Origin of the sequence: Kitasatospora sp. NPDC005748 (assembly GCF_040630735.1) — a bacterium.
Lineage (GTDB): Bacteria > Actinomycetota > Actinomycetes > Streptomycetales > Streptomycetaceae > Kitasatospora.
Genome location: NZ_JBEXYD010000042.1, coordinates 1 through 54,646, shown reverse-complemented (window position 1 = coordinate 54,646; position 54,646 = coordinate 1). Strand labels below are relative to the sequence as shown.

Sequence of the window (54,646 nt, the reverse complement as noted above, 5' to 3'; positions counted from 1 at the left end):
GGGCCGGTTCCGTCTGCAGCGTCGCGTGGCTGATGCCGAAGTGGTCGGCGGCGCAGCGGCGCAGGCGGGTGAGGAGGTCGGCGGGCGGGTGGGGGCCGGCGACCACGTGGGCGGTGAGGACGGGCATGCCGGAGGTGATCGTCCAGGCGTGCAGGTCGTGGACCTCGCGGACGCCGTCCTCGGCCAGGAAGTGGGTGCGGAGTTCGGCGAGGTCCACGTCCGCGGGGGTGGCCTCCAGGAGGACGCGCAGGGCGTCGCGGCCCAGCAGGTAGGCGCGCGGCAGGATCATCACGCCGATCAGCAGCGAGGCGATCGGGTCGGCGTACTGCCAGCCGGTGAGCTGGATGGTGACGGCGGCGGCGATGGCGGCGACCGAGCCGAGGGCGTCGCCGAGCACTTCCAGGTAGGCGCCGCGCAGGTTGAGGCTGTGGTCCTTGCCGCCGCGCAGCAGGACGACGCCGACCAGGTTGGCGGCGAGGCCGACGAGCGCGACGGTCAGCATCAGGCCGCCCCGGACCTCGACGGGCTCGCCGAAGCGCCGGACGGCGCCGTAGGCGACCCAGGCGAAGACGGCGACCAGGAGGACGGCGTTGGCGAGCGCGGCCAGGATCTCCAGCCGGTAGTGGCCGAAGGTGCGCCGCAGGGTGGGCGAGCGCTGGGCGACCTGGACGGCCAGCAGGGCGAGGGAGACGCCGGAGAGGTCGGTCAGCATGTGCCCGGAGTCGGCGAGCAGGGCGAGGCTGCCGGAGAGCAGGCCGCCGACCACCTGGAGGACCAGCACGGCGGCGGTGACGGTGATGGTCAGCAGCATCCGGCGGCGGTAGGCGCCGCTGACGGTGGCCGGGGCGGCGGGGCCGTGGTTCGCTCCCATGTCAGTGCTCCTTCGCGGGCGGCAGGACGGCGGCGAGCAGGTCCCGCAGGGCGTGGGCGAGGCGGTCGTCGGCCAGGTGGTAGCGGGTGCGGCGGCCTTCGGGGACGGTCCGCACCAGGCCGCAGTCGCGCAGGCAGGCGAGGTGGTTGGAGACGTTGGCCCTGGTCAGGCCCAGCTCCTCGGCGAGGTCGGCCGGGTAGTGCGGGGCGGCGAGCAGGGCGAGCAGGATCCGGCGCCGGCTGGTGTCGGCGAGGGCCTTGCCCACCCGCTCCATGGCCGCCTCCTGCGCCTCGGCGGGCAGGTGCGGGTCGCGGGGGTTCACGGCGGTCGGTTCCATGACTCCCACAGTACAGCGGTGACTGAATTCAGCAAATGCTGAACCGTCGGGACGCCAGATGCGAGCCCGCCGCACCCCGGGCCCTGGCAGCTGCGACGGGCGCCGGGCCGAGCAGCCGCGACCAGATCCCGGGCGCGGTCGCCGAGGTGGCCGCCGGCGGCGCGATGGCCGGGGTGAAGGTCGAGGTCGCGGACGGCGCCCTGACCGCCGCGACCACCGCCGAGGCGGCCGCGGTCTCGACCCAGGAGACGACCGCCGGCGCCCTGCGGTGGCCGCTCCCGGAATCTCCGGAAAGAATTCCGTCGCGGCTGTCGAAACGGCCGCTCCCCGTTCGACTCAGGAGTGAGAGGCGGGGAGAAGCCCCGCCCTCCCGACCGAGGAGTCACCATGCCGCGCTTCATGTCACTGATCCGTATCGACGAGCAGGACGCCCCGGACATGCGGTCGGCGGGTCCGGAGTTCGAGCAGCGGATGGGGGCGCTGTTCGAGGAGATCACCAAGGCCGGGGTGATGCTGGACACCGCCGGGCTGCTGCCGACCGCCGAGGGCACCCGGGTCACCTGGGAGGGCGGGAAGCTGAGCTTCACCGACGGGCCGTTCACCGAGACCAAGGAGGTCGTCGGCGGCTACGCCATCATGCAGTGCAAGGACAAGGCCGAGGCCCTGGAGTGGACCAAGCGGTTCCTGGAGATCCACCCGGAGAGCTGGAAGGTCGGCGCCGAACTGCGCCAGATCGACGGGAACACCACCCCGCCGGAGGCCTGATCCCCGACCCGCCCGGCCCGCGCCCGGCCGCCGCGCCGCGTTTGCCCCGATGCCGCCCGGCTGCTCTGATGGGTGGCCGTGACGGAGAGCAGCGCGACCGCGGCGGTCGAGGCCGTGTTCAGGATCGAGTCCCCGCGGATCATCGCCGGTGTCACCCGCATCGTGCGGGATGTCGGCATCGCCGAGGAGATCGCCCAGGACGCGCTGGTCGCGGCGCTGGAGCAGTGGCCCGGGCAGGGCGTCCCGGACCGGCCGGGCGCGTGGCTGATGACCAGCGCCAAGCACCGCGCGATCGACCTGGTCCGCCGCCGGGAGACGTACGCGCGCAAGCTCGCGGAGGTCGGCCGGACGCTGGAGGACGTGGCGCCGCCGGAGCCGGCCGAGCCGGACGACATCGACGACGACCTGCTCCGGCTGATCTTCACCGCCTGCCACCCCGTGCTGTCGGCCCAGGCCCGGATCGCGCTCACCCTGCGGCTGCTGGGCGGCCTCACCACCCAGGAGATCGCCCGGGCGTTCCTCAGCACCGAACCGGCCGTCGCCCAGCGGATCGTCCGGGCCAAACGGACGCTCGCCACCGCGCGGGTGCCGTTCGAGGTCCCCCGCGGCGAGGACCGGGCGGCCCGGCTCTCGTCCGTCCTGGAGGTCGTCTACCTGATCTTCAACGAGGGTTACGCGGCCACGGCCGGCGACGACCTGCTCCGGCCGGGGCTCTGCGAGGACGCGCTGCGGCTGGCCCGGGTGCTCGCCGGGCTGGCCCCACAGGAGCCCGAAGTCCACGGCCTGGCCGCCCTGCTGGAGTTCCAGGCGTCCCGGACGGCGACCCGCACCGGGCCCGACGGGCAGCCGGTGCTGCTAGCCGACCAGAACCGCGCCCGCTGGGACCGGCTGCTGATCCGGCGCGGCTTCGCGGCCCTGCGGCTGGCCGGCACCGGGCCGTACGCGGTCCAGGCCGCGATCGCCGCCTGCCACGCGCGGGCCGCCCGCTACGAGGACACCGACTGGGCGATGATCGCCACGCTCTACGGGCGGCTCGCGGCGCTGACGCCGTCCCCGGTGGTCGAGCTGAACCGCGCGGTGGCGGTCTCGATGGCCTGGGGCCCGGCGGCCGGACTGGAGCTGGTGGACGCGCTGGCCGCCGAGCCGGCCCTGCGGGCGTACCACCTGCTGCCGAGCGTGCGCGGCGACCTGCTGGCGCGGCTCGGGCGGGCCGAGGAGGCCCGGGCGGAGTTCGAGCGGGCGGCGTCGCTGGCCCGCAACGCGCGGGAGCGCGCCCTGCTGCTGGAGCGGGCCGCGGCCGCCGTCGCCCCCGCTACGCCCCGTCGTCCAGACGCAGCCGGGCACTGACCTCCCCGAGGCCCTCGGCCAGCACGGCGAGCTGCTCGCGGCTGAGCACGTCGATCAGCAGCTCGCGGACCAGGGCGACGTGGCCGGGCGCCGCCCGGCGCAGCATGTCCCGCCCCTCGTCGGTGAGTTCGGCGAAGACGCCGCGCACGTCGCTGGGGCACGAACGGCGCCCCACCAGGCCCATCCGCTCCAGCTGGGTGACCTGGTAGGTCAGTCCGCTCTTGGAGGTGACGAGCTTCTCCGCCAGTTCGGTCATCCGCAGCGAGCCGGCCGGGGCGGCGGAGAGGTGCACCAGGATCTCGTACTGGGTGTGCGAGAGGCCGGAGTCCTCCTTGAGCTGGCGTTCCAGCCGGCGGTTCAGGAGGTTGCTCGCGGTGACGAAGCCCCGCCAGGCGGCCATCTCGTCGTGGTCCAGCCAGCGCGGTTCGTTCAGGGAGGCCATGGAGGAAGCGTACTCCTGTTGTTCAAATTCGAACCAAGGTGTACGGTCGACGTGTCGAGGTTCAAAATTGAACTACTTTGGAAGCGAGAGAAGCCGTCATGAGCACCGCCGCCCCCGAGCGCATGCCCGCCCTCTACCTCTCGCACGGCGCACCGCCGCTCGCCGACGACCCGCTGTGGCCCGGCCAGCTGGCCGCCTGGTCCGCCGAGCTGCCCCGCCCCAAGGCCGTCCTGATGGTCTCCGCCCACTGGGAGGAGGCCCCGCTGGCCCTCGGGGCCGTCACCACCGTGCCGCTGGTCTACGATTTCTGGGGCTTCCCGGAGCACTACTACCGGGTGCGGTACGCCGCCCCCGGCGCCCCCGCGCTCGCCGAGCGGGTCCGCAAGCTGCTGCGCGCCCCCGGCACGCCCGTCCAGGACATCCCGGACCGCGGGCTGGACCACGGCGCCTACGTCCCGCTGGTGGAGATGTTCCCCGAGGCGGACGTCCCCGTCCTCCAGGTCTCCATGCCCACCCTGGACCCGCAGCGGCTGCTGGAGATCGGCCGCCGGCTCGCCCCGCTGCGCGACGAGGGCGTGCTGATCGTCGGCAGCGGGTTCTTCACCCACAACCTGCGGGCGCTCAGCTCCGACGGCCGGATCAGCTCGGTGATGGCCGAGTTCGACGACTGGGGCCGCCGCGCCCTGGCCGCCGAGGACCTGGACGCGCTGCTCGACTTCGAGCGGAAGGCCCCGGCCGGGCGGCTCGCCCACCCGCGCACCGAGCACTTCGCCCCGCTGTTCGTCACCCTCGGCGCCGGCGAGGCCGACCTGGGCAGCCAGCGCAGCGTGATCGACGGGTTCTGGATGGGCCTGGCCAAGCGCTCGATCCAGCTCGGCTGACCGGCACAGCGAGCCGCCCGAACCGCCCCACGCTCGATCCAGCCCGGCTGAACGGCGGCCCGGACCGCCCGGACGGCGAGCCGTCGCGCGCGCCCACGGGACGGGCCCGGCGCACCGGGGGGAAGTGCGAGGCTGCCGCCATGAACGGTGACGACGTCCGGGCCGCGCTCGGCGAACTGCGGGACACCCTCGGTCCGCACACCGGTGACGGCCCGGCCTGGGCCGCGCCGGCCGGGCCGCTGGAGTGGAGCTGCCGGGAGACGGCCGTCCACCTCGCGCACGACCTGCTCGCCTACGCCGGGCAGCTCGCCGCCCGGCCCGCCACCGGATACCTGCCGCTCGACCTCACCGTGCGGGCCGACGCCCCGCCCGAGGACGTCCTGGCGGTGGTGACGGCCTGCGGGCACCTGCTGGCCACCGCCCTGGACGCCGCGCCGCCCGACCTGCGGGCCTGGCACTACGGGCCCTGCGACCCAGCCGGGTTCGCCGCGATGGGCGTGGCCGAACTGCTGCTGCACACCCATGACATCGCCCTCGGACTCGGCCTGCCCTGGCGGCCCCCGGCCGGGCTCTGCGCGGCGGTCCTGGCCCGCCTGTTCCCCGACGCCCCGCCCGGCGGGTCCACCGCCGTCCTGCTCTGGTGCACCGGGCGCGGCGAGCTGAACGGCCGTCCGCGCAGGGCCTCGTGGAGCTGGCGGGCGGCCGTGGCCGGGGAGTGACCCCGGGAGCCAGGAGTCGGGAGCCGGGGGCCGGGAGCCGGGGAGCCGGCGACCGGTCAGGCGGTGGCGGCCCGCTCGGCGGCGCTGCGCTCGACGCAGAACTCGTTGCCCTCGATGTCCGCCATGGTCACCCAGCCGGTGCCGTCCGGGCGCCGCTGGTCGTCGTGGACGGTGGCGCCCAGCTCCAGCAGGCGCTCCACCTCCTCGTCCCGGGAGCGGTCCTGGGGCTGGAGGTCCAGGTGGACGCGGTTCTTCACGGTCTTGCCGTCGGGCACCCGGATGAACAGCAGCACCGCGCCCGGCGTCTCCAGGAGGGCCTCCGGGTCCCCCGGGAAGTCGTCGTCGGCCAGCTTGGCGTCCAGCACCTTCGCCCAGAACTCGCCGAGGCGGTAGGGGTCGGCGCAGTCGATCGTCACATGTCGTACCAGAGAAGCCATGGGGAGCACTCTGGACCGCCGCCCCGGCCCGCGTCCACCCGATTCGCCGCGAACCCGTCAATGGGGGGCCGGGCCGAGCGGCTGTGCAGGTCAGCCGAGCGGCTGTGCAGGTGGCCGTCCAGGGGGAACTCCGGCGGGCCGGCCCGCAGAACGCTCCCGAACCGGTAGCCGGCCTTCTCGGCCACCCGGCAGGAGGCCGTGTTGTCCACCTGGTGGAGCAGGTCGAGCCGGACCAGCCCGTCCGCCGCGAAGGCCGCGAACGCCCAGCGGGTGAGCCCCTCCAGGGCGCGCGGGGCCACGCCGCGGCCGCGGGCGGCGGCGGCCGTCCAGTAGCCCACCTCGGCCGCCGGCGCACCGGGCGCACCGCGCTTGAGCACCACGTTGGCGACCAGCTCGGCCGGCCGCTCCCCGGCCAGGCCGCCGTCGGCGGGCAACGCCCCGGCGGGGCCGCCGAGGGGCGCCAGGACGGCGAAGCTGTACCGCTCGCCGGCCGCCCGGCCGCGCTCCTGCGCCTCCAGCCAGCGGGCCGCCTCGTCCAGGTCCGCCACGGGGGTACGGGTGAAGTGCCGCAGTGTCTCGTCCCGGTAGATCTCGACCAGGGCAGCCGCGTCCTCGTCCCGGAACGGGCGCAGCAGCAGGCCCTCGGCGACGGGCGATTCGGTGGCGACCGTCATCGCAGGCCCTCCCAGCCCCAGCGCGGGGTCGGCCCCGGCTCCCCGAGGTCCTCGCCGACGGGCGCCGCCGAGACGTCCCTGGCGATCTTCGTGCCCCAGTCGAAGTACTCCAGCACCCGGCGGCGCAGCAGCTCGTCCCCGGGCAGCTCCTGCCGCACGGCGGCGCCCATCAGCTCCATCCAGCGCCCGCGCTGCTCCTCGGTGATGGCGAGTCCGAGGTGCGTGCGGAGCAGCGCCTGGTGGCCGCCGAGGTCGGCGGTGAACCGGGCCGGGCCGCCGAAGACCTCGGCCAGCCAGACGGCGACGTGTTCGATGTGGGTGGTGGTGAAGTTCGCGAAGACGGGCTTCAGCACCGGGTCGGCCAGGACGCCCTCGTAGAAGGTGTTGCTGAGACGGCGGAGCGCCTCCATGCCCCCCAGCGCGTCGTACAGGCTCTCGGGCCGTGCGTCGCTCATGCGTGTTCTCCCCGTTCGGATCCGACGGCACCTTTCCGACGGCGCCTTCCGATGGCACCTTCCTAGCAGCCGGCCCGGCCCGCGACCGCCCCCGGGCGGCGCCTGTTCGCGCCCGGCACAGCAAGCGGAGGCGGATGTTCCGGCCCGCCGCCCCCGCCGGTACTCCGCCCGCCGCCGGTGGCCTCCGACCACCGCCGCCGACCGGAGCCGGGCACCCGCTTGACCTTGCCACTGGCGGCAGGGTCGGAGGGTGGACCGCATGAACGAGCACACGCAGCACCGACCGGCCACCCGCATCGTGCTGGTCACCGGCGCCGGGACGGGGATCGGCCGGGCCACCGCACACGCCTTCGCGGCCCAGGACCCGGAGGTCGAGGTGGTGGCGGTCGGACGGCGGGCCGAGCCACTGGCGGAGACCGCGCGCGGCGCCCCCGGCCGGATCCACCCGCTGACCGCGGACATCACCGGCGCCGACGCCCCCGAGGCACTCGTACGCGAGGTGCTCGACCGGTACGGGCGGCTGGACGTGCTGGTGAACAACGCCGGGATCGTCCGCGGCGGCGCCCTCGGCGGGATCACCCGGGACGCGGTCGCGGACCAGCTCGCGACCAACCTGACCGCCGCCGTCCTGCTCGGCCAGGCCGCCCTGGCGCCGCTGGAGGCGAGCGGGGGCGTGATCGTCAACGTCACGACGTCCGTCGGCCAGCGCGGCTGGCCGGGCAACGCGGTGTACGCGGCGAGCAAGGCCGCACTGGAGTCGGTGACCCGCAGCTGGGCGGTGGAGCTGGCGCCGCGCGGCGTGCGGGTGGTCGCGGTCGCGCCCGGGGCAATCGAGACCCCGATCGGCGAGCACTCCGGGCTCGACGCCGGACAGCGGGAGGCCGTACGGCGGTGGCAGATCGCCCACACCCCGCTCGGGCGGATCGGCCGGCCCGCCGAGGTGGCCTGGGCGATCACGCAACTCGCCTCCCCACAGGCCTCGTTCGTCACCGGAGTAGTGTTGCCGGTGGACGGCGGTGCCGTCGTGGGGTGAGCCGGGCGGTGGTCCGGAGCGAGCCGGGCGGTGCCGTCCGGGAAGGGGCGGGGCAGCGGTGCGGATCGGCGAACTGGCCCGGGTGACCGGCAGCACGGCGCGGGCCCTGCGGCACTACGAGCAGGCCGGGCTGATCGCGTCCTCCCGCGCGGCCAACGGCTACCGGGTGTACGAGGACTCGGCGGCCGTCCGGGTCCGCAACATCCGCGGCCTGCTCGCGGCCGGGTTCACCCTGGAGGACGTCCGGCCTTTCCTGTCCTGCCTGGACGGCGACATGCTGGCCGCGCGACCCTCGGCCGGCGCGCTGCGGATCGCCCGGAACCGGCTCGCCGTCCTGGAGCGCCGGATCGCCGCCCAGACCGAGGCCCGGGACCGGCTGCTCGCCGCGCTGACGGCGGCCGGCGACGAGGCGGCGCCGGTGGTGGCGGGCGACCGCTGACGGTGACGGGCGGCGGGCGCTGACACTCGCGGCCCGTCCGGGTGACACCCTTGATCAGGGGTGTGCAGCGGGCGGTCGGCGGAGGAAAGTGGGCGCATGCAGATTCCACTCACCGTGATGGACTTCCTCGACCGGGCCGAGCTGGTCTACGGCGACCGGGTCGGCATCGTCGACGAGCCGGCGCAACCCGCCGAATCCTGGGGCGAGCTCACCTACCGCCGGGTCGCCGAGCTGGCCCGGGCGCAGGCGGCCGGCCTGGACCGGCTGGGCGTCGGGCCGGGCGAACGGGTCGCGATCGTGTCGCACAACTCGGCCCGGCTGATGACCTCGCTCTACGGCGTGAGCGGACACGGCCGGGTCCTGGTACCGGTGAACTTCCGGCTGCGGGCCGAGGAGGTCTCGTACATCGTCGAGCAGAGCGGCGCCTCCGTGCTGCTGGTCGACCCCGAACTCGCCGAGCCGCTGGCCGGCGTCCGCGCCCGGCACACCTTCGTGCTCGGCACGGACAGCGACGCCCGGCTGTACGACTTCGACCGCGCGCCGCGCCGCCACGAGATCGGCGAGAACGACACCGCGACCATCAACTACACCAGCGGAACCACCGCCCGCCCCAAGGGCGTCCAGCTCACCCACCGCAACATCTGGCTGAACTCCGTGCTGATGGGCCTGCACTTCGGTGCCGGTGACCGGGATGTCTACCTGCACACCCTGCCGATGTTCCACGCCAACGGCTGGGGCCTGCCGTTCGCCCTCACCGGGCTGGGCGCGCGGCACATCGTGCTGCGCAAGGTGGACGGCGCCGAGATCCTGCGCCGGGTCGAGCGGCACGGGGTGACCTTCCTGAGCGGCGCGCCCGCGGTGGTCCAGATGGTGCTGGACGCGGCCGCCGACTGGGACGGCCCCGTCCCCGGCCGGGACAAGGTGCGGATGATCGTGGCCGGCGCGCCGCCGCCGACCTCCGTGGTGCAGCGGGTCGAGGCCGAACTCGGCTGGGAGTTCATGCAGATCTACGGCCTGACCGAGACCTCGCCGGTGGTCACGGTGAACCGCTCGCGCGCCGAGTGGGACGAACTGCCCGCCGGTGAGCGCGCGGAGAAGCTGGTGCAGGCGGGCGCGCCGGCCCTCGGCAACCAGGTGCGGGTCGACGGCCAGGGCGAGGTGCTCGTCCGCGCCAACGTCGTGATGGACGGCTACTGGCAGCAGCCGAAGGAGACGGCGGAGGCGGTCCGGGACGGCTGGTTCCACACCGGGGACGGCGGCACCCTCACCGACGGCTACCTGACCATCTCGGACCGGAAGAAGGACGTCATCATCAGCGGCGGGGAGAACGTCTCCTCGATCGAGGTGGAGGACTGCCTCTACGACCACCCGGCGGTCGGCGAGGTCGCGGTGATCGGCGTGCCGGACGAGAAGTGGGGCGAGACGGTCAAGGCCCTGGTCGTGCTCAAGCCCGGGTACGACGTCCTGGAGGCCGACCTCATCGCGCACTGCAAGCAGCGGCTGGCCGGCTACAAGTCGCCCACCTCGGTGGAGTTCCGGGACACCCTGCCGCGCACCACCACCGGGAAGCTGCAGAAGTTCCGGCTCCGCGAGCCCTACTGGGCCGAGCGCGACCGGCAGGTCAACTGACCGGTCCGGGCCGGGTGCCGGGCTCCCGGCCCGGCACCCGGCGCCCCCTTCCGGTGCGCCGGTGGGCGTCCCGACCGGCGGGTTCCGTGGAGTTGCGGGTGGTGGCCGCGGGCACGGCGTAGGGTGCGGGCTCGGGTTACCGGTGAGTCACTACCGAGGAGACGAGGACGCCCATGACGACGGACGGTACGACCCCGGCGGCCGCAGCTGTGCTGACCGGCCTGCTCGACGACCTGCGGGCCGAGAGCGAGGCCCTGGACGACCTGGTGGCCCCGCTGGCGCCCGAGCAGTGGTCGACGGACACCCCCGCGCCGGGGTGGACGATCGCGCACCAGATCGCCCACCTGGCCTGGACGGACCACTGGACCACGCTCTCCGCCCGCGATCCGGAGGCCTTCGTCGCCGAGTCCGGCCGGGTCTTCGGCGAGCTGCTGGCCGCCGGCGCGGACCCGGTGGACGAGGGCGCGGCGCGCGGCGCGGCGGAGGAGCCGCACGCGCTGCTGACGCGCTGGCGGGCCGGCCGGGAACGGCTCCGGTCGGCGCTGGCCGAGGCGCCGGACGGCCTCCGGCTCCCGTGGTTCGGGCCGCCGATGAAGGCCCCGTCGATGGCGACCGCCCGGCTGATGGAGACCTGGGCGCACGGGCAGGACGTCGCGGACACCCTGGGCGCGGTCCGCGAGCCGACCGCACGGCTGCGGCACATCGCCCACCTGGGCGTACGGACCATGGGATTCGCCTTCAGCCTGCACGGGCTGCCGACGCCGCAGACCCCGGTCCGGGTCGAACTGACTTCGCCGGACGGCGACTTGTGGGCCTGGGGCCCGGAGGACGCGGCGGACCGGGTGTGCGGGCCGGCCCTGGACTTCTGCCTGCTGGTGACCCAGCGCCGCCACCGGGACGACCTCGCCCTGAGCGCCACCGGCCCGACGGCCGCGGCCTGGCTGCCGATCGCCCAGGCCTTCGCCGGGAACCCGGGCAAGGGACGCCCGGCGGGCGGGTGAGACGGGCGGGTGCGACGGGCCCGCCGAACCGGCGTCGTCGTACCCGGCCCCTACCCTGGGCCGCATGACCATTCAGCGCATGGACAACGTCGGCATCGTCGTCGACGACCTCGACGCCGCCGTCGCCTTCTTCCTCGAACTCGGCATGGAGCTGGAAGGCCGGATGCCGATCGAAGGACGCTGGGCGGGCGCGGTCGTCGGGCTCGACGGCATGCGGAGCGAGATCGCGATGATGCGGATCCCGGGCGCCCCGGGCCGGCTCGAACTGGCGAAGTACCACAGCCCGGAGGCGATCACCCCCGAGCCGGAGATCACCCCGGCGAACACACGGGGCCTGCACCGCGTCATGTTCGCCGTCGACGACCTCGCGGACACCCTCGCCCGCCTCCGCCCGCACGGCGCCGAACTCGTCGGCGAAGTGACGCGCTTCGAGGACAGCTACCTGCTCTGCTACCTCCGCGGGCCGAGCGGCATCATCCTCGCGCTGGCCGAACAGCTGAGCTGACGACCGGGCCCCGGTCTACCAGGGCGCCGGGCCGGGGCAGGCCCCTGCGGGAGCACGGCCGCCGGGGCGGCCCCGGCGGCCGTCACCCGCCGCGTGGTAGCGTCGCTCCCTTCTCCGGTAGGCCGGATGAGGTCCCCAGCAGGTGCCCGTGACCACTCCTCCCCAGCAGCTCCGGATCGCTCTCGACGCGCTCGACACCACCTTCGCACCGCACTCCGAGTCCCCGTTCACCGTCGGCGGCTGCACCTACTGCTTCACCGACGCCGACCTCGAAGCCCTCGCCGGCCCCGCACGGCTGGTGCCGGACCGGCTGATCCCCTCCGTGGCCGCCGAATCGACTGACCACTGGGGCGACTTCGCCGCCCTGTACCGCCGGATGACACCGCGGATCGTCCGCCTCCTGACCACGGGCCGGCTGCACGTGGACCACGGACTGATCGCCTCCCGGCTGCTGGAGGCCGACTGGCGGGACTGGGCGGTGCCGGAGCAGCGGGCGCTGGAGCGGGTCTGGGACGCCTGGTGGCGGTCGGTCCTGCGGGAGCACCCCGGCACCGACCACGCTGCCAGGGTACTGGAGACGATCTCCGTCAGCACGGGACGCCTCTCGCCGTGGCTGGCCGTCTGGGCCGGGACCCGGACCGAGGCGGCGGACCGCCACCTCGGGGCCGCGCTCGACGGCTGGCTCGTCACGCCGCGGTTCGCGGATCTCCGGCTCGGCTTCTACGACGAACTGCCGGCCGGTCCGGAGCTGCTGAGCTGGCTGCTCTCCCTGGAAGAGGGCCGCATCGGCGCCGCCCAGCTCGCCGAGGTCGAACGCCTCGCGTACAGCTAGGAGCCGGCCCGGCATCCAGTGATCAGTCGTCAAATAACAACGGTGGGCGGCCAAACCACTCCTTCCGGCGATATACGGAGTTCGTCGACGAATGGTGGAATTCCCCCATGATTCGCGCTGACGCCCTGCGTACCGTTCTGGCCGGAGCCGCCTTCGCCGGTCTGCTCGCGATCGGTGGGCCGGCCGGCTCCGCCCAGGCGGCCTTCGCCCGGCCCACCGACGTGCCCGGCTCCTCCCGGGCGGAGGCCCGGGCCGGGACGGCCGCCGCCCACCGGGTGGTCACCTTCGTGGAGGAGTACGGCAAGGCGGTGCTCCACCAGAGCGGTGAGACGCCGCGCGCCGTCCGTGAGCGCTTCCTCGCCCCGCACCTGAACGTCCGGCTGGACGCCTGGGCCTCCGAGCACGGGGCCGACCCGGTGTTCCGCGCCCAGAACGTACCGTCGGAGTGGTCCGTGCAGCAGGTCGGGGAGGAGCACGGCTTCGCCTCGGTCCGCTTCACCGAGTACTGGGGCGGCGGCAGCGGCCAGGAGGTCTGGTACACCGTGCGCCTGGGCGATCTGCGGATCGTCGAGCTGAACGACGCCCCCGCCTTCTGAGCCCGCCGCTCCCCCTCCAGCCCCGGCGCGGCGCAGGCGCCCCCACGACTGCGCCGCGCCGGTACCCCGACCACCGGCGCCCCGACCACCGGCGCCCCGACGCGCCGAGCCGGGTTCGGCTACCGGGCGGGCGGGGCTCCCGGGCGGTCGTTCCCCGGCCGGGCGGCCGCGGTGGCCTCGGCCCAGGCGGAGATGCCCAGCCGGCCGGTGGTGCCGAGATCGAGGTAGGCCGGGACGACGACCGGGGGGCGGCCGGGCAGCGGGGCGATCTCCAGGAAGCGCCCGTTGTCGGCCCCCTTCGTCCCCGAGGTGACGGTGTTGCGCCAGACCAGTTGGAACGCCGCGTACTCGCCGGGCCGGAGCGTCACCGCCGTCGGCGCCGCGTCGAAGCCCTCCAGGGTCGCGATGCCGGCCGAACCCTTCTGCACGGCGATGTCGAGCGGCGCACGGTCGGCGTCGAGGACGCGGACCCCAGGTCGACCGTTCAGCGTGTAGGGGGCGGCTCCGCAGTTGGTCAGGCGGATCGCCATCACCCGCAGGCCCATGGCGGCGTTCGCCTCCTCCGCGGCCAGCGAGACGCCCTCCGGGGAACAGGTCGGCGCCGGCACCGGCGTCGGTGTGGGGAGGGCCGCCGAGCTGGGAGTGTCCGGGGCGGTGGCCTTCGCGGAGGTCCTGCCGCCGGTCGCGCCCACGGGCCCCGGGGCTCCCCCGCCCGCGCCCGACACCTGCGTGCTGCCGCACCCCACCAGCAGGGCCGCCCCCACGAGCAGCAGCGCCGCCCGGGCCGGCGGCGCGGTTCGACGGATTCCGTTCGGCGGCGTCGGGTTCATGCGGACGATCATGACACGAACCGTCGTCCGGACGGCCCGGGGAAGGCGCTCCGCACGACCGCGGGCGGGAACGCCGGCAGGGCGGCGCAGGCCGACACCCGGTGTCGGTACGCCGCCCTGGGACGGGGCGAGGTGCGGGAGGCGACCCGCACCCTCGTCCCGGTTACTTCGGGTCACGGTTGAACGTCGAGGTCGACCAGAAGTAGCCGAGCGCGGTGAGCGCCAGGCACCAGGCGACGGCGAGCCAGCCGTTGTAGCCGATCCCGCTGCCGAGCAGCAGGCCGCGCAGGGTCTCGATGGCCGGCGTGAACGGCTGGTACTGGGCGATCGGCTGGAACCAGCCCGGCATCGCGTCGACGGGGGTGAAGGCACTGGAGATGAGCGGCAGCAGGATCAGCGGCATCGCGCTGTTGCCGGCCGCCTCGGCGTTCGGGCTGGCCATGCCCATCCCGACCGCGATCCAGGTGAGCGCCAGGGCGAAGAGGACGAGCAGCCCGAAGGCGGCCAGCCACTCCAGGGCGGTGGCGTCCGTGGAGCGGAAGCCGATGGCCACGGCGACCGCGCCGACCAGGACCACGCTGGCGACCGACTGCAGCACGCCGCCCACGACGTGCCCGACGAGCACCGACCCGCGATGGATCGCCATGGTGCGGAAGCGGGCGATGATGCCCTCGGACATGTCGGTGGAGACGGACACCGCGGCCCCGATGACGGTGCTGCCGATGGTCATCAGCAGGATGCCGGGGACGAGGTAGGCGATGTAGGCGGAGCGGTCGCCGCCGCCGATGCCGGCGCTCATCGTGTTGCCGAAGATGTAGACGAAGAGCAGCAGCAGCATGACCGGGGTGAGCAGCAGGTTCAGGGTGAGTGACGGGTAGCGCCGGGCGTGCAGGAGATTGCGGCGCAGCATGGTGGCCGAGTCACGGGCGGCGAGGGTGAAGGTGCTCATCGGACGGTCTCCTTGGACTGGTTGTTCTGGGCGGGCACGCTGGAGCCGGTCAGGGCGAAGAACACGTCGTCGAGGTCGGGGGTGTGGACGGTGAGTTCGTCGGCCTCGATGCCGGTGGCGTCCAGCCGGTCGAGGACGGCGCGCAGGTCGCGCTGGCTGCCGTCGCTGGGGATCCGCAGGGCCAGGGCCTCGTCGTCGCGGGTGACGTCGTGCAGGGCGAGGGCGGCGGACCGGTAGGCCGCCGGGTCGGCGAAGCGCAGCCGCACGTGGCCGCCGGGGATGAGTCGCTTCAGCTCGTCGGCGGTGCCTTCGGCGGCGATCCGGCCGTCGTTCAGGACCGCGATGCGGTCGGCGAGTTGGTCGGCCTCCTCCAGGTACTGGGTGGTGAGGAGGACGGTCACGCCGCCGGTGACGAGTTCGCGGATGATCTGCCACATGGTGTGGCGCGAGCGCGGGTCGAGGCCGGTGGTCGGCTCGTCGAGGAAGATGACCCGCGGGCCGCCGACCAGCGTCATGGCGATGTCCAGCCGGCGCTTCATGCCGCCGGAGTAGGTGGAGGCGGGCTTCCCGGCCGCCTCCACCAGGTCGAAGCGTTCCAGGAGTTCGGCGGCGACCCGGCGGCCCTCGCGCTTGGACAGGTGGTGCAGGTCGGCCATCAGGAGCATGTTCTCCTCGCCGGTGATCAGGCCGTCGACGGCGGAGAACTGCCCGGTGACACCGATCGCGGCGCGCACCGCCTGCGGCGCGGTGGCGATGTCGTGGCCCGCCACCCGGGCCTGCCCGCCGTCGGCCCCGATCAGGGTCGAGAGGATCTTGACGACGGTGGTCTTGCCGGCCCCGTTCGGGCCGAGCAGGGAGAACACCGTTCCTTCGGGGACGGCGAGGTCGATCCCGGCGAGGACGCTCTTGTCGCCGTAGGACTTGCGCAGCCCGTTCGCCGCGATGGCCAGGTCGGTCATGAGAGGTGCTCCTTCAGAGGCTGCGAACAGTGGTGCGGGGGCTGTGAGCGGTTCGGGGCTGCGGGCGGTTCGGGGCTGCGGGCGGTTCGGGGCTGCGGGCGGTTCAGAGGCTGCGGGCGGTGATGTCGCCGTGGGAGGTGGTGGCGCGAATGGTGAGTGCGGCGTCGGTGCCGGTGGTGTTCTGGAGGGTGTTGTGGATCCGGCCGTGGGCGGTGCCGGCGTCGAGGGTCGCGCAGACGCCGCGGGCGGCGCCGATCTCGATGGCGCCGGCGTCGGTGCGCAGGTCGAGGGTGCCGCCGGTGGCCTCGGTGATCCGCAGGTCGCCCTTGCGGGTGCTGAGCTGTGCGGAGCCGTTGAGCCGGCCGACGGTGATGTCGCCCGCGAGGAGGGTGAGGTGGGCGTTCGCGGTCTCGTCGAGCTTGACCGAGCCCTGGGCGCCGTCGAGGGTGACGTCGCCCAGGCGTCCGACGCCCCGCAGGTCGGCGGCGGCCGTCTTCGCCTGGATCCGGGAGCCGGCGGGGAGCTGGACGGTGACCTCGACGGCGCCGGACTGGCCGAGGAGGCGGTTGGGGGCCGGGGCGGCCGTGATCCGCAGGACGCCGTCGGTGTACTCGGCCGTGATCCGCTCGGCGGCCTTCACGTCGGCGCCCTTGGCGGCGTTCGCGGGGAGGACCTCGACGGTGGTGTCGCCGCGGTCGGCGGCGATCAGCCGGACGCTGCCGGCGGGGATGTCGAGGACGGCGGCGATCGGGGTGGTGGTGGCGAACTTCTGCATCGTTCTTCTCCTTCTGCGGCGGCGGGCACTCGGTCGGCCCGTCGTTTCCGATGTGGGAAAAGCTACGTTGCATTCACGGTGCTGGCAACACACTCGTTGCGTCAGAATCCCGTCTTTGCAGGTAGTTGCGGTGATTTCATTGCAATGGTTTCGCGCCTAATGCAACGAGCCGCTATCCATTCGTTGCAATGGATTGAGAGTGAACGCTATGCTCGGCGCACTACCCACCCCGAAGGAGACCGCGATGCCCGGAGGCAGGCTCACCCAGCAGGAACGCCAGCAGATCGCGCTCGGGCTGGCCGACGGCCTCCCCTACGCCGAGATCGCCAGGCGGCTCGACCGCCCGACCTCGACGATCACGCGCGAGGTGATGCGCAACGGCGGCCCCACCGGCTACCGCGCCGACCTGGCCCAGCGCGCCACCGGGCACCGCGCCCGCCGCCGGCAGGCGGCGCCCCGGGACCCCGCCGCCGTCCCGCAGGAGCACGGCCGCGACGCCGACGCGGTGCGCGCGTACGAGGAGGTGTTCACCACCGCGATGCTGCAGTCGGGCATGCCCCAGATGATGGCCCGGGTGATGGCCTGCCTCTGCCTCACCGACTCGGGCAGCCTCACCGCGTCCGAACTCGTCCAGCGCCTCCAGGTCAGCCCGGCCTCCGTCTCCAAGGCGATCACGTTCCTCGACGCCCAGGGCTTCGTCCGCCGGGAGCGCGACGAGCGCCGCCGCGAGCGCTACCTCGTCGACAACGACATCTGGTACCAGTCGATGATCGCCAGCGCCCGCTCCACCGCCCAGATCGCCGAGACCGCACGCCAGGGCGTCGGCGTGCTCGACGCCGGCACGCCGGCCGGCGCCCGCCTCGAAAACATCGCCCGCTTCCTCGACTTCGTCTCCGAGAGCATCGCCCGGTCCGCCGAGCAGGCCCGCGAGATCCTGCACCCGCAGCCCGCGGCGGCTCCGGACGGCGCCACCGGGCCGGTGTCGGACGGCTGACCGGCCAGCCGCCACCGGCGCCCCCGGGTCAGGCGCCCAGGCGCAGCGGGGTGAGCCGGGTGGCGACCAGGTTGGTGGCCCCGCGGTCCCGTTCGACGTGACCGTGCACCAGCAGGCCGGCCCGGTCCAGGGCGGTGCGGCGCTGGGACTCCCAGACCGGGCGGCTGCAGATCACGTTGATCAGGCCGGTCTCGTCCTCCAGGCTGAGGAACAGCACACCGCCCGCGGTCGGCGGCCGCTGACGGTGCGTCACCAGTCCGCCGACCACCACCGCCGAGCCGGGTTCCACCCCCGGCAGCTGGGCGGCGGTCAGTGCGCCGCCGCGCTCCAGGTGCGCGCGCAGGTGCTGGACGGGGTGGCTGGTGGCGGAGGCCCCGGTGGCCCAGAGGTCGGCGATGGTCTCCTCCACCGGGGTCATCTCGGGCAGCGGCGGGGCCTCGGTGCCGGGCGTGGTACCGGGGATCAGCGCCGTCGACACTCCGGCGAACGCCCCGGCGGCCCAGAGCGCCTGACGCCGGCCCAGCCCGAAGCAGCCGAACGCACCCGCCGCGGCGAGGGCCTCCAGGACCGGCGCGGGCAGGCCCGTGCGCCGCGCGAAGTCCTCCAGGTCGGCGTACGGCTGCCCGGCCGCGATCGCCTCGGCCTGCGGGGTGCCGACCCCGCGCACGGTGTCCAGCCCGAGCCGGATGGCCGCCTGCGGTTTGCCGGCGGTGAGCGGCGGCTCCGGGGTCGGCCCCCGGTACGGCTCCAGGGTCGGCCGGGCCCCGCTGGCGTTGACGTCCACCCCGCGCACCCGTACGCCGTGCCGCCGGGCGTCCGAGATCAGGCTGAGCGGCGCGTAGAAGCCCATCGGCTGGTTGGCCAGCAGCGCACAGGTGAAGGCGGCCGGGTAGTGGTACTTGAGCCAGGCGCTCGCGTACACCAGGTGGGCGAAGCTGATCGCGTGGCTCTCCGGGAAGCCGTAGTTGGAGAAGGCCTCGATCTTGACGTAGACGTCCTCGGCGGTCTCCGGCGGGATGCCGCGTTCGGCCATGCCGCCCAGCAGCCGCTCGCGCAGCCGGGCGACCCGCTCGTGCGAGCGCTTGGAGCCCATCGCCTGGCGCAGCCGGTCCGCCTCGGCGGGGGTGAACCCGGCGCAGTCGATGGCCAGTTGCATCATCTGTTCCTGGAACAGCGGCACCCCGAGGGTCTTGCCGAGCGCGTTCTCCATCAACGGGTGCGGGCAGCCGGCCGGTTCGACCCCGGCCCGGCGGCGCAGGTACGGATGGACCGAGCCGCCCTGGATCGGGCCCGGGCGGATCAGCGCCACCTCGACCACCAGGTCGTAGAAGTGGTCCGGCTTGAGCCGCGGCAGGGTCGCCATCTGGGCGCGCGACTCGACCTGGAAGACACCGACCGTGTCGGCCCGGCGCAGCATCGCGTACACGCCCGCGTCGTCGACCGGGATGGTCGCCAGGTCGTAGTGCGCGCCGTGGTGTTCGGCGATCAGGTCGCAGGTGTCGTGCAGGGCGGAGAGCATGCCGAGGCCCAGCAGGTCGATCTTGACCAGTCCGGCACCGGCCGTGGAGTCCTTGTCCCACTGCAGCACCGACCGCCCCGGCATCCGGGCCCACTCGGTCGGGCAGATCTCGGCGATCGGCTCCCTGGTGAGCACCATGCCGCCCGAGTGGATGCCCAGGTGGCGCGGCAGGCCGTGCAGTTGACCGGCCAGGGCGAGCACGTCGGCGGGGATGACGGCGTCCGGGCCGGGCGCGGAGCGGAAGTCGCTCTGCCGGCTGAAGGCGTCCACCTGCCCCTGCGGGTAGCCGAGCACCCGGGCCGCGTCGCGCAGCGCCAGCCGGGGCCGGTAGGTGATCACGTTGGCGACCTGGGCGGCGTGCTCGCGCCCGTAGCGGCGGTAGACGTACTGGATGACCTCCTCGCGGCGGCGGTGCTCGATGTCCAGGTCGATGTCGGGCGGGCCGTCCCGGGCGACGGAGAGAAAGCGTTCGAACAGCAGCCGGTAGTGGATCGGGTCGACGGCGGTGATGCCGAGCGCGTAGCAGACCGCCGAGTTGGCCGCCGAACCCCGGCCCTGGCACCAGATGGACTCCCGGCGGCAGAAGTCGACGATGTCGTGGACGATCAGGAAGTACCCGGCCAGCTCCAGGTCCTCGATGACGTCCAGTTCCTTGCCGAGCTGCCGGCGGGCGGCCGCGTTCCCGGGCCCGAAGCGGGCCGGGCCGCCGGCGGCGACCAGCGCGCGCAGATGGCTGATCTCGGTGTGGCCGGGCGGGACGGGGAAGCCGGGCAGCTCCGGGTCGAGCCGGGTGAAGTCGAACGCGCAGGCCCGGGCCAGGTCGACGGTGGCCTGCCGCACCCCCGGGAAGCGGGCCAGCCGGGCCGCCATCTCGCGGCCCGAGCGCAGGTGCGCGGTGCCGGCCGCCTGCGTCCAGCCCGCCGCGTCCTGGAGCGTCCGGCGCTCGTGCAGGGCGGCCAGGCTCTGGGCCAGCCGGCCCTGGGCCGGGCCCGCGTGGTGCGCGTTGGTGGAGGCGACGACGGGGAGGCCGAGCCGGGCCGCCAGCGCGGCGAGGGCGTCGTTGCGCAGGTCGTCGCCGGGCAGCCACTGGTCGATCAGCTCGACGTGGACGTTCTCGCGGCCGAACGCCTCGGTGAGGGTGCGCAGCCGGCGCTCGGCCCCGTCGACGCCCCGGGAGATGTCCGCGCGGGCCCCGCCCCCGGCGGCTCCGGCGGCCAGGGCGGACTCGGCGGCTCCGGCGCCGGGAGCGGATGCGGCGGCTCCGGCGGCCAGGGCGGCCGGGACCCGGCCGAGGCGGCAGCCGGTGAGCACCGCCCAGTGGCCGTCGTGCGCGTCGGCGAGCGCGGCGAAGTCGTACGCCGGACGGCCCTTGGCCCCGCCCGCCAGCTGGGCGGCGCCGATCGCCGCGGAGAGCCGGCGGTAGCCGGCCGGGTCGCGGGCCAGGACGAGCAGGTGCTCCACCTCCTGGTCGCGGCGCAGCGTCAACTCGGCGCCGAACACCGTGCCGACGCCCGCCTCGCGGGCCGCCTCGGCGAAGCGGACCGCGCCGTAGAGGCCGTCGTGGTCGGTGAGCGCGAGCACCTCGACGCCCAGCCGGGCGGCCTCCGCGACCAGCTCCTCGGGGTCGCTGGCACCGTCGAGGAAGCTGAAGGCCGAGTGGACGTGCAGTTCCGCCCAGGCCGGATCGCCGGTCGGCCCGGCCGGCCCGGGGCCGCGGTCCTCGGCCCGGCGGCGGATCGGCACCACCTGGCCGGCGGCCGGGCCCGGCCGGCCGCCGGCCAGGCGTCGGTGCAGCTCGCTCCAGGGGAGCGCGGGGTGGCTGGTGAATCCCATCGGGGGTTGTCGCCTTCGGTCTCTCGCTCGTGTCCTGCCCCCCTGCCGTGCTCCCCGCCGGCCTCTCCTCGCCGATCTCTCCCTGCCGTGCTCCTCCCCGCCGATCTCTTCCTGCCGTGCTCCGTCCCCGCCGCACCGTCCCGGCGCTCCGCCGCCGTACTCCGCCGCCGTGCTCCGTCAGTCGTAACCGGCCTCCAGGAACCACTCGCCGTTCTCCACCGTGAGCAGCAGCGCCCGCCCGTCCGCCACCGTGACCTGGAAGCGTGCCCGGCGGCGGGCGCGCGCCTGGTCCCACCAGTACTCGACCGCCGGCCAGGGCCCGGTCCAGCCGTCGACCACCAGGTCCCGACCGCGCACCGCGATCCGGGCCGGCCGGGCCGACACCCCCGCCCGGCCGTCCACGTTCACCGGCCGCCCGGCCGTGTCCAGCACCGCGACCGGCACCGGGGCGCGGTGCACCACGGCCGGCCAGACGTCCCGCAGCCGCCCCGGCCAGGGCGCGTCGGCCGGCGCCGCCGGGTCGTACGGCTCGCCCCACGGCACCCGGACCACCTGCTCGCCCGGTCCCCGCCCGCCGGCCGGTTCGATCCGGCGCAGCCCGGCGTGCCCGAGCACCGCCTGGACCCGGGCCACCGCCCGCTCCACCCGGTCGTCCGCGACCGCCTGCCCCCAGAGCGCCAGCTGCCGGCCCTGGTCGGGCGAGAGGTCGTCGGGTACGAGCCGCAGGGCGGTGAACCCCGCGTCGTGCGACGGCCCGCCGTCCGGCACGGCGAAGGTCCCAGCGCCCTGCCAGGCCTGGAGCTGCCAGCGGACACGCTCGGCGAGCGCCGCCGCCGACAGCCGGCCCTCGTGCCGCCAGAGCCGCGAGACGGTCCGCCCGTCCGCGCAGGCCACCTCGACGGCGACCCGCTGGCAGGTCAGACCCGCCCCGGCGAGCCGCTGGTGCAACTGCTCGGCCAGGGTGCGGGCGACGAACACCAGCGGTTCGGCGAGCGCCTCCGGCGGGTCGAAGCACTGCTCGACGGAGAGGTCCGGCCCCTCCGTCCGCGGTACCAGCGGGCGCGGCTGCAGCCCCCGGGCCAGCCGGTGGGCGGCCGTGCCCGCCGGGCCGAAGCGGTCCGCGACCGCCTCGGCGGGCAGCGCGGCGAACGCCCCGACGGTGGGCAGGCCGAGCCGGTCCAGCAGCTCCGCCAGCCCCTCGTCGCCGAGCGCGGCCACCGGATAGGGGGCGAGGAACTCCGCCGTCCGGCCGGCCGGCACCAGCACCCCCGCCCGGGCTGCCAGCACGGCGGCGAACAGGCCGTCGGCGACCCCGATCCGGGCCGGCGGCACCGCGTCCGCCTCCCCGGGGCGCGCCTCGGTGTCCGGCCCGGAATCCGGGCCGGCGGGCGGCTCGGGCGGCCGGGCGAACCCGCCCGGTGCGCCGTCCCGGGCCGCGGGCGCCGCGGCGAACAGGCCGTCCACCGCCCCGGCGCGGCGCCGCGCCGCCGCACGCTCGGCCTCCGCCGGGCGCGTCCACCCGGGGGCGTCGGCGGCCCCGGGCTCCGGCGGGTGCGCCCGCCCGGCGGGCCCGGCGTGCTCGGCGTCCGCGGGATGGGCCTGCCCGGCCCGAACCTCCGGGGCCTCCTCGCCCCGGTCCGCCGCGCCGGCCAGGGCGGCCGCCACCGCCCGCTGCACCTTCGCCGTCAGCGCCTCCTCGCCGCCGAAGTACCGGCTCGGGCCCTTCATCGGGATCGCGCAGAGACCCGGGCGAAGCACCTCCACCCGGGGCGTGAACGCCTCGACCGCCGCGACCACCGGTTCGAACCGCCGGGTCTCCGCCTCCGGGTCCCGCTCCCGCAGCTCCAGCGCGGGGCAGAGCCGCTGGGCCAGCTTGAGCCGCTGCCCCTGCCGCACACCGGCCGACCGCGCCGCCTCCGAGCAGGCCAGGACCCGCCCGCCGGCGACCACCGCCACCGGGACGTCGCCGCCGCCGTCCGCGCTCCCTTCGACGGCCACCACCGGCCAGTCCGGGCACCAGACCACCAGCACCCGTGGCGTCCCGGGGGTCCCGGCTGCCGCAGGTGTTCCGGACGCTCCGGGCGTTCCGGACGCTCCGCCGCCGGTCATCTCACACCACCGCCATTCGGTCGAGGCCCGCCCCGACCCCCGACGTCACGTCCTCCCCCGCCTCGGCGGCCTCGGCCACCGCCCGCACCTCGCCGTGCTCGTCCGGCAGCCAGAGCCGGGCGGTGCGCCCGCGCACCGCCGAGCCACGCCCCTCCACCGCCACCTCCACCTGCCGCCCGGTGAGCTGGCCGTGCCCGTCACCCAGCCCGAACCAGCGGCCGGAGCGCACCTCCAGCCGCAGCCCCGCCCCCGGCCACGGCCCGGCCACCAGCAGCACGCAGCCACTGCGCCGCAGCACGGCCGCCAGCCGGGCGGCCGGCTTGGGTGCCACCGGCCCGTCCGGACGCAGCATGATCAGCTCGACCGCCCCGGCCAGCACCGACACCACCTCGGCCCAGTGCGGCCCGGGGTCGTCCGCCACCAGCAGTCGCCGCAGGTCCAGCCCGTACCCGGCGGCCGCGGCGAGCCCGAGATCGGGCAGCCCGACCGCGGCCGCCCAGCCGCCGTCCGACCCGCGTGCCCCGGCGGCCAGCGCGAGCAGCAGCCCGGTGTCCCCGGCCCCCACCGACACCGTCGTCCCCCGCCGGAGCCCGCCCTCCGGCAGCACCGCCCCCAGCGCGGGCAGCACCGGCAGCAGCCCGCGCCGACCGTCGACCGCCTCGGTGCCGGTAGCGGCACCGAGGGCAGCCGCGGACACCACCGGGCGGAGCGGCTGCCGCTCGGCGGTGGATTCGAAAACAGATTCGAAAACGGGCACACCCCCAGGATCGAACATTCGTTCGCAAAGATTCAAGTCTGCTTGGTCCACCCCGACGGTCACTCTCCGTGTTGCCCGCCGCTCGGGGCCCCCGGACCGCCCCGGGGGGCGATCGCCCAGGTCGGCACGGGCGCCCCGTCGCGACGCGGGCGCCGCCCTCCCGGCACGGCGGCGTCCGGGCACCTCACGGAACGGCCGTGTCACAACTCGCCGGGCTACCTCGTCGAAGGAGTGCAAGCCGCCGGACACCGACTTTGGAGCGCGTCATGGAAGCACGCCTGAACCCCTTCACCAACCCGGTCCTGGGCAAGGTCTTCAAGCACATCATCGCCGCGGGCAAGGTGCTCGAAGGCTCGACCCTGCCGGCCGCGACACAGGAGCTGGTGAAGCTCCGCGCCAGCCAGATCAACGGCTGCGGCTTCTGCACCGACATGCACTTCAAGGACGCCGTGCACGCCGGAGAGTCCCCGGAGCGCCTCAACCTGGTCGCGGCCTGGCGCGAGGCCACGGTGTTCACCGAGGCCGAGCGCGCCGCCCTGGAACTCGCCGAGGAGGCCACCCGCATCGCCGATGCGGCCGGTGGCGTCTCCGACCGGGTCTGGACGAACGCCGCCCAGCACTACGACGAGGACCAGCTCGGCGCCCTGGTCGGAGTGATCACCGTCATCAACGCCTTCAACCGCGGGAACGTCATGCTCCAGATGCCCGCCGGCGACTACCGGCCCGGCCAGTTCGCCTGAGCGGGAGCACTGCCCGGAGCGGCCGGATCCGGCCCGGACCGGGGTCGCCGACGAGGCGGACACCCGCGCACCCGACGGGCGCGAGGTGTCCGCCTCGCCGCCTTCGCGAGCCCGGCTCCGCGACCGACGTCTTCGCCAACCGGGCGTGACAGCAGTCACACTGATGGAGCGTCACATCCTGCCGGTGCACGTCGTCTCCCTGGCACACGAGGAAGCGACCCGCTCGACCGAGGAGGACGCACCATGGAGACCATGACCGTCGAACGCGTCATCGACGCCCCCATCGACGACGTGTTCCGCTGGCTCACCACGACCACCAACTACACGGCCTCGCCGCTGGTGCTGCGCTGCCGCCTCGCCCGGCGCGGCAGCGGGGCGCCCTACGGCGTCGGCGCCGTCCGCAACCACCTGTGGCTCATCGGCTGGTTCAGCGAGCGCGTCACCCACTACGACCCCCCGTACGCCACCGAGTACGTCGTCGACCGCAGCCTGCCGCCGTCCCGTCACGAACTCGGCCGGATGACCTTCACGGAGGTCGACGGCGGCACCCACGTCCGGTGGACCACCCGCGCCGAGGTCGGCGTCCCGCTGCTCGGCGGCCCGCTCACCCGGCTGTTCGCCCGGCCGGTCATCACCCGCACGTTCCGGAACATCCTCGACGCCGCCGCCACCGCACTGACCACGCCTCCCGACCGGACCCCGCCGCGGCACTGACCGCCCGTCGGTCGGAGGCGGGGTGGCAGACTGGTCCCATGATCGGACCGGACTTCAAGAAGGACCTTCAGATCTATCTGCAGGACGCCCGGGACGCCCTGCTCTGGAAGCTCGACGGGCTGTCGGAGTACGACATCCGCCGCCCGATGACGCCGACCGGCACCAACCTGCTGGGGCTGGTCAAGCACGCGACCGGCGCCGAGGCCCTCTACTTCGGAGCCACCTTCGGGCGGCCGTTCGCCGGAACGCCCCTGTGGATCACGGGCGACGCCGAGCCGAACGCCGACCTCTGGGCGACCCCCGAGGAGACCCGGGAGCAGATCGTCGACCGGTACCGCGCGGCATGGGTCCACGCGGACGCGACGATCGGGTCACTCCCGCTGGACGCCGTCGGCCGGGTGCCCTTCGGCAACCGGAGCGAACTGACGCTCCACCGGGTCCTCGTCCACATGATCGCGGAGATCCAACGCCACGCCGGCCACGCGGACATCGTCCGGGAACAGCTCGACGGGACCACCGGCCTGCGCGACGGAGACGAGAACATGGCCCCCGGCGACCGCCCCCAGTGGGAGGAGCACCACACCCGGGTCGAACAAGCAGCCCGCACGGCCGCCCAGCCCACCTGACACCCCCACCCCCCGAGCGGACCTCAGCCCGCACCGTCCGTGCCGTGGTCTCGCTCGGCATGGAGCTGTGGTGCTCCACGGGCCGTTCGGTGCCGACTCTCGCCCACCACCAGTACGCGAGGCCGGCCACGGCGACGAGGCCGACCGGAATCAGGACCACCAGAAGCCATTCGAGCATGCCGTCCCCCTCCCCCGGCGGCCGACCCGGCGTGCCGCCCCCGGGAAGCGTGGGCCCACGCGCGCCACGGAGTGGCCGGCGGCGCGGCGGGGCCGCGTTGACCTGTCCCTGACCGGGACCCTAGGGTCTGGCCTGTGCAGCGATACGACTGGCTGAAGACGATTCAGCGGATGGACCCGGAGACCGAGTTCACCGAGATCTACCGGATCAGCAGCTGGTACGAGTTCCCGTGGGACACCACCCAGTCGCTCAGCTTCGCGCTCTACCGCACCTACGCCGTCCCGAGCATCGGCCGACTGCTCGCGCGGACCGGCGAGTTCACCCGCCGCGCGCAGAAGCGCTACGACGACACCGTGCTGATCCTGGAAGCCGTGGTCGAGCACGGCTTCGCCTCGGCGCAGGGCCGGGAGGCGATCCGGCGGATGAACCGGATGCACCACCGGTACGACATCTCCAACGAGGACTTCCTGTACGTGCTCGCCACCTTCGTCGTGGTGCCCAAGCGCTGGCTGGACGACTACGGCTGGCGCCCGTACTCCGCGCACGAGGTGCGGGCCACCACCAACTACTACCGCGAACTGGGCCGCCACATGGGCCTGAGCGACATCCCGGAGACGTACGACGCGTTCGAGCGGCTGCTGGACGGCTACGAGCGCGCCCACTTCGGCCACGACCGGGGCGGCCGGGAGGTCTCCGACGCCACCCTCGGCCTGATGGCCTCCTGGTACCCGGCCCCGCTGCGGCCCTCGATGCGGGTGTCCTCGATCTGCCTGCTCGACGATCCGCTGCGCGAGGCCTTCGGGTACTCCCGGCCCCCGGCCGCGCTCCGGTACGCCGTCCGCTCCGGCATGCGGCTGCGCGGGCGGCTCGTCCGCCTCCTGCCGCCGCGCCGCTCCCCGCGCCTGGCCCGCGACGGCCGGCAGGTGCGCAGTTACCCGGGCGGGTACCGGATCGCCGAGCTCGGCACCTTCGGGGACGGCGCCTTCGGGGACGGCGCCACTCCCCGGGGCGGCTGCCCCTTCCCGCCCGCCGCGACCGGGCCGGCCGGGGGCACGGACCCGGCCGGGGGCTGACCGCCCGCCGCACCCGCTCCGCTCCGCTCCGGACCGGCGCCCTCACTCGGGGACGACGAGGGTGTTCTGGCAGGCCGTCAGGAGCCAGCGCCCGTCCTCCTTGGCCATCACGTACAGCGGGCTGCCCTCCTCGCCGACCTGTTCGCCGGCGAGGGTGAGGTAGCGCTGGCGGACCTTGACCGCGGCCACGTCGGGGCGGACGAAGAGGACGTGCACCACCTCGTACTCGGCGGTGTTCCCGGAGCCGAGGAAGGCGCCCGGGAGCACCGTGCGAGTGAACGCGGCGATCTCGTCCCGCCCGGTGAGGCGCTTGCCGTGGCCGGTGGTCCAGATCGCGTCCTCGCGGAAGAGACTGACGAACTCCTCCACGAGTTCGTTGACCTGGGCGTACTGGAGGGCGGCGACGACCCGCCCGACGGCCTCGGTCTCAACGGCGGTGTCGGCCTCGGCGCCGATCCGGGCATCGGCCTCGACGGCCGTGGTGTTCGTGTTCATGATGACCATGATTGACCTTCAAGCCGACTTGAGGTCAAGCCTTTTCGGCCGCCGGCTCCACCCCGGCCCCGACCTGCCCGGCGCTCGCGCCGTGGGCGGTGACGGCGGTCAGGGGCAGTGCGACGTGGCCGATGCCGGTGCCGAGCCGGGTGAGCGCGGTGGCGGTGAACAGGGTGCGGAAGCCGGGTGTCCGCCAGAGTGATCCGGCGCTCCCGGTCCGTTCGTCCGGTCGGCGGGCAGGGCGGGCACGGGGGGTGGAGCGGGCAGAGCGGGCCCGGGGGTCGCCCGGGCGGCCGGGGCGGCCGTGACCGCCCGTTCCCGGGTCGGCCGCGGACGGGTCAGGAGGACCCCGGCCAGCACCACGGCCATTCCCGTGACACCCCTCGGGCTCAACGGCTCGTCGAGCACGAGCGCGCCGAGCCCGGTGGAGACGACGGGCAGCAGGTAGCCGACGGTGGCGGCCGCGGTGGCGCCCTCGGTGGCGATGAGCCGGTAGTTGAGGTGGAAGGTGAGCCCGGTGGAGAGCACCCCGAGCACGGTCACCGCCGCGAGCGCCCGGACGTTGAACCCGTCGGTGGCACCGGCGGCGGCCGGCAGCGCCAGCGAGCCGAGCCCGGCCGCCACGGTGAGCTGGGCGGCGGAGAGGGCGAGCGGGGCGGTACCGGTGCCGGTGAGCACGCGGCCCATGTAGGTGAACGCCACCGCGTAGCTCGCGGCCGCGCCCAGCAGGGCGAGCACGCCCCAGCCGGGGGCGCCGCCGTGCTGGTGCGCCGGCCCCGCGTCGCCCTGCCACGGCGAGAAGATCACCAGCACCCCCGCAAAGCCGAGCAGCAGACCGCCGAGGCGCCTCGGGTGCCACCCGCGTTCCGTCCCGAGCGCCAGGCCGATCAGCAGCGACCAGAGCGGGGTCGTCGCGTTGAGCACGCCGGCGGGCCCCGAGCCGACGGTCCGCATGCCCAGGGCGGCCAGGAAGAAGGGCAGCACGTTGCAGAACAGGGCGGCCACGGCGAGCCGGAGCCAGACCGCGGCGCCGCGCGGCAGCCGCTGCCGGGCGGAGCGGGCGAGGAGCAGCAGCACCGCGGCCCCGAGGGCGGAGCGCAGCACGGTGATCTGCAGCGGGGTCAGCCCGTTCCGGAGCGCGAGTTCGGTCCACAGGAAGCCCGATCCCCAGAGCAGGGCGAGCACGGCCATCCGCAGCACGGGACACCTGCCTTTCGTCGGTCGGCCTCCCGACCGGGAGGCCGGGAGCACCGGAAGCGCCGGAAGCACCGGAAGGAACGCTGCCCGCCCGGACCCGACAGGACAAGTGAAAAGTTCTTCAGCACGTTTAAGCTGGACTACATGCTCGATGTGCGACGTCTGCAGGTGCTGCGCGCCGTGGTCACCGGCGGCTCGGTGAGCGCGGCCGCCACCGCGCTCGGCTACACGCCGTCCGCCGTCAGCCAGCAGGTGGCGGCGCTGGAGAAGCAGACCGGGACGGCGCTGCTCGAACGCGCCGGGCGCGGCGTGCGGCCGACCGCCGCCGGACGGCTGCTCGCCGAGCACGCCGCCGTCATCGAACGGCAGGTGGCCGAGGCCGGCACGGCGCTCGCCGATCTGCTGGCCGGGCGCAGCGGCTCCCTGACGGTCCGCTACTTCGCGACGGCGGGAGCCGCCCTGGTGGCGCCCGCCGTCGCGGCCTTCCGGCGCGAGCACCCGGGGGTGCGGCTCGACCTGGGGATGACCGACCCCGAGGACCCGCTGGAGGACGTCCTGCGGGGGCGGGCGGATGTGGCGGTGGTGGTCCGGCCGCACGGGGGCGAGCACCCCGGGCTGCGCCTCATCCCCCTGCTCGACGACCCGTACCGCGCCGTCCTGCCGAGGGGCCACCGGCTCGGTGCGAGGCGCGTCCTCGACCTGGCCGACCTGGCTGGTGAGCCCTGGGTCGGCAGCGAGCGGACCGGTCCCTGCCTCGACACCGTCCTGGACGCCTGCGCCGAGGCCGGGTTCCGCCCCGGCTTCGCGGTGGACAGCGAGGACTACCCGACCGCCCAGGGCTTCGTCGCGGCCGGGCTCGGGGTGGCCCTGGTCCCGCTCCTGGGCCTCGCCCGGCGCCACCCCGGTGTGACCGTCCGCAGGCTCCGCGCCCCGGAGCCGGTCCGCGCCGTGCACGCCGCCGTCCGCACCACCGCCTGGGGGCAGCCCGCCCTCGCCCAGCTGCTCGCCTCCCTCCAGGAGGCGGCCCGGGCGGCACGGGTCTGACCGGTGGCACGAGCGCCGGGACGACCTTGTCAGGGCCACGCCATCAACTCGGTGCAGGGGTCTCCCCCGGCGGTGCGACCGTCATTTAGGCTGGTGAGGTGCTCATACTCGTTCGCCGTCGCCACGTGGACCTGCTCCGCGTGACGAGCATGTCCTGTCGACGCTCCAGCTGAACCTCGCGCCTCCCACCCTCATGCGCGGCCCCAGGCGGCCGCGTCCCCCCTCCTGACCCCCGGAGCACCCGCCGCACCAGGCGCGGCCCCGGCATCCCCGGTCGATCACCGGGACAGGCCAGGACGAGACCCAGCGGATGTCACCCATGACGCAGCAGCACTCCTCCAGCACCCCCTCCGCCGCCCCCGCGGACGCCCTCCCGGTGATCGACCTCTCGCTCGCCGACGGCGGCGCCGACGACCGGCTCCGCCTGCACGACGACCTGCGGAAGGCGGCCACCGGCGTCGGCTTCTTCCAGCTCGTCGGCCACGGCGTCACCCCGGCCGAGACGGCCGCCCTGATCGACGCGATGCGGGCGTTCTTCGCCCTGCCGGAGGCCGACCGGCTCGCCGTGAGCAACCTCAACTCCCCGCACTTCCGCGGTTACACCCGCACCGGGCACGAGCTCACCGGCGGCAGCCAGGACTGGCGGGACCAGCTGGACATCGGGGCCGAGCTGCCCCCGCACGTCCCGGAGCGGGGCGAGCCCCCCTACTGGTGGCTGGAGGGCCCGAACCAGTGGCCCACCGCGCTCCCCGCGCTGCGGACCGCCGCGCTCGGCTGGATCGACCGCCTCGGCGCGGTCGCCCAGCGGCTGCTGCACGAACTCCTCGCCTCGATCGGCGCCGCTCCCGACTTCTACGACTACGCCTTCGCCGGCCACCCGCACCTGCGGCTGAAGCTGGTCCGCTACCCCGGCACCGCGCCCGACGGCGCCGGCCAGGGCGTCGGCGCGCACAAGGACTACGGCTTCATCACCCTCCTGCTCCAGGACACCGTCGGCGGCCTCCAGGTCGAGCGCGCGGACGGCAGCTTCCTGGAGGTGCCGCCGATGGAGGGCGCCTTCGTGGTCAACCTGGGCGAGCTGCTGGAGGTCGCCACCGACGGCTACCTCAAGGCCACCAACCACCGCGTGGTCAGCCCGGCCGGCGCCCGCGAGCGCTTCTCCATCCCGTTCTTCTACAACCCGCGCCTCGACGCCCACATCGAGCCGCTCGACTTCCCCCTCGCGCACCACGCCCCGGGCGCCACCCAGGACCCGGGCAACCCGCTCTTCGCCGAGTTCGGCCTCAACGAGTGGAAGGGCTACACCCGCGCCCACCCCGAGGTCACCCGCCGCCACCACCCCGACCTCGCCGACGCCGGCTCGCGCTGACCCCCGGCGGGTTCGGCCGCAACGAGGGGTAGGGCTGCACCCGCGCCCACCACCCCAGGTCTCGCCGACCACTCGGCGGCACCGGCGGACACCGCCCCCGGGCCCCGCTCCCGCGCCGACGGCGCCGGGCGGGGCCCGGGGCGTGCCGGGCCACCGCCGGTGGACCGGGTCGCCCGGCACTGTCACACTGCTGCTGTCACAGCGGTGGTGCAACAGAGGCGGAGGTGGCGGATGGGGGCGCGGGAGGGTGTCGAGATCCGGCTGACGGTGGACGAGCTGGCGGCGCGGGCGGGAGTGACCGTGCGCACGGTGCGGTTCTACGGGACGAAGGGGCTGCTGCCGCCGCCGGAGCTGGGGCCGCGCCGGGTCGGCTGGTACGGGGCGGAGCACCTGGACCGGCTCGGGCTGATCGAGGAGCTGCAGCGGCAGGGCCTGACGCTGGCGGCGATCGAGCGCTACCTGGCCTGGCTGCCGCAGGACAGCACGCCGCTGGACCTGGCCATCCACCGGGCGCTGGTGGCGTCCTGGACGCCGGAGACGGCGGAGGAGCTGAGCCGCGGGCAGCTGGAGCGGCGGGCCGGGCGGGCACTCTCGCCCGCGCAGCTGGAACGGCTGGCGGCGATGGGCGCGCTGGAGCGAACGCCCGACCCGGAGGTGTTCCGGGTGGACCCGGGGCTGCTGCCGCTCGGGGTGCGGATCCTGGACGTGCCGATCCCGTTGGAGACCCTGCTGGCCGCGCGCGCGGTGGTGCTGGAGCACAGCCGGGCGACGGCGCACGAGTTGCAGCGGCTGTTCCGCGAGACGGTCTGGAAGCCGTACCGGGAGAGCGAGCCCGCGCCGGCCGAGCTGGAGCGGATGAAGGAACTCACCGACCACATCCAGCCGATGGTGGCGCAGGCCCTGGTGACCGCGTTCCAGCGGTCGCTGCGGGAGGAGCTGGGCGAGGCGGCGCGCTCCGTGGAGGACGCCGCCCCGCCCGGCTGACCGACCGGCCGTCAGTCGGAGAAGGTCCGGCCCTCGGCGGCGACCCGCTCCAGCAGGGCCGGCGGCGCGAACCGCTCGCCGTAGGCGGCGGCGAGTTCCCGGGCGCGGGCCGCGAAGCCCGCCGGGCCGCCCTCGTACCCGTTGATGTACTGGAAGACGCCGCCCGTCCAGGCCGGGAAGCCGATGCCGAGGATGGAGCCCACGTTGGCGTCGGCGACCGAGGTCAGCACGCCCTCCTCCAGGCACCGGACCGAGTCCAGTGCCTCGCTGAAGAGCATCCGCTCCTTGAGGTCCTCGAAGGGGACGGCGCTCCCGGCCGCACCCTCGGCCGAGGTGAAGTGCTCGCGCAGGCCCGGCCAGAGCCTGCCGCGCCGGCCGTCCTCGCCGTACTCGTAGAAGCCGGCGCCGCCGCTGCGGCCGGGGCGGCCGAACTCGTCGACCATCCGGTCCACCACCGCGTCCGCCGGGTGGGCGGTCCAGCTGCCGCCGGCCTCCTCGACCGCGCGCCGGTACTCGTCGCGGATCTTGCGCGGCAGCGTCAGCGTCAGCTCGTCCAGCAGCGAGAGCACCTTGGCGGGGTAGCCCGCCTGGGCGGCGGCCTGCTCGACGGTGGCCGGGTCGACGCCCTCGCCGACCATCGCCACGCCCTCGTTGATGAACTGGCCGATCACCCGGGAGGTGAAGAAGCCGCGCGAGTCGTTGACCACGATCGGCGTCCGGTCGATCTGCCGGACCAGGTCGAAGGCGCGGGCGAGCGCCTCGTCGCCGGTCTGCGGACCGCGGATGATCTCCACCAGCCGCATCTTGTCGACCGGCGAGAAGAAGTGCAGGCCGATGAAGTCGGCGGTGCGCCCGACGCCCTCGGCGAGCAGGCCGATCGGCAGGGTGGAGGTGTTGGAGCAGAGCAGCGCGTCCGGCGCCACCACGCCCTCGATCTCCTGGAACACCTTCCGCTTGAGCTCGGGGTTCTCGAAGACCGCCTCGATCACGGCGTCGCAGCCGGCCAGGTCGGCGGCCTCGGCGGTGGGGGTGATCCGGGCGAGCAGCTCCTCGCGCTGCGCCTCGGTGGCCCGGCCGCGCGCCACCGCCTTGTCCAGCAGGCCGGCGGAGTACGCCTTCCCGCGCTCGGCGGCCTCGGTGCTGACGTCCTTCAGCAGCACCTCGATGCCGGCCTTGGCACAGGTGTAGGCGATCCCGGCGCCCATCATGCCCGCGCCGAGCACGGCGACCCTGCGCACCGTCCGCTTCTCGACGCCCTGCGGCCGGCCGGCGCCGGAGTTGACCGCCTGCATGTCGAAGAAGAGCGCCTGGATCATGTTCTTGCTGGTCTGCCCGCAGGCCAGCTCGGTGAAGTAGCGGGCCTCGATCACCATCGCGGTGTCGACGTCCACCTGGGCGCCCTCGACCGCCGCCGCCAGCACGTTGCGCGGCGCCGGGTAGGGCGCGCCGGCCAGCTGCTTGCGCAGGTTGGACGGGAAGGCCGGCAGGTTGGCGGCCAGCGCCGGGGTGGCCGGGGTGCCGCCGGGGATGCGGTACCCCTTGACGTCCCAGGGCTGGACGGCGGTCGGGTTGGCCTCGATCCAGGCGCGCGCCCGGCTGGTCAACTCCTCCGGGGTGTCCACAAGTTCGTGGACCAGGCCGTGCTGGAGCGCCTGCTCCGGGCGGTACTGGCGGCCCTGCAGGAGCACCTTCAGCAGGGCGTCGGTGATGCCGAAGAGCCGCACCGTGCGAACGACCCCGCCGCCACCGGGCAGCAGGCCGAGGGTGACTTCGGGCAGGCCGATCCGGCTGGCCGGGGCGGTCAGCGCGATCCGGTGGTGGCAGGCGAGGGCGATCTCCAGACCGCCGCCGAGCGCGCTGCCGTTGAGGGCGGCGACCACCGGCTTGCCGAGCGTCTCCAGCCGGCGCAGCGCCCGCTTGATCCGCATCGACTTCTCGAAGACGGCGGCGGCGTCCTCGGGGCGGGCGGCGGACAGCATCCGGAGGTCCCCACCGGCGAAGAAGGTCTTCTTCGCCGAGGTGACCACGACGCCGCGCAGGTCGTCGCCGAGGGCGGCGAGGCGCTCGACGGTGGCGTCGAAGTCGGCCGTGAAGGCCTCGTTCATGGTGTTCACGGACTGGGTGGGATCGTCGAGGACGAGGGTGACCACGCCGTCCTGGTCCTGCTCCCAGCGGATGGTGGTGGTGTCGCTCATGGGGTCGGGGTCTCCTGTGAGGGCCGGGACAAGGGGGGGTGCCGCGCGCACCGCGCCACGGGAAGGGGCGGCGGCGGGCCGCCGGAGGCTCAGACGCGCTCGACGACGGTGGCGATGCCCATCCCGCCGCCGACGCAGAGGGTGACCAGGCCGTAGCGCAGCTCGCGGCGCTCCAGCTCGTCGACCAGGGTGCCGAGGAGCATCGCGCCGGTGGCGCCGAGCGGGTGGCCGAGGGCGATCGCGCCGCCGTTGACGTTCACCTGGTCCGGGCGGAAGCCGAGCTCGCGGACGAAGCGCAGGGCGACGGCGGCGAAGGCCTCGTTGATCTCGACCAGGTCGATGTCGGCGGCGGTCAGCCCGGCCTTGGCGAGCGCCTTGCGGGTGGCGGGGGCCGGCCCGGTGAGCATGATCGTGGGCTCGGAGCCGGAGACGGCGGCCGAGACGATCCGGGCGCGCGGGCGCAGGCCGTACCGCTCGCCGATGCCGCGGTTGCCGATCGCGACCAGGGCCGCGCCGTCCACGATGCCGGAGGAGTTGCCGGCGTGGTGCACGTGGTCGATGGCCTCGACCCAGTGGTACTTCTGCAGGGCGACCGCGTCGAAGCCGCCGGCCTCGCCGATGCCGGCGAAGGAGGGCTTGAGGCCGGCCAGGGTCTCCACGGTGGTGCCGGGGCGGATGAACTCGTCGCGGTCCAGCACCACCAGGCCGTTGCGGTCGCGGACCGGGACGACCGAGCGGTCGAACAGGCCGTCGGCCTGGGCCTTGGCGGCCCGGGCCTGCGACTCGGCGGCGAAGGCGTCCACGTCGGTGCGGGAGAGGCCCTCGATGGTGGCGATCAGGTCGGCGCCGATGCCCTGCGGGACGAAGTGGTTCTCGTAGTTGGTCATCGGGTCCATCGCCCAGGCACCGCCGTCGGAGCCCATCCTCACCCGGGACATCGACTCGACGCCGCCGGCCAGGATGAGGTCCTCCCAGCCCGAACGGACCTTGGCGGCGGCCAGGTTGACCGCCTCCAGGCCGGAGGCGCAGAAGCGGTTCTCCTGGACGCCGGCCACCGAGTCGGGCAGGCCGGCGGTGATGGCGGCGATCCGGGCGATGTCGGAGCCCTGGTCGCCGATCGGGCTGACCACGCCGAGCACGATGTCGTCGACCGCCGCCGGGTCCAGCTCGGGGAAGCGGCGGCGCAGTTCGTGGATCAGGCCGACGACCAGGTCGATCGGCTTGGTGCCGTGCAGTGAGCCGTTGGCCTTGCCCCGGCCGCGCGGGGTGCGGATCGCGTCGTAGACGTACGCTTCGGTGGTCACGGTGGATTGCCTTTCGGGGGTCTGACCGGGCGGGGGGTGGGAGGGTTCGAGAGGGGCCGGGGCGGGTGTTCCGCGGTCTGGCGGGCGCTTCGCCGGGCGGGCGGGGGGGCGGGGACCGGGGTCAGCCCAGCAGGGAGCGCCCGACGATCTCCTTCATGATCTCGGTGGTCCCGCCGTAGATGGTCTGGATCCGGCCGTCGGTGAACGCTCGGGCGACCGGGTACTCGGTCATGTACCCGTAGCCGCCGTGGAGTTGGAGGCAGCGGTCGGCCGTGCGCTTCTGCAGTTCGGTGGCCCACCACTTGGCCATCGAGGCGTCCGCCGGGGTGAGCGCGTAGCGGTTGTGCTCGGTGATGCAGCGGTCCACGAAGGCCCGGGTGACCGCGCACTCGGTGGCCATCTCGGCGATCTCGAACCGGACGTGCTGGAGCTTGGCGAGCGGCCGGCCGAAGGCCTCGCGCTGCTTCACGTAGTCGGTGGTGATCTCGACCAGGTACTCGGCGCCGGCGATCGCGGCGGCCGCGATGGTGAGCCGCTCCTGCGCGAGGTTCCGCATCAGGTAGAGGAAGCCCTGGTGCTCCTCGCCGAGCAGGTTCGCCTTGGGGACGCGGACGTCCTCGAAGAACAACTCGGCGGTGTCCTGGGCCTTCTGGCCGATCTTGTCGAGGTTGCGGCCGCGCTCGAAGCCGGGCGTCCCGCGCTCGACCACCAGCAGGCTCAGGCCGCGCGAACCGCCCTCGGGGGTGGTCCTGGCGACCACGACCACCAGGTCGGCCAGGATGCCGTTGGAGATGAAGGTCTTGGCACCGTTGAGCAGGTAGTGGTCGCCCTGGTCCACGGCGTGGGTGCGGATGCCCTGGAGGTCGGAGCCGGTGCCGGGTTCGGTCATCGCGATGGCGGTGATCAGCTCGCCGCTGCAGAACCCGGGCAGCCAGCGGCGCTTCTGCTCGTCGGTGGCGAGCGAGGTGAGGTACGGGCCGATGATGTCGTTGTGCAGGCCGAGCGCCAGGCCGGAGGCGCCCGCCCGGGCGAACTCCTCGGCGAGCACGGCGGCGTAGCGGAAGTCTGCGGCGCCCCCGCCGCCGTACTCCTCGGGGACGGCGAGCCCGAGCAGCCCCTGCCGGCCGGCGGCCAGCCAGGCGGAGCGGTCCACGATGCCGGCCCGCTCCCAGCGGTCGTAGTGCGGCAGCACCTCCTTGGCGAGGAAGGACCGGACGGTCGCCCGGAAGTCCTCGTGCTCCTCGGTGTAGATGTCGCGTTCCACGGCAAGCTCCTTAACGGGCCTCGGAGCCCAGGGAATTCGGGGAATCTGGGGACTCGGGGGCGTCCGGGGAATCCGGGACGGCCCGGTCGGCAGGGACAGCGGGGAGAGCCGGCTCAGCAGGGACAGCGGGCTCAGCGGGCTCAGCGGGCTCAGCAGGTGAGCCCGGCGGGGCCAGCAGGGCGGGCACACCCCAGTCGCGGGCCACCTCGTCGGTGTCGGCGCCCGGCCGGGCCGGCGGGCGGCGCAGCGTGCCGGGGGTGGCGGAGAACCGGGGCGCGGGCGCCGGCTGGGTGACGCCGTCCGCCTCGACGTACGTCCCCCGGGCCACCAGGTGCCCGTACGAGGCCGCCTGACGCATCGTCAGGACCGGCTCCACGCAGGCGTCGGAGCCGGCGAAGACGGCCTCCCACTCGGCGCGGGTACGGGTGGCGAAGCGGGCCGAGATCCGCGCCCGCAGTTCGGGCCAGCGGGCCACCTCGTACTGGCCCGGGGCGTCCGGACCGAGCTCCAGCAGCCGGGCGAACTCGGCGTAGAACCGCGGCTCCAGCGCGCCGACGGCGAGGTCGCCGCCGTCCTTGGCCCGGTACACGGCGTAGCAGGGTGCACCGCCGTCGAGCAGGTTCACACCGCGCCGGTCCTGCCACTGCCCGGCCGCGAGCAGCCCCCAGAGCACGGTGGTGAGGTGGGCGGCGCCGTCCACGATGGCGGCGTCGACGACCTGGCCGGCGCCGGTCGCACCGGCGTGGTGGAGAGCCGCGAGCAGACCGACGACCAGGTAGAGCGAGCCGCCGGCGTAGTCGCCGAGCAGGTTGGCGGGGACGGCGGGCGGCTGCTCGGGCGATCCGATCAGGCCGAGCACCCCGGCCACCGCCGCGTACCCGATGTCGTGGCCGGCCCGGGCGGCCAGCGGTCCGTCCTGACCCCAGCCGGTCATCCGGCCGTAGACCAGGGCGGGGTTGCGGGCGAGACAGGCCTCGGGGCCGACGCCGAGGCGTTCGGCGACTCCGGGGCGGTAGCCCTCGATCAGCAGGTGGGCACGTTCGACCAGGTCGAGCACCTGCGCGGGCCCGCCGGGGGACTTGAGGTCGACCAGCACCGAGCGCTTGTTGCGGTTGGTGACGTCGTAGGCCGGGTCCTGGGAGAGCGGCGAGGGATCGGGCCGGTCCACCCGGACCACGTCGGCCCCGAGGTCGGCCAGCAGCATGCCCGCAAAGGGCCCGGGGCCGATCCCCGCGAGCTCGACCACCCGGACCCCGGCCAGCGGGCCGGGACTGCTCGGGTCACGCACTGGCGACCGCCCCCTCGGGGTTTGACAGTAAAGCTGTAACACTCGCGATGATAGGGAAGCGACCCGCCGGTAACAAGACCCTCCGCCCGTCGACACAGCCCTGACGAATCCCTGACACGGAGGGCGCAACCGGGGTGACGGAGGGTGCGTCGGTACACCTACGGGGCGGGCCTGTACGGTCGCCCTGCTGTCGCCCTGTTGTCGGAGTGGTCCTGATCTCTCGTCAGAGGAAAGGAAGCAGAAGCACATGGCCTCCCCAGGGTTCACCACCGGGCCGGTCCAGCCGGCCTCCCCGCCGGGCGCACCGCGCAACCCGTCGCCGGACACCGTCATCCCGATCTCGGCACCGGGCACGTCCCCGTTCGCGGCCGGGCCCACCCCGAACCCCTCCCCCGGCCCGCCGCCGTCCGCCCCCACCACCCGGCTGGACCGGCCGCACGAGCTCAACGCCTCGGCCGGCATCGCCCGGCAGATCGCCACCGACCTCGACAGTGCCAACGGCAAGGGTGGCAACAACCTCGCCGAGCACGCGACCACCGCCGCCACCAGGATCCGCGGCTTCTCCTTCGCCGGCGCGCTCACCGGCTCGACCGAGCGCTGGCTGCAGCAGTGCAAGACCCTGCACGACAAGCTGACCGGCACCGCCGACAACCTCGACACCACCCAGCGCACCTACCAGGCGAACGAGCACGCCACCGCCGGCCAGTTCGGCCACTGAGCCCCCCGGCCCCGAGAACCGAGAACCGACAGAGGAGCCCCAGCGGCATGGTGTCCTGCAGGGAACTGCACGAGGCCGACTTCTCCGGCGTCACCGAGGCGGCCGAGGCCTGGACCAACATGGCCAGGCGCTCAGCTCGCTCGACGCCCGAGTCGGCACAGACCTCACCAACACCCCGCAGCGGGCGGGCTGGCAGGGCGCGGCCGCCGACGACGCGGGCCGCACCCTCAAGACCATCGACACCGACTTCACCCAGGCCTCCGGCGTCGCCACCGCCCTCGCCGCGATCATCCACGACGCGGCGTCGGACTTCACCGCGGCCCGCAACGGTGCGCTCGGCAGGGGGTGAGGACGCCATGACGGCCGAACAGGACCGCGCGGACGGGAGCACGGACCGGACCGCGGGCGCGCTGCGCCGCACCGACGAGGCCCTCACCCGGCGCGGCTTCACCACCCGGCGGCTGCGCCTGCGGGCGGCGGCCGTGATCGTGGCGATCACGGCCGCCGCCTCGGGGGTGCTGCTGTACGAGCTGACGAACGTGCTGGGGCCGGACACAGTCTGCGCTGGCGCCGCGACGGCGGACGAGGTGCACACCGCGTTGGGGCCCGGGCGGATCAGCGAGGAGAAGAGCGACGGCTGGTCGCCCGGCGCCTACGACCGGACCGCTGCCTGCCGGGTGACGGTCTCGTACGGGCTGTTCGGCCCGACCGGCCGGTCCGCGGCGCTCGCCCTCGCGCTCCCCCAGGACGAGGTCACGCCGCCGACAGCACCGGAGGCCCGGCTGTTCGCCGGTGGCTCCACCGGCGCCGTGCTGGATTCCCGTGCCTGGGCGCTGCTCCCGGACGGCTGTCCCAAGGCCATGCGGGCCGAGGTCCGGCTGCTCGGGTCGGACGACACGGTCGGCGGCCGCGCCGCTGGGATGGCGGCGCTGGCCGTGGCGTTCGCCAACACCGCCGCCGAGAGCAAGGGGTGCGGTGGCGGGCTCCCCGCCCCGTCCGGCCTGTCCGCCGCGGCGACCCCGCAACCGGCCGACCTCGGCAACGTCTGCGGCCTGCCCGGCATGGCGCCGGCCCGGGACCCACAGGCCGGCGAGGGGTACCGGCAGACGGTGACCGCCGGGTTCGCCCCGGTCTGGTCCTGTGCGATCTCCTCCCCGGGCGGCCTGAACACTCAGGCCTCCTTCACGATCACCACCGACCCCCGGGTCAGCGCGCTGGACCCGCAGGACGCGCGTACGGAGGCCTACGGGCGCGCCCGGTGGATCGGGTCCTCGGGCGAGAACGTGGTCGCCACGTGCCAGGGCAAGTCCACCTACTTCCACCTGGACCGGAAGTACAGCCCCGGGGTGGCCGGCAGCGGGCTCTTCCCCGACACCGCCGACCTCTGGCGGCAGTTCCTCGTCGCCGGCGGCAAGGCGGTCGGCTGCGAGCCGATCATCCCGTAGCCCGTCCGCGGCCGGCCGGCCCGGGTCTCCGGGGAGGACACCCTGGCCGGCCGGCTCCCCCTGGCGGGGGAGGCGGATCGTGTGGTGGGAGGAGGCACCCACCCTCCCGCCCGCGGGAGGGTGGGGGGCATGACCACAACGATCTCCGCCGGCGGGGTCGCCCTGGCCGGGCAGGCGGTGCCGGCCCGGCCGGGCACCGGGACCACTGACGTAGAGTCGGCCGGGTGATCACGGGGGTGGGCGCGGGCGGCACCGCGCGGCGGATCGGCGGTGCGCTGCTGGGCCGGCGGGCCCGGCTGCGCTGGGTGCACCTGGTGCTCGGCGGCGCCCTGCTGATGCCGTACTGGATGCTCTCGACCGTCCTGCTCGGGGCGCTCGACCCGGCGCACGGCTCCGTGGTCCAGGTCCTCCTCTACTTCGCCGCGCTCGCCCTCTCGCTGCCGATGGCCGCCGTCACCGCCCTGGTGCCGACGGTCCGGTCGCTGGAGGGGGCGGCGGCACGGGCACTCTGCGCGCCGGAGCGGGCCGAGGAGGTCTCCGCCGGGCCGGCCAGGTCCTGGGCCGCCAGGCGCCGGAGCGCCGCCTGGTACGTGCTGCACGTGCTGTTCGGCGGGATCGTCAGCGGGATGACGCTGGCCGGGACGCCGTTCGCGGTGGTGCTGGTGATCACTCCGCTCGGCGGGCCGGCGGTGGACGACGTGGTGCGCTTCTGGCAGGACCGCGGGTTCCCGGCCTGGCTGCCCGGACCGGTGCTCGGCCTCGCGCTCCTGCTGCTGATCCTCGCCACCAGCGCCGGCTGCGGCGCCCTGCTCGCCCGGTGGGCGCCGGTGCTGCTCGGCCCGACCCCGGAGGAGCGGCTGGCCGCCGCCGAACGGCGGGCCGCCGTCCTCGCCCAGCGCAACCGGCTCGCCCGCGAGCTGCACGACTCGGTCGGCCACGCGCTCGGCGCGGTCGGCATCCAGGCCTCGGCGGCGGCCCGGGTGCTGCGGACCGACCCGGACTTCGCCGCCGAGGCACTGCGGGCGATCGCCGATACCGCGCGGGCGGCCGTCGCCGAGCTGGACGCGGTGCTCGGGCTGCTCCGCGAGGAGGACCGGGCGGACGCGGAGTCCGCCGGACCGACCCTCGCGGGGCTGGACGACCTGCTGCGCCAGCTCGCCCGCACCGGCGTCGAGGTCGACGCCGAGCTGGCCCCCGGGCTGCACCGGCTGCCGGCCGCCGTCTCCCGTGAGGCCTACCGGATCGTCCAGGAGGGTCTGACCAATGTGCTGCGGCACGCCGGGCCGGCGCCCGCCGGGCTCCGGGTCGGCCTGGCGGTGGACCGGCTGGAGATCGAACTGACCAATCCGCTGGGCGAGGCCCGGCCCAGCCGCCCCGGCGGCGGCCGGGGGCTGCGCGGGATCGGCGAGCGGACGGCGGTGCTGCGCGGCGGCTGCGCCGCCGGTCCGACGGACGACGGGACGACCTGGCGGCTGACCGCCTGGCTACCGCTGGAGGGAGCACGATGAACGACCCGACCGGAACCGTCCGGGTGGTGATCGCGGACGACGAACGGCTGGTGCGGACCGGCCTGCGGGTGGTGATCGACGCGGAGCCGGACCTCACCGTGGTCGGCGAGGCGGCGGACGGCGCCGCGGTCGTCCCGCTGGTGCGCGAGCTGCGTCCGGACGTGGTGCTGATGGACGTCCGGATGCCCGGCATCGACGGCATCCGGGCCACCGAGCAGCTGGTCGGCGGGATGGCCGAGCCGCCCCGGATCCTGGTGGTCACCACCTTCGAGCACGACGACCACGTGTACGACGCGCTGCGGGCCGGCGCCGCCGGGTTCCTGCTGAAGCGGGCCAGCGCGGAGGAGATGGTGCAGGCGGTGCGGCTGGTCGCGCGCGGGGACTCGCTGCTCTACCCGGCCGCCGTGCGCGAACTCGCGCTGCGCCAGCGGCCGGCGGGGCGGCCGGCGGCCGCGTCGGGGTACGGGCCGATCGGGCGGCTCACCGAGCGGGAGGGGCAGGTCCTGCGGCTGATGGCCGCCGGGCTCAGCAACGGCGAGATCGCCGGGCGGCTGGCGCTCAGCCCGGAGACGGTCAAGACGCACGTCGGCAGCGTGCTGGCCAAACTCGGCGCCCGCGACCGCACCCAGGCGGTGATCGCCGCGTACGAGTCGGGCTTCGTCCTGCCGGGGTGACGGCGGGACGAGGGAGCGGCCGGGTGACCGGGGGGGAGGGAGCGGCCGGGTGACGGGGGGCCTGCCACCTGCGGTGACATTTCTTCCGTCCCGGCCCTACCAGCGAGTAGAGTGCGTCGATCCCCCCTCTTCCACCCGATACCTCCCGTATCGCCTGAAACGAACTGGTGACCGCATGTCAGTCCGGACCAGCCCCGCGCTCTGGTGGCGCATGGGCATCGTGCTCTCGGCGGGCCTCGGCCTGACCCTCCAGACCGCCCCGCTGGTCTACTTCACCATCCAGAGCAATGTGATCGTGCTCGGCTACTTCATCGGCGCGGTCTACTGGATGGTCAAGCGCGGCACGGTGGACGCGCCCGCCCCCCGGCTGCGCGGGGCGGCCACGCTCTACATCCTGATCACCGGGCTGGTCTCGCACATCCTGCTGGAGCACGGCGCCAACCCGCTGCCCGGACTCTTCGACGGGCCGGACAAGCTGCAGCACTGGTCGTCCTTCTTCCTGCACTACGTGACGCCGGTGATGGTGATCATCGACTGGCTGACGCTGAAGCCGCGCAACGCCTCCGCCTGGCGCGACATCCCGCTCTGGCTGGCCTTCCCGCTCGGCTACGCGGCGATCGTGCTCGCCCGCAACGGGCTGTTCTCCAACTACCCGCTGCCGTACCCGTACTTCTTCTTCGACCCGACGACCAAGGGCTACGGCTACGTCTGGGGCCAGATCGCGCTGCTGACCGTCGAGTTCGTCGTCCTCGCGGCCACGGTGGTCGGCCTGGACCGGCTCGGCACGCTGGTCGCCCGCAAGCTGCGGCCCGCGACCGAGCCCACCGGAGCCTGAACCGGCCCGCCTGAACCGGGGCCTGAAGCGGCGCCGGCGCCGACCGCCCGGGCCCGACCCCGCCGTCGGGGCCCGACCCGGTGGGCCGGGCCCCGGCGCCGGCCGGCTACCGCGGGCCCACCGGCCGCAGCTCGCCGTCCAGCTCCAGCCAGCGGGTGATCCCGAGGCCGCGCAGGAACGGCAGGTCGTGGCTGGCGACGATCAGCGCCCCCTGGTAGGACGCGAGCGCCTGGGTCAGCTGGCGGACACTGGCCAGGTCGAGGTTGTTGGTCGGCTCGTCGAGCAGCAGCAGCTGCGGCGGCGGATCGGCCAGCAACAGCGCGGCCAGCGTGGCCCGGAACCGCTCGCCGCCGGAGAGGGTGGCGGCGAGCTGGTCGGCCCGGCCGCCGCGGAACAGGAAGCGGGCCAGCCTGGCCCGGATCGCGTTGTCCCCCGCGGCCGGGGCGAACTGCTTGACGTTCCCCACGACGCTCAGCCCGTCGTCCAGCACGTCCAGCCGCTGCGGCAGGTGGCGCAGCGGCACCGGGGTGGTGATCTCCCCCTCCAGCGGGGCGAGTTCACCGGCGATGGTGCGCAGCAGGGTGGACTTGCCGGCGCCGTTGCGGCCGATCAGGGCGATCCGCTCGGGTCCGCGCAGGTCGAGGTCGGCGGTGGTGCCGTACGGCAGCCGGACCTTCTGCAGGGTGAGCACCGTGCGCCCGGCCGGCACGGCGGTGCGGGGCAGGTCGATCCGGATCTCGGCGTCGTCGCGGACCGCCTCCTCGGCGGCGGTGAGCCGCTGTCTGGCCTCCTCCAGTCGCTCGGTGTGCATGCCCTGGAGCCGCCCGGCGGTCTCCTGGCCCTGGCGCTTCAGCTTGCCCGCGAAGATGTGCGGGTCGTTGCGGGTGACCGAGCGCTTCCTGCCGTAACTGGCGCTGCGGTCCAGCTTGGCACGGGCGTCGACCAAGTCCCGCTTCTGGCGCTGGACATCGGCCTCGGCGTTGCGCAGCAGCCGCTCCGCCGTCTCCTGCTGCGCGGCGACCGTCCGCTCGTAGTCGGCGAAGTTGCCGCCGTACCAGGTGACCTGGCCGTCCCTGAGGTCGGCGATCTGGTCCACGTGCTGGAGCAGCTCGCGGTCGTGGCTGACGATCACCATCACCCCGCTCCAGCCGGCCACCGTCTCGTAGAGCCGCTCGCGGGCGGACCGGTCGAGGTTGTTGGTCGGCTCGTCGAGCAGCAGGACGTCGGGCCGGCGCACCAGCAGGGCGGCCAGCCGCAGCAGCACCGCCTCGCCGCCGGAGAGTTCGCCGGTGGTGCGGTCGAGGCCGAGCCGGTCCAGACCGAGCCGGTCGAGGGTGGCGCGGGCGCGCTCCTCGACGTCCCAGTCGTCGCCGACGGCGTCGAAGTGGCGCTGGTCGGTGTCGCCGGACTCGATGGCGTGCAGCGCCTCCCGGGTGGCCCGGATGCCGAGCGCCTCGTCGACCCTCAGCCCGGTGTCGAGGGTGAGGCCCTGCGGCAGGTAGCCGAGCTCGCCGCCGACCCTGACGGCGCCGGCGGTGGGGGTGAGTTCGCCCGCGACGAGGCGCAGGAGGGTGGACTTCCCCGCGCCGTTGAGGCCGATCAGGCCCGTCCGGCCGGGGCCGACGGCGAGGTGGAAGCCGTCGAGCACGGTCGTGCCGTCGGGCCACTCGAAGCCGAGGTCGGTGCAGAGGACAGCGGTACTGGGTGATGCCATGGGGAGGCCTCCCGGGTGGTTGCAGACGGTCTGGGGAGCAACACGGGAGACACCGCAGGCGGCGCGCGGAGGGGCCCGGAGCGTGGCGGGGCCGGGCGGGCGGCGAGGACCGTCGAAGATCGGACGGAGGGATGCCGGGCCGGCTCACCACTGAGGTCGCGCACTCGCACACGCACACACCGCGGGCAGCAGGACTGCGGGGCGGCGGGGGGCGGTGTCTCGGGACCTCAGTAGAGCAACGGCCTTCTCCTGTTCTGGCGGGTGGCACGAACCACGGTACGGAGGCTCCCGGGGCCCGGCAAGCGATTAATTCCGTGCGGATCACGTGCCGATCCCGTGACAGCTCCGCCCCGGTCCGACCCTCGGGCGGGGGCACCGCCGCCCGCATGGCAGACTCCTCACCTGCCATGCCTGCGGCTCGGGCGGCATGGCACGCATCCACAGGGGGAACTGAACTCATGTCACCGATATCCCGGACCACGCGTGCTGCGCTGGGCGCCTCCGTCGTCACGCTGACGATGGTGGTCGCGACCGCGTGCGGTCCGGACAACAGCGACGCCACCGGGGCCCAGACCGCGGCGCCGACCGCCGCCGCGACCACCGGGGCCGGCACCGGCACACCGGGCGCCGCCCCGGTCAAGCTGCCCACCCTCGACGAGCTGAAGAAGTGGAAGTTCGAGGACTGGGACAAGTGGGCCCAGCAGAACGTGATCACCCCGGCCGTGCAGGGCTTCTGGGACCTCCAGAAGATCCTCAAGGCCAAGCCGTACAAGCCCGGGCCGGCCAAGGAGCCCAGCGGCCAGCCGACCGCGGCGCAGCCCACGGCCCAGCCCACCGGCGCGACGCCGAGCCAGCCGGGCTCCCAGCCGCCGGCGGACAACGGCAACGACCCGCTGCCGAAGGTCGTCCAGGAGAAGCCCGTCCCGCACCCGTACGCGAAGAACTTCCACGTGAACGGCAAGCTGTTCTTCCAGGACGGCGCGCAGGAGTACGTCTGCTCCGGCACCGTGATCTCCGACCCGGCCAACCCCGGCAAGAGCAACCTGGTGTGGACCGCCAGCCACTGCCTGCACGGCGGCAAGGGCGGCAAGTCGCACACCAACATCACCTTCGCCCCGGCCTTCAACAGCACCGGCGTGCTGAGCGGCGGGAAGCAGGCGCCGCTGGCGCAGGCCGAGCCGTACGGCGAGTGGGGCGCGGTGGCCGGCATCGTCTCCCCGACCTGGGCGGACGAGGCCGACCCGGAGTACGGCGGCCCGTGGAGCCAGTACGACTTCGGCATCATCCGGGTGGCCAACCCGGACGGCAGCAAGAAGTCGCTGGAGGAGGTCGTCGGCGGCTCCGTGCCGGTCTGGTTCAACGCCCCGCGCGACCAGGTCTCCGCCGTGAGCAGCTACGGCTTCCCGGCCGGCAAGCCCTTCGACGGCATGGAGCTGGAGCACTGCGACAGCGGCAAGCCGGTCCGCCACACGATCGACCCGAGCCGCCCGGCGATGCTGACCATCGGCTGCAACGGCACCGGCGGCGACAGCGGCGGCGGCTGGTTCGCGACCAAGGACGGCAAGCAGGTGCTGGTCTCGGACACCTCCATCGGGGGCAACGACAACACCTGGGAGGCCGGCCCCTACCTGGACGACGTCGCCCAGCACGCGCTGGAGTACATCTCCAAGAAGACGAAGTGACCTGAGTCACCTCCGGCAGCACGTCCGGCCCCGGGGCCCGCGGCCTTTCCCGCCGCGGGCCCCGGCGCGCTCTCCCGCTCTCCTAGAATCGGAGACATCATGAGCGCCACACTCGTAGTCAAGGACCTCGTCGCCGGCCACGGCGACCGCACCCTCTTCTCCGGCCTGGACCTGGTCGTCGCCCCCGGTGACGTGATCGGGCTGGTCGGCGTGAACGGCGCCGGCAAGTCGACGCTGCTGCGGCTGCTGGCCGGGCTGGACACCCCCGAGGGCGGCTCGCTGCGGCTCAGCCCGGCGGGCGCGAACATCGGCCACCTGCCGCAGGAGCCGGAGCGGCGCGAGGGCGAGTCGGTCCGGGACTTCCTGGCCCGCCGCACCGGCGTGGCGGCCGCCCAGGCGGCCCTGGACCTGGCCACCGAGGGCCTGGTCGAGAGCCGCCCCGGCGCCGACGACGACTACGCGGCCAGCCTGGACCGCTGGCTGGACCTCGGCGGCGCCGATCTGGAGGAGCGGGCCGAGGAGGTCGCCGGCTCGCTCGGGCTGACGGTCTCGCTGGACCTGCCGATGACCGCGCTCTCCGGCGGCCAGGCCGCCCGGGCCGGCCTCGCCTCGCTGCTGCTCTCCCGCTACGACGTCTTCCTGCTCGACGAGCCCACCAACGACCTCGACCTGGACGGCCTGGAGCGCCTGGAGTCCTTCGTCAAGGGCCTGCGCGCGGGCACCGTGGTGATCAGCCACGACCGCGAGTTCCTGGCCCGGACGGTCACCCGGGTGCTGGAGCTGGACCTCGCCCAGCAGCAGGTCAACCTGTACGGCGGCGGCTACGAGGCGTACCTGGAGGAGCGCGCGGTGGCCCGCCGGCACGCCCGCGAGGAGTACGACGAGTACGCGGACACCAAGGCCGGCCTGGAGGCCCGGGCGCGGATGCAGCGCGGCTGGATGGAGCACGGGGTGCGCAACGCGCGCCGCAAGGCAGGCGACAACGACAAGATGGGCCGCGCGATGCGGACCGAGTCGACCGAGAAGCAGGCCTCCAAGGCCCGGCAGACCCAGCGGATGATCGAGCGGCTCGACGTGGTCGAGGAGCCCCGCAAGGAGTGGGAGCTGCGGATGGAGATCGCCACCGCGCCGCGCTCCGGCGCCGTGGTCGCCACCCTGCGGGGGGCCACCGTCCGACGCGGCGACTTCGCCCTGGGACCGGTGGACCTGCAGATCGACTGGGCCGACCGGGTCGCGATCACCGGCGCCAACGGCGCGGGCAAGTCCACCCTGCTGGCCGCGCTGCTCGGCCGGCTCGAACTCGACGGCGGCGACGCCGCGCTGGGCTCGGGCGTGGTCGTCGGCGAGGTGGACCAGGCCCGCGGCCTGTTCCTGGGCGGGGAGCCGCTCTCGGACGCGTTCGCCGCCGCCGTACCGGAGTTGAGCCCGGAGGAGGTGCGCACCCTGCTGGCCAAGTTCGGCCTGAAGGCGGCGCACGTGCTGCGGCCGGCCGACACCCTCTCCCCCGGCGAGCGCACCCGGGCGGCCCTGGCGCTGCTCCAGGCCCGCGGCGTGAACCTGCTGGTGCTGGACGAGCCCACCAACCACCTGGACCTGGTCGCCATCGAGCAGTTGGAGTCCGCGCTGGCCTCGTACACCGGCACGCTGCTGCTGGTCACCCATGACCGGCGGATGCTGGACACGGTGCAGGTCAACCGGCGGATCGAGGTCCGCGGCGGGCGCGTCCACGAGAGCTGAGTGGTCTGGTCCATTCGTACGATCGGGCGGTTCGGGACTCTTCCCGGACCGCCCGTCATGTGCTGTGCTGTCGGCCATGGTTGACAGTGCAGTGGCAGGGACGCCCGCCTACCCGACCGTCCCGCTGATCCCGATGACGGTGCCCGCCCACGAGGCAGAGGCACGCAGCAGGTCCTTCCACGACGTGATGGCGCGGCGCCGGACCGTCCGCGACTACGCGACCCGCCCGATCCCGGACGGCGTCGTCGAATGGGCGATCCGCACCGCGAACACCGCGCCCAGCGGCGCGCACGTCCAGCCCTGGCGGTTCGTGGTGATCACCGATCCGGAGCGCAAGCGGCGGCTGCGCGAGGCCGCCGAGGCCGAGGAGCGCGAGTTCTACGCGCACCGGGCCTCCGAGGAGTGGCTGGCCGCGCTGGCCCCGATCGGCACCGACTGGCGTAAGCCGTTCCTGGAGGACGCGCCCGCCGTGATCGTCGTCTTCGAGGTGCACAAGGGCCCGCGGTCGCCGCGCCCCTACTACACCAAGGAGTCCGTCGGCATCGCCGTCGGACTGCTGCTCGCCACCCTGCACCAGGCGGGCCTGGCCACGCTCACCCACACCCCGAGCCCGATGAAGTTCCTCAACGAGGTGTGCGAACGCCCGGCCGAGGAGCGGGCCGCCTACGTCATCCCGGTGGGCTATCCGGCAGAGGGGGCGCGCGTCCCCGACCTGCGGCGCAAGGAGCTCGACGACGTGCTGACACGCCTCTGACGCGCCCGGGGGCGGCGCCGGCTCCCCCGCGGTTCGGCGGTGGCCGGCGCTCCGGGGCCCGCCCATAATCGCTGTCATGACTCACGTCACGCCACCACCCTGCGAGGACGTACCCGGCCCTGCCACCGCCCCCGCCACCGGATCCGGCACCGGACGGCGCCGACCGGCCCCGGGCGAGATCTCCACCGGCCGGCCGCCGGAACTGCTGCGGCTGGCCGGCGGGATCTCCCTGCACCGCCGCTCGGCCGCGTACGCGCGCGCGCTGAACGCCGCCGTCCGGACCGATCTGGAGCATCTGCGGCCCTGGCTGGAGTGGGCCGCCGCGGCCCCCACGCTGGCGCAGACCACCGAGCTGACCGCGGCCGGCGCGGCCGCCTGGGACGCGGGCACCGACTTCATCTACCTGGTCGGCCTGGACGCCGAACCCGGCAGCGTCATCGGCTCGTTCGGCCTGCACGGCCGGATCGGGCCGGGGGCGCTGGAGATCGGCTACTGGGTGGGCTCGAAGCACGGCGGCCGGGGCATCGCCACCGCCGCCGCCGGGGCGCTGAGCGCCGCCGCGCTCGCGCTGCCCGGCGTCCGGCGGGTGGAGATCCACTGCGACCAGGCCAACACCGCCAGTGCGGCCGTGCCGCGCAAGCTCGGCTTCCGGCTGGCCCGGATCGCCGACGCGGCGGTCCGGGCGCCCGGTGAGACGGGCCGGCAGCTGGTCTGGGTCAAGGAGCGCTGAGCGCGGGGCCGGCCGGCCCGGCCCCGCACCCTGTGCCGCCGGCCCGGGAGCCCGGCCCGGAAGACCGGCCAGGAAGCCCGGCCAGAAAGCCCCGCCCCGGAGGACCGGCCCGTCACCCGGTCAGTAGCGCCCGCCGGTCGGCGCCGGCAGCGCGTCCAGCTCGGCGAGGTCGGCCGCCGAGAGCACCAGGTCGGCCGCCCCCGCGTTGTCCACCAGGTAGCGCGGCGTCTTGGTGCCCGGGATCGGGAGGACGTACCGGCCCTGCGCCAGCACCCAGGCCAGCGCGACCTGCGCGGGCGTCGCGCCGACCCGGTCGGCGACCTCCTTCACCTTCGCCACCAGGGCCAGGTTGGCCGCCAGCGCGTCCTGCTGGAAGCGCGGCAGCGAGCGGCGGAAGTCGTCCGCCGGCAGCTCGTCCAGGGAGGAGATGCTGCCGGTCAGGAAGCCCCGGCCGAGCGGCGAGAACGGCAGGAAGGCGATGCCCTCGGCCTCGGTGTACGGCAGCACCTCGGCCAGCGCGTCCCTGGTCCACAGCGACAGCTCGGACTGTACGGACGCCACCGGGTGCACCGCCTGGGCCCGCTTGATCTCCTCGACGGTGACCTCGGAGAGCCCGATCCGGAGCGCCTTGCCGGCCGCGACGGCCTCGGCGAGCGCGCCCCAGGTCTCCTCGATCGGCACCTCCGGGTCGACCCGGTGCAGCTGGTAGAGGTCGACGTGGTCGGTGCCCAGACGGCGCAGGCTCTCGTCGATCGCGCGCCGCACGTGCTCGGGCCGACCGTCGTTGTCCACCCGCCGGTCGCCGGTGCCCGGCACCAGGCCGACCTTGGTGGCCAGCACCGCGCGCTCCCGGTACGGGCCGGCCAGGGCGGCGCCGACCACCTCCTCGTTGCTGTACGGGCCGTAGATGTCGGCGGTGTCGATCAGCGTGACGCCGAGGTCCAGCGCCTCGCGGATCACCCGGGCCGAGGTGTCGTCGTCACGGTTGCGCAGGTCGTAGGCCCAGGTCATGCCCATGCAGCCGAGACCGACCACTCCGACCTCGGGACCCTGCTGACCAAGCGTGGTGGTACGCATCTTCCGGTGCTCCTTCGTGTCGTGGATCAACGGCACCAGCCTCTCCCTTGGAGTGCGCTCAAGGTCAAGCCCGCGCGCCCCGCACGAAGTCCCGCCAGCCGCCGGACAGCACGAGAGCGGCGAGGACGCGGTAGCCGCCGGCGCCCGGGTGCGCGCCGTCGCCCGCCGCCGCCTCGCCCGCCCAGACCCGGTCCGCGGCGAGCGCGGCCGTCACGTCGACGAACGGCACGCCGCGCTCGGCGCAGAGCCCGGCGATCCGCCCGGCGAGGTCCAGCAGCGGCTCCAGGTGGTCCCGGCCCCAGCACATCACCGGCGGCGGCCCGACCACGAGCACGCCGAGGCCGCGCTCGCGGGCGCCGTCCAGGATCGCGGTCAGGTTGGCCAGGCAGCGGGCCGGCGCCACCCGGGGTCCGCCGTCCTGCGGCGTGGCGTCGTTGCTGCCGACCGAGACCACCAGGCGGTTGTCCGCGCCCGGCAGGGTCCGTGCGTCGAGCTCCGCCCAGATCCGGCGCAGCACGTCCGAGGAGGTGTTGCGCCGGACGCCCAGGTTGAAGGCGGTGAGCTCGGCGGGCGCCGCCCGGCCGGTCTCCTGGAGCACCCGGCCGACCCAGCCGCGGTACTCCGGGTCACCGACGCCCTGGGTGAAGGAGTCCCCGATGAAGCAGATGCGCAAGTCCTTGATCATCCGGTCACGGTAGGGCGCGGCCGACCACGCCGGGCACCTTTCCACAGGGTGGACGCCGCCACCCCCGGCCCCGGCCGCGCGCCAGGACGGGGAGCGTACGAAGCGCGCCCGGGGCGCGCGGATGGATCGTGTGCAACGGCCGGACCGGACCAAGGCGCCTCCCCCGGGCCGCCGCCGCGCGGCGCCCCGCCCGCCCGGCCCCGGGGGCGGACGGCCCGGGGCCGGTCCGCGGCGGCCGACCGCCCGCCAAACCGGCGCGCGAGAGCTCACGGGTGCCGCCCCGCACCACGAGGCGCCCGCGCCCCGGCCTGGCCCCGCGCGGCCGGCGGCTCCGACGATGAGCGCTGCCGGACCCGTTCCGGGCTCCGGCGCCACGTCCGTCCAGGAGGTCCCCATGTCGTTCCCGCGCACCCGTACCGCCGCGGTCACCCTCGCGCTGCTCGTCGGCGGCGTCACCGCCTCGGCGGTTCCCGCCCGGGCCGCCGGCACCGCCGACCGCGCGGGGGCCCAGAGCCGGGCCCTCAGCCGCTTCGACGACGGCAGCTTCGAGACGCCGAAGGTGGCGGCGAACTCCTTCCTCGGCCTCTCGGCCGGACAGTCCATCGGCCCGTGGCGCGTCACCGGCGGCAGCGTGGACCTGATCGGCGCCGGCTTCTGGCAGGCCGCCGAGGGCGACCAGTCCGTCGACCTGAACGGCTCCTCCCAGGGCACCGTGGCCCAGACCTTCGCCACCACGCCGGGCGCCACCTACTCGGTGACGTACGCGCTGGCGGGGAACCCGGAGGGCGGACCGGCCGTCAAGACCGGCCGGGCCCTCGTCGACGGCCAGGACTTCCAGGACTTCTCCTTCGACACCACCGGCAAGTCGCGGGCCGCCATGGGGTACGTGGGCCGCCAGTTCACCTTCGTGGCCACCAGCGCCTCCACCACACTGGCCTTCGCCAGCACCACCGGCAGCGGCGCCTACGGCCCGGTGGTGGACGACGTCCAGGTCCGGGAGTGCCGGGCCTGCCCCACCTGCTGACCGCGCGGCCCGCCCGGGCGCCCACGGCCGCGCCCCGGGAGCGGGCGCTGCCTTAAACCGTTCCTAAAACCTTCCCGGCAACCGCCTCTGATGTGCCGAAGGTGCTTGACGTGCACAGCTGGTCTAGTCCAGTTTGAAGCTGCACCGCGCACCTCCCCGCACCGGACCACGCCCCCACCGCACCCGCCGCCCGCCCGCGCTCCCCCTCGCGTGGCGGGCGGCGGGCGCACCGTCCCGAGAGGCACCCCCATGCCACGCGCGCCCCACGACACCCACGCGCCCGACGCCCCCGCCCGGCACCGCCGCCCCGCCGTCCGGGTCAAGCTGCTCGGTCTCGCCGCCGCCACCGTGCTGGCCGGCGGCGGGCTCGCCTCGCTCGCCGGGAGCGCCGGCGCGGCCGACGGCAACCTGCTCGGCAACGCCGGGTTCGAGAGCGGCTCGGCGAGCCCCTGGAGCTGTTCGGCCACCACCGGCAGCGTCGTCGGCACCGGCGCGCACAGCGGCTCGTACGCGCTGAGGGGCGGCGTGAGCAGCAGCGACACCGCGCAGTGCGGCCAGAGCGTCGCCGTTCGTCCCAACACCACGTACACGCTGAGCGCCTGGGTCCAGGGCCAGTACGTCTACCTCGGCGCGACCGGCAGCGGGGTCACCGACCCGGCCGTCTGGACCCCCGGCGGCCCCGCCTGGCAGCAGCTCTCCACCACCTTCACCACCGGCCCGGCCACCAGCAGCGTGACGGTCTACCTGCACGGCTGGTACGGGCAGGGCGGCTACCTAGCCGACGACGTCACGCTCACCGGTCCGGGCGGCAACCCGACCACCCCGCCGCCGACTTCGGCCACGCCGACGCCGACCCCCACGCCCACCCCCACGCCCACCGGCACCGGAACGCCCACCACCCCGCCGCCGCCCACCGCCGTCCCGGTGGCCCCGTACATCGACATGGGCGCCTGGCCGACCCCGTCGATGCCCGCGATGGCCCAGGCCGGCAATCTGAAGTCCTTCACCATGGGCTTCGTGACCGGCGTCGGCTGCAAGGCCAGCTGGTTCAACGCCTACGACCCGCGCACCGGCTGGGCCAAGGACCAGGTGGACGCGCTGCGCGCGGCCGGCGGCGACGTGAAGGTGTCCTTCGGCGGTGCCAGCGGCACCGAACTCGCCGCCGCCTGCACCTCGGTGGACTCGCTGTTCGCCGAGTACGACGCCGTGGTCAAGGCCTACGGCCTGCGCTACGTCGACTTCGACATCGAGGGCGCCGCGATCGCCGACACCGTCGCCAACGACCGCCGCTCCGCCGCGCTGGCCAAGCTGCAGAAGGCCAACCCCGGCCTGAAGGTGTCGTTCACCCTGCCGGTGCTGCCCGAGGGGCTCACCGCCGAGGGCGTCGCCATCGTCCGCTCGGCCCGGGACGCGGGCGTGGCCGTCGACCTGGTGAACGCGATGGCGATGGACTACTACCGCACCGGCGCCGACTACGGCGACGCGGCCGTCCAGGCGGCCCAGGGCCTCTACGGCCAGCTCAAGTCGCTCTACCCGGCGAAGAGCGACGCCCAGCTCTGGGCCGCGGTCGGCATCACCCCGATGCTCGGGGAGAACGACGACCACCAGGTCTACAACCAGGCGGACGCCCGGCAGCTGGTCGCCTTCGCCCAGCAGCACCACCTCGGCGAGCTGGCCTTCTGGGACGCCACCCGGGACGCCAACGCCTGCACCGGCGCGCTCTACAAGTGCACCAACATCGCCCAGCAGCCGTACGAGTTCGCGAAGATCTTCGCCCAGTACGCGGGCTGAGCGGGGCGGTCCCCGTCGGCGGTCACCGGCCCCGCGGGGCCGGTCCCCTGCGCGTCGACCAGGACGGCGGTGCCGGCCTGCAGCACCGACGGGTAGGCGACCGACGCCCCGCC

The 54,646-nt window shown here is 74.6% G+C and carries 53 protein-coding genes (1 of these 53 cut by a window edge); 30 read left to right on the top strand and 23 right to left on the bottom strand.

Annotated features, from left to right (window positions below; all coding sequences use genetic code 11):
• Positions 1–871: the 5' portion of a cation diffusion facilitator family transporter gene (locus tag ABZ495_RS26050; protein ID WP_359810726.1), read on the bottom strand. Its footprint begins 32 nt before the window's first position; 871 of the gene's 903 nt are visible here — the first part of the coding sequence; its start codon is at positions 869–871; its stop codon lies beyond the left edge, outside the window.
• 1 nt (position 872) lies between these two features.
• Positions 873–1,145 carry a metalloregulator ArsR/SmtB family transcription factor gene (locus tag ABZ495_RS26045; RefSeq protein ID WP_359838363.1) on the bottom strand — a complete coding sequence of 91 codons (273 nt, stop codon included), beginning with the start codon at positions 1,143–1,145 and terminating at the stop codon, positions 873–875.
• A gap of 450 nt (positions 1,146–1,595) precedes the next feature.
• On the opposite strand from ABZ495_RS26045, the gene ABZ495_RS26040 reads away from it, so the two are divergent.
• Both ABZ495_RS26040 and ABZ495_RS26035 read left to right on the top strand, forming a co-directional pair.
• Positions 1,596–1,973, top strand: a complete 378-nt coding sequence (locus ABZ495_RS26040; protein WP_359838352.1) for a YciI family protein — start codon at positions 1,596–1,598, stop codon at positions 1,971–1,973.
• A gap of 72 nt (positions 1,974–2,045) precedes the next feature.
• On the top strand, positions 2,046–3,320 hold the full coding sequence (locus tag ABZ495_RS26035; protein WP_359838351.1) for a DUF6596 domain-containing protein: 1,275 nt from the start codon (positions 2,046–2,048) through the stop codon (positions 3,318–3,320).
• Here the strand turns inward: ABZ495_RS26035 and ABZ495_RS26030 are convergent.
• A complete protein-coding gene (locus tag ABZ495_RS26030; protein WP_352297187.1) occupies positions 3,286–3,753 on the bottom strand; it encodes a MarR family transcriptional regulator in 468 nt (155 codons plus the stop codon). The genes ABZ495_RS26035 and ABZ495_RS26030 overlap by 35 nt on opposite strands.
• Positions 3,754–3,860: 107 nt before the next feature.
• Between ABZ495_RS26030 and ABZ495_RS26025 the strand changes: the two genes are divergently transcribed.
• Positions 3,861–4,643, top strand: coding sequence for a class III extradiol ring-cleavage dioxygenase (locus ABZ495_RS26025; protein WP_329487025.1), 783 nt, complete (start codon positions 3,861–3,863; stop codon positions 4,641–4,643).
• Positions 4,644–4,783: 140 nt separating this feature from the next.
• Positions 4,784–5,362, top strand: a complete 579-nt coding sequence (locus tag ABZ495_RS26020; RefSeq protein ID WP_359838349.1) for a maleylpyruvate isomerase N-terminal domain-containing protein — start codon at positions 4,784–4,786, stop codon at positions 5,360–5,362.
• 56 nt (positions 5,363–5,418) lie between these two features.
• Here the strand turns inward: ABZ495_RS26020 and ABZ495_RS26015 are convergent, their stop codons facing one another.
• The 3 genes from ABZ495_RS26015 to ABZ495_RS26005 are packed head-to-tail and all read right to left on the bottom strand — an operon-like array spanning position 5,419 to position 6,928.
• On the bottom strand, positions 5,419–5,799 hold the full coding sequence (locus ABZ495_RS26015) for a VOC family protein (RefSeq protein ID WP_359838347.1): 381 nt from the start codon (positions 5,797–5,799) through the stop codon (positions 5,419–5,421).
• Entirely contained in the window at positions 5,775–6,473 is a 699-nt protein-coding gene (locus ABZ495_RS26010; protein WP_359838345.1) for a GNAT family N-acetyltransferase, read from the bottom strand. Before ABZ495_RS26010 ends, ABZ495_RS26015 begins: the two co-directional genes overlap by 25 nt.
• The gene (locus tag ABZ495_RS26005; RefSeq protein ID WP_359838343.1) at positions 6,470–6,928 is read right to left on the bottom strand and encodes a group II truncated hemoglobin; all 459 of its coding nucleotides are present in this window, start codon (positions 6,926–6,928) and stop codon (positions 6,470–6,472) included. Before ABZ495_RS26005 ends, ABZ495_RS26010 begins: the two co-directional genes overlap by 4 nt.
• Positions 6,929–7,187: 259 nt before the next feature.
• Here ABZ495_RS26005 and ABZ495_RS26000 point away from each other — a divergent pair, with 259 nt between their 5' ends.
• The 7 genes from ABZ495_RS26000 to ABZ495_RS25970 all read left to right on the top strand — a co-directional run bounded on the left by ABZ495_RS26000 (position 7,188) and on the right by ABZ495_RS25970 (position 12,963).
• A complete protein-coding gene (locus ABZ495_RS26000; protein ID WP_359810713.1) occupies positions 7,188–7,961 on the top strand; it encodes an SDR family oxidoreductase in 774 nt (257 codons plus the stop codon).
• Between the two features lie 58 nt (positions 7,962–8,019).
• Positions 8,020–8,400 (top strand): MerR family transcriptional regulator, encoded by a 381-nt coding sequence (locus ABZ495_RS25995; protein WP_359810711.1) that lies wholly within the window; start codon positions 8,020–8,022, stop codon positions 8,398–8,400.
• Positions 8,401–8,496: 96 nt separating this feature from the next.
• Entirely contained in the window at positions 8,497–10,029 is a 1,533-nt protein-coding gene (locus ABZ495_RS25990) for an AMP-binding protein (protein ID WP_359838341.1), read from the top strand.
• A gap of 173 nt (positions 10,030–10,202) precedes the next feature.
• A complete protein-coding gene (locus ABZ495_RS25985) occupies positions 10,203–11,030 on the top strand; it encodes a TIGR03084 family metal-binding protein (RefSeq protein ID WP_359838339.1) in 828 nt (275 codons plus the stop codon).
• 64 nt (positions 11,031–11,094) lie between these two features.
• Positions 11,095–11,535 (top strand): VOC family protein, encoded by a 441-nt coding sequence (locus ABZ495_RS25980; protein ID WP_329487034.1) that lies wholly within the window; start codon positions 11,095–11,097, stop codon positions 11,533–11,535.
• Between the two features lie 148 nt (positions 11,536–11,683).
• A complete protein-coding gene (locus tag ABZ495_RS25975) occupies positions 11,684–12,367 on the top strand; it encodes a hypothetical protein (RefSeq protein ID WP_359838337.1) in 684 nt (227 codons plus the stop codon).
• Between the two features lie 107 nt (positions 12,368–12,474).
• Positions 12,475–12,963, top strand: a complete 489-nt coding sequence (locus ABZ495_RS25970; protein ID WP_359838335.1) for a hypothetical protein — start codon at positions 12,475–12,477, stop codon at positions 12,961–12,963.
• 119 nt (positions 12,964–13,082) lie between these two features.
• Here ABZ495_RS25970 and ABZ495_RS25965 read toward each other — a convergent pair whose 3' ends face one another.
• From ABZ495_RS25965 to ABZ495_RS25950, 4 genes are all read right to left on the bottom strand, one after another.
• Entirely contained in the window at positions 13,083–13,805 is a 723-nt protein-coding gene (locus ABZ495_RS25965) for a DUF4232 domain-containing protein (protein WP_359838333.1), read from the bottom strand.
• A 151-nt stretch (positions 13,806–13,956) separates the two neighbouring features.
• A complete protein-coding gene (locus tag ABZ495_RS25960; RefSeq protein ID WP_359838331.1) occupies positions 13,957–14,742 on the bottom strand; it encodes an ABC transporter permease in 786 nt (261 codons plus the stop codon).
• The gene (locus tag ABZ495_RS25955) at positions 14,739–15,701 is read right to left on the bottom strand and encodes an ATP-binding cassette domain-containing protein (RefSeq protein WP_359838329.1); all 963 of its coding nucleotides are present in this window, start codon (positions 15,699–15,701) and stop codon (positions 14,739–14,741) included. The genes ABZ495_RS25960 and ABZ495_RS25955 overlap by 4 nt, the downstream gene beginning before the upstream one ends.
• Before the next feature lie 103 nt (positions 15,702–15,804).
• Positions 15,805–16,476 carry a DUF4097 family beta strand repeat-containing protein gene (locus ABZ495_RS25950; RefSeq protein WP_359838327.1) on the bottom strand — a complete coding sequence of 224 codons (672 nt, stop codon included), beginning with the start codon at positions 16,474–16,476 and terminating at the stop codon, positions 15,805–15,807.
• Positions 16,477–16,720: 244 nt separating this feature from the next.
• On the opposite strand from ABZ495_RS25950, the gene ABZ495_RS25945 reads away from it, so the two are divergent.
• On the top strand, positions 16,721–17,470 hold the full coding sequence (locus ABZ495_RS25945; protein WP_359810694.1) for a helix-turn-helix domain-containing protein: 750 nt from the start codon (positions 16,721–16,723) through the stop codon (positions 17,468–17,470).
• A 28-nt stretch (positions 17,471–17,498) separates the two neighbouring features.
• Here ABZ495_RS25945 and ABZ495_RS25940 read toward each other — a convergent pair whose 3' ends face one another.
• From ABZ495_RS25940 to ABZ495_RS25930, 3 genes are all read right to left on the bottom strand, one after another.
• The gene (locus ABZ495_RS25940) at positions 17,499–20,822 is read right to left on the bottom strand and encodes an error-prone DNA polymerase (RefSeq protein WP_359838325.1); all 3,324 of its coding nucleotides are present in this window, start codon (positions 20,820–20,822) and stop codon (positions 17,499–17,501) included.
• 177 nt (positions 20,823–20,999) lie between these two features.
• Complete coding sequence (locus ABZ495_RS25935) at positions 21,000–22,853, bottom strand: DNA polymerase Y family protein (RefSeq protein ID WP_359838323.1); 1,854 nt, start codon at positions 22,851–22,853, stop codon at positions 21,000–21,002.
• Positions 22,854–22,932: 79 nt separating this feature from the next.
• The gene (locus ABZ495_RS25930; protein ID WP_359810686.1) at positions 22,933–23,688 is read right to left on the bottom strand and encodes a hypothetical protein; all 756 of its coding nucleotides are present in this window, start codon (positions 23,686–23,688) and stop codon (positions 22,933–22,935) included.
• A 266-nt stretch (positions 23,689–23,954) separates the two neighbouring features.
• On the opposite strand from ABZ495_RS25930, the gene ABZ495_RS25925 reads away from it, so the two are divergent.
• The 4 genes from ABZ495_RS25925 to ABZ495_RS25910 all read left to right on the top strand — a co-directional run bounded on the left by ABZ495_RS25925 (position 23,955) and on the right by ABZ495_RS25910 (position 27,019).
• Positions 23,955–24,428: a carboxymuconolactone decarboxylase family protein gene (locus ABZ495_RS25925; protein ID WP_352296581.1), complete on the top strand. Its 474-nt coding sequence runs from the start codon at positions 23,955–23,957 to the stop codon at positions 24,426–24,428.
• Positions 24,429–24,671: 243 nt separating this feature from the next.
• Positions 24,672–25,142 (top strand): SRPBCC family protein, encoded by a 471-nt coding sequence (locus ABZ495_RS25920; RefSeq protein WP_359810683.1) that lies wholly within the window; start codon positions 24,672–24,674, stop codon positions 25,140–25,142.
• Positions 25,143–25,180: 38 nt separating this feature from the next.
• Positions 25,181–25,768, top strand: a complete 588-nt coding sequence (locus ABZ495_RS25915; RefSeq protein WP_359810680.1) for a DinB family protein — start codon at positions 25,181–25,183, stop codon at positions 25,766–25,768.
• A 312-nt stretch (positions 25,769–26,080) separates the two neighbouring features.
• A complete protein-coding gene (locus ABZ495_RS25910; protein WP_359838321.1) occupies positions 26,081–27,019 on the top strand; it encodes an oxygenase MpaB family protein in 939 nt (312 codons plus the stop codon).
• Between the two features lie 42 nt (positions 27,020–27,061).
• Here the strand turns inward: ABZ495_RS25910 and ABZ495_RS25905 are convergent, their stop codons facing one another.
• Positions 27,062–27,514 (bottom strand): SgcJ/EcaC family oxidoreductase, encoded by a 453-nt coding sequence (locus ABZ495_RS25905; RefSeq protein ID WP_359838320.1) that lies wholly within the window; start codon positions 27,512–27,514, stop codon positions 27,062–27,064.
• A 108-nt stretch (positions 27,515–27,622) separates the two neighbouring features.
• Positions 27,623–28,705, bottom strand: coding sequence for a DMT family transporter (locus ABZ495_RS25900; RefSeq protein ID WP_359838361.1), 1,083 nt, complete (start codon positions 28,703–28,705; stop codon positions 27,623–27,625).
• A 150-nt stretch (positions 28,706–28,855) separates the two neighbouring features.
• Here ABZ495_RS25900 and ABZ495_RS25895 point away from each other — a divergent pair, with 150 nt between their 5' ends.
• The 3 genes from ABZ495_RS25895 (at position 28,856) to ABZ495_RS25885 (ending at position 32,108) form a co-directional block, all read left to right on the top strand.
• Positions 28,856–29,755, top strand: coding sequence for a LysR substrate-binding domain-containing protein (locus ABZ495_RS25895; protein WP_359838318.1), 900 nt, complete (start codon positions 28,856–28,858; stop codon positions 29,753–29,755).
• A gap of 319 nt (positions 29,756–30,074) precedes the next feature.
• Positions 30,075–31,124 carry a 2-oxoglutarate and iron-dependent oxygenase domain-containing protein gene (locus tag ABZ495_RS25890; protein ID WP_359838316.1) on the top strand — a complete coding sequence of 350 codons (1,050 nt, stop codon included), beginning with the start codon at positions 30,075–30,077 and terminating at the stop codon, positions 31,122–31,124.
• Between the two features lie 231 nt (positions 31,125–31,355).
• Entirely contained in the window at positions 31,356–32,108 is a 753-nt protein-coding gene (locus ABZ495_RS25885) for a MerR family transcriptional regulator (RefSeq protein WP_329487053.1), read from the top strand.
• Positions 32,109–32,119: 11 nt separating this feature from the next.
• Here ABZ495_RS25885 and ABZ495_RS25880 read toward each other — a convergent pair whose 3' ends face one another.
• The 4 genes from ABZ495_RS25880 to ABZ495_RS25865 form a co-directional block, all read right to left on the bottom strand.
• Positions 32,120–34,303 carry a 3-hydroxyacyl-CoA dehydrogenase NAD-binding domain-containing protein gene (locus ABZ495_RS25880; protein WP_359838314.1) on the bottom strand — a complete coding sequence of 728 codons (2,184 nt, stop codon included), beginning with the start codon at positions 34,301–34,303 and terminating at the stop codon, positions 32,120–32,122.
• A gap of 89 nt (positions 34,304–34,392) precedes the next feature.
• Entirely contained in the window at positions 34,393–35,607 is a 1,215-nt protein-coding gene (locus tag ABZ495_RS25875; protein ID WP_329487055.1) for an acetyl-CoA C-acetyltransferase, read from the bottom strand.
• Between the two features lie 121 nt (positions 35,608–35,728).
• On the bottom strand, positions 35,729–36,871 hold the full coding sequence (locus ABZ495_RS25870) for an acyl-CoA dehydrogenase family protein (protein WP_359810662.1): 1,143 nt from the start codon (positions 36,869–36,871) through the stop codon (positions 35,729–35,731).
• 10 nt (positions 36,872–36,881) lie between these two features.
• On the bottom strand, positions 36,882–38,159 hold the full coding sequence (locus tag ABZ495_RS25865) for a CaiB/BaiF CoA-transferase family protein (protein WP_359810659.1): 1,278 nt from the start codon (positions 38,157–38,159) through the stop codon (positions 36,882–36,884).
• 247 nt (positions 38,160–38,406) lie between these two features.
• Here ABZ495_RS25865 and ABZ495_RS25860 point away from each other — a divergent pair, with 247 nt between their 5' ends.
• The 5 genes from ABZ495_RS25860 to ABZ495_RS25840 all read left to right on the top strand — a co-directional run bounded on the left by ABZ495_RS25860 (position 38,407) and on the right by ABZ495_RS25840 (position 43,339).
• The gene (locus tag ABZ495_RS25860) at positions 38,407–38,877 is read left to right on the top strand and encodes a hypothetical protein (protein ID WP_359810656.1); all 471 of its coding nucleotides are present in this window, start codon (positions 38,407–38,409) and stop codon (positions 38,875–38,877) included.
• Between the two features lie 356 nt (positions 38,878–39,233).
• Positions 39,234–40,322 (top strand): hypothetical protein, encoded by a 1,089-nt coding sequence (locus ABZ495_RS25855; protein WP_359810651.1) that lies wholly within the window; start codon positions 39,234–39,236, stop codon positions 40,320–40,322.
• A gap of 224 nt (positions 40,323–40,546) precedes the next feature.
• A complete protein-coding gene (locus ABZ495_RS25850; protein ID WP_359810648.1) occupies positions 40,547–41,830 on the top strand; it encodes a histidine kinase in 1,284 nt (427 codons plus the stop codon).
• A complete protein-coding gene (locus ABZ495_RS25845; protein WP_359810645.1) occupies positions 41,827–42,504 on the top strand; it encodes a response regulator transcription factor in 678 nt (225 codons plus the stop codon). Before ABZ495_RS25850 ends, ABZ495_RS25845 begins: the two co-directional genes overlap by 4 nt.
• Before the next feature lie 175 nt (positions 42,505–42,679).
• Positions 42,680–43,339 (top strand): Pr6Pr family membrane protein, encoded by a 660-nt coding sequence (locus ABZ495_RS25840; protein ID WP_359810642.1) that lies wholly within the window; start codon positions 42,680–42,682, stop codon positions 43,337–43,339.
• Between the two features lie 106 nt (positions 43,340–43,445).
• Here ABZ495_RS25840 and ABZ495_RS25835 read toward each other — a convergent pair whose 3' ends face one another.
• Positions 43,446–45,053, bottom strand: a complete 1,608-nt coding sequence (locus ABZ495_RS25835; protein ID WP_359838312.1) for an ABC-F family ATP-binding cassette domain-containing protein — start codon at positions 45,051–45,053, stop codon at positions 43,446–43,448.
• A 458-nt stretch (positions 45,054–45,511) separates the two neighbouring features.
• Between ABZ495_RS25835 and ABZ495_RS25830 the strand changes: the two genes are divergently transcribed.
• The 4 genes from ABZ495_RS25830 (at position 45,512) to ABZ495_RS25815 (ending at position 49,956) form a co-directional block, all read left to right on the top strand.
• Positions 45,512–46,735 carry a hypothetical protein gene (locus tag ABZ495_RS25830; RefSeq protein ID WP_359810637.1) on the top strand — a complete coding sequence of 408 codons (1,224 nt, stop codon included), beginning with the start codon at positions 45,512–45,514 and terminating at the stop codon, positions 46,733–46,735.
• A 99-nt stretch (positions 46,736–46,834) separates the two neighbouring features.
• Positions 46,835–48,472: an ABC-F family ATP-binding cassette domain-containing protein gene (locus ABZ495_RS25825; protein ID WP_352296532.1), complete on the top strand. Its 1,638-nt coding sequence runs from the start codon at positions 46,835–46,837 to the stop codon at positions 48,470–48,472.
• 76 nt (positions 48,473–48,548) lie between these two features.
• On the top strand, positions 48,549–49,226 hold the full coding sequence (locus tag ABZ495_RS25820; protein WP_329487068.1) for a nitroreductase family protein: 678 nt from the start codon (positions 48,549–48,551) through the stop codon (positions 49,224–49,226).
• A gap of 76 nt (positions 49,227–49,302) precedes the next feature.
• The gene (locus tag ABZ495_RS25815; protein WP_359838310.1) at positions 49,303–49,956 is read left to right on the top strand and encodes a GNAT family N-acetyltransferase; all 654 of its coding nucleotides are present in this window, start codon (positions 49,303–49,305) and stop codon (positions 49,954–49,956) included.
• A 120-nt stretch (positions 49,957–50,076) separates the two neighbouring features.
• On the opposite strand, the gene ABZ495_RS25810 is transcribed toward ABZ495_RS25815, so the two are convergent.
• Together ABZ495_RS25810 and ABZ495_RS25805 are read right to left on the bottom strand one after the other, a co-directional pair.
• Positions 50,077–51,033: an aldo/keto reductase gene (locus tag ABZ495_RS25810; protein WP_329487070.1), complete on the bottom strand. Its 957-nt coding sequence runs from the start codon at positions 51,031–51,033 to the stop codon at positions 50,077–50,079.
• 64 nt (positions 51,034–51,097) lie between these two features.
• Positions 51,098–51,718 (bottom strand): GDSL-type esterase/lipase family protein, encoded by a 621-nt coding sequence (locus ABZ495_RS25805; protein WP_359838308.1) that lies wholly within the window; start codon positions 51,716–51,718, stop codon positions 51,098–51,100.
• A gap of 394 nt (positions 51,719–52,112) precedes the next feature.
• On the opposite strand from ABZ495_RS25805, the gene ABZ495_RS25800 reads away from it, so the two are divergent.
• Positions 52,113–52,742, top strand: coding sequence for a choice-of-anchor C family protein (locus ABZ495_RS25800; protein ID WP_359838306.1), 630 nt, complete (start codon positions 52,113–52,115; stop codon positions 52,740–52,742).
• Positions 52,743–52,991: 249 nt separating this feature from the next.
• A complete protein-coding gene (locus ABZ495_RS25795) occupies positions 52,992–54,533 on the top strand; it encodes a carbohydrate binding domain-containing protein (RefSeq protein WP_359838304.1) in 1,542 nt (513 codons plus the stop codon).
• Here ABZ495_RS25795 and ABZ495_RS25790 read toward each other — a convergent pair.
• Positions 54,464–54,646: hypothetical protein (locus ABZ495_RS25790; protein WP_359838302.1), on the bottom strand; the 183-nt coding region annotated here is incomplete at its 5' end. The two genes, ABZ495_RS25795 and ABZ495_RS25790, sit on opposite strands and share 70 nt — an antisense overlap.

What these genes read in the sequence shown, in the direction of transcription:
- ABZ495_RS26015 (WP_359838347.1), bottom strand. Translation starts at nt 5,799, where the DNA reads ATGGCTTCTCTGGTACGACATGTGACGATCGACTGCGCCGACCCCTAC.
- ABZ495_RS25970 (WP_359838335.1), top strand. Translation starts at nt 12,475, where the DNA reads ATGATTCGCGCTGACGCCCTGCGTACCGTTCTGGCCGGAGCCGCCTTC.
- ABZ495_RS26045 (WP_359838363.1), bottom strand. Translation starts at nt 1,145, where the DNA reads ATGGAGCGGGTGGGCAAGGCCCTCGCCGACACCAGCCGGCGCCGGATC.
- ABZ495_RS25815 (WP_359838310.1), top strand. Translation starts at nt 49,303, where the DNA reads ATGACTCACGTCACGCCACCACCCTGCGAGGACGTACCCGGCCCTGCC.
- ABZ495_RS25795 (WP_359838304.1), top strand. Translation starts at nt 52,992, where the DNA reads ATGCCACGCGCGCCCCACGACACCCACGCGCCCGACGCCCCCGCCCGG.
- ABZ495_RS25945 (WP_359810694.1), top strand. Translation starts at nt 16,721, where the DNA reads ATGCCCGGAGGCAGGCTCACCCAGCAGGAACGCCAGCAGATCGCGCTC.
- ABZ495_RS25880 (WP_359838314.1), bottom strand. Translation starts at nt 34,303, where the DNA reads ATGAGCGACACCACCACCATCCGCTGGGAGCAGGACCAGGACGGCGTG.
- ABZ495_RS25805 (WP_359838308.1), bottom strand. Translation starts at nt 51,718, where the DNA reads ATGATCAAGGACTTGCGCATCTGCTTCATCGGGGACTCCTTCACCCAG.
- ABZ495_RS25845 (WP_359810645.1), top strand. Translation starts at nt 41,827, where the DNA reads ATGAACGACCCGACCGGAACCGTCCGGGTGGTGATCGCGGACGACGAA.
- ABZ495_RS25980 (WP_329487034.1), top strand. Translation starts at nt 11,095, where the DNA reads ATGACCATTCAGCGCATGGACAACGTCGGCATCGTCGTCGACGACCTC.
- ABZ495_RS25855 (WP_359810651.1), top strand. Translation starts at nt 39,234, where the DNA reads ATGACGGCCGAACAGGACCGCGCGGACGGGAGCACGGACCGGACCGCG.
- ABZ495_RS25895 (WP_359838318.1), top strand. Translation starts at nt 28,856, where the DNA reads ATGCTCGATGTGCGACGTCTGCAGGTGCTGCGCGCCGTGGTCACCGGC.
- ABZ495_RS25925 (WP_352296581.1), top strand. Translation starts at nt 23,955, where the DNA reads ATGGAAGCACGCCTGAACCCCTTCACCAACCCGGTCCTGGGCAAGGTC.
- ABZ495_RS25900 (WP_359838361.1), bottom strand. Translation starts at nt 28,705, where the DNA reads ATGGCCGTGCTCGCCCTGCTCTGGGGATCGGGCTTCCTGTGGACCGAA.
- ABZ495_RS26025 (WP_329487025.1), top strand. Translation starts at nt 3,861, where the DNA reads ATGAGCACCGCCGCCCCCGAGCGCATGCCCGCCCTCTACCTCTCGCAC.
- ABZ495_RS25990 (WP_359838341.1), top strand. Translation starts at nt 8,497, where the DNA reads ATGCAGATTCCACTCACCGTGATGGACTTCCTCGACCGGGCCGAGCTG.
- ABZ495_RS25985 (WP_359838339.1), top strand. Translation starts at nt 10,203, where the DNA reads ATGACGACGGACGGTACGACCCCGGCGGCCGCAGCTGTGCTGACCGGC.
- ABZ495_RS25830 (WP_359810637.1), top strand. Translation starts at nt 45,512, where the DNA reads ATGTCACCGATATCCCGGACCACGCGTGCTGCGCTGGGCGCCTCCGTC.
- ABZ495_RS25915 (WP_359810680.1), top strand. Translation starts at nt 25,181, where the DNA reads ATGATCGGACCGGACTTCAAGAAGGACCTTCAGATCTATCTGCAGGAC.
- ABZ495_RS26000 (WP_359810713.1), top strand. Translation starts at nt 7,188, where the DNA reads ATGAACGAGCACACGCAGCACCGACCGGCCACCCGCATCGTGCTGGTC.
- ABZ495_RS25825 (WP_352296532.1), top strand. Translation starts at nt 46,835, where the DNA reads ATGAGCGCCACACTCGTAGTCAAGGACCTCGTCGCCGGCCACGGCGAC.
- ABZ495_RS25920 (WP_359810683.1), top strand. Translation starts at nt 24,672, where the DNA reads ATGGAGACCATGACCGTCGAACGCGTCATCGACGCCCCCATCGACGAC.
- ABZ495_RS25810 (WP_329487070.1), bottom strand. Translation starts at nt 51,033, where the DNA reads ATGCGTACCACCACGCTTGGTCAGCAGGGTCCCGAGGTCGGAGTGGTC.
- ABZ495_RS25950 (WP_359838327.1), bottom strand. Translation starts at nt 16,476, where the DNA reads ATGCAGAAGTTCGCCACCACCACCCCGATCGCCGCCGTCCTCGACATC.
- ABZ495_RS25965 (WP_359838333.1), bottom strand. Translation starts at nt 13,805, where the DNA reads ATGATCGTCCGCATGAACCCGACGCCGCCGAACGGAATCCGTCGAACC.
- ABZ495_RS25890 (WP_359838316.1), top strand. Translation starts at nt 30,075, where the DNA reads ATGACGCAGCAGCACTCCTCCAGCACCCCCTCCGCCGCCCCCGCGGAC.
- ABZ495_RS25960 (WP_359838331.1), bottom strand. Translation starts at nt 14,742, where the DNA reads ATGAGCACCTTCACCCTCGCCGCCCGTGACTCGGCCACCATGCTGCGC.
- ABZ495_RS25800 (WP_359838306.1), top strand. Translation starts at nt 52,113, where the DNA reads ATGTCGTTCCCGCGCACCCGTACCGCCGCGGTCACCCTCGCGCTGCTC.
- ABZ495_RS26005 (WP_359838343.1), bottom strand. Translation starts at nt 6,928, where the DNA reads ATGAGCGACGCACGGCCCGAGAGCCTGTACGACGCGCTGGGGGGCATG.
- ABZ495_RS26020 (WP_359838349.1), top strand. Translation starts at nt 4,784, where the DNA reads ATGAACGGTGACGACGTCCGGGCCGCGCTCGGCGAACTGCGGGACACC.
- ABZ495_RS25955 (WP_359838329.1), bottom strand. Translation starts at nt 15,701, where the DNA reads ATGACCGACCTGGCCATCGCGGCGAACGGGCTGCGCAAGTCCTACGGC.
- ABZ495_RS25835 (WP_359838312.1), bottom strand. Translation starts at nt 45,053, where the DNA reads ATGGCATCACCCAGTACCGCTGTCCTCTGCACCGACCTCGGCTTCGAG.
- ABZ495_RS25885 (WP_329487053.1), top strand. Translation starts at nt 31,356, where the DNA reads ATGGGGGCGCGGGAGGGTGTCGAGATCCGGCTGACGGTGGACGAGCTG.
- ABZ495_RS25860 (WP_359810656.1), top strand. Translation starts at nt 38,407, where the DNA reads ATGGCCTCCCCAGGGTTCACCACCGGGCCGGTCCAGCCGGCCTCCCCG.
- ABZ495_RS26040 (WP_359838352.1), top strand. Translation starts at nt 1,596, where the DNA reads ATGCCGCGCTTCATGTCACTGATCCGTATCGACGAGCAGGACGCCCCG.
- ABZ495_RS25840 (WP_359810642.1), top strand. Translation starts at nt 42,680, where the DNA reads ATGTCAGTCCGGACCAGCCCCGCGCTCTGGTGGCGCATGGGCATCGTG.
- ABZ495_RS26010 (WP_359838345.1), bottom strand. Translation starts at nt 6,473, where the DNA reads ATGACGGTCGCCACCGAATCGCCCGTCGCCGAGGGCCTGCTGCTGCGC.
- ABZ495_RS25905 (WP_359838320.1), bottom strand. Translation starts at nt 27,514, where the DNA reads ATGAACACGAACACCACGGCCGTCGAGGCCGATGCCCGGATCGGCGCC.
- ABZ495_RS25940 (WP_359838325.1), bottom strand. Translation starts at nt 20,822, where the DNA reads ATGGGATTCACCAGCCACCCCGCGCTCCCCTGGAGCGAGCTGCACCGA.
- ABZ495_RS25820 (WP_329487068.1), top strand. Translation starts at nt 48,549, where the DNA reads ATGGTTGACAGTGCAGTGGCAGGGACGCCCGCCTACCCGACCGTCCCG.